At 44.7% G+C, this 57671-nt stretch carries 44 protein-coding genes (1 of these 44 only partly in view); 21 read left to right on the top strand and 23 right to left on the bottom strand.

Translation table 11 applies throughout. The features are described from left to right. Positions 1-104: 104 nt before the first annotated feature. From ACVBIO_RS04655 to ACVBIO_RS04630, 6 genes are all read left to right on the top strand, one after another. Entirely contained in the window at positions 105-1436 is a 1332-nt protein-coding gene (locus ACVBIO_RS04655; RefSeq protein ID WP_447164271.1) for a sigma 54-interacting transcriptional regulator, read from the top strand. A gap of 191 nt (positions 1437-1627) precedes the next feature. Beyond that, positions 1628-2233, top strand: coding sequence for a hypothetical protein (locus tag ACVBIO_RS04650; protein WP_447161530.1), 606 nt, complete (start codon positions 1628-1630; stop codon positions 2231-2233). A gap of 23 nt (positions 2234-2256) precedes the next feature. Beyond that, positions 2257-3351: a hypothetical protein gene (locus ACVBIO_RS04645; protein ID WP_447172089.1), complete on the top strand. Its 1095-nt coding sequence runs from the start codon at positions 2257-2259 to the stop codon at positions 3349-3351. Between the two features lie 63 nt (positions 3352-3414). Then, positions 3415-4101: a C39 family peptidase gene (locus ACVBIO_RS04640; protein ID WP_447161532.1), complete on the top strand. Its 687-nt coding sequence runs from the start codon at positions 3415-3417 to the stop codon at positions 4099-4101. Positions 4102-4109: 8 nt separating this feature from the next. Beyond that, positions 4110-4820 (top strand): hypothetical protein, encoded by a 711-nt coding sequence (locus ACVBIO_RS04635; RefSeq protein WP_447172088.1) that lies wholly within the window; start codon positions 4110-4112, stop codon positions 4818-4820. 30 nt (positions 4821-4850) lie between these two features. Further along, positions 4851-6161: a transporter gene (locus ACVBIO_RS04630; RefSeq protein ID WP_447164274.1), complete on the top strand. Its 1311-nt coding sequence runs from the start codon at positions 4851-4853 to the stop codon at positions 6159-6161. A gap of 225 nt (positions 6162-6386) precedes the next feature. Here ACVBIO_RS04630 and ACVBIO_RS04625 read toward each other — a convergent pair whose 3' ends face one another. Then, entirely contained in the window at positions 6387-7298 is a 912-nt protein-coding gene (locus ACVBIO_RS04625) for a LysR family transcriptional regulator (protein ID WP_447160886.1), read from the bottom strand. A gap of 121 nt (positions 7299-7419) precedes the next feature. Between ACVBIO_RS04625 and ACVBIO_RS04620 the strand changes: the two genes are divergently transcribed. Beyond that, positions 7420-11973 carry an ATP-binding protein gene (locus ACVBIO_RS04620; protein ID WP_447164506.1) on the top strand — a complete coding sequence of 1518 codons (4554 nt, stop codon included), beginning with the start codon at positions 7420-7422 and terminating at the stop codon, positions 11971-11973. Positions 11974-12191: 218 nt separating this feature from the next. Here the strand turns inward: ACVBIO_RS04620 and ACVBIO_RS04615 are convergent, their stop codons facing one another. The 4 genes from ACVBIO_RS04615 to glf form a co-directional block, all read right to left on the bottom strand. Then, entirely contained in the window at positions 12192-13436 is a 1245-nt protein-coding gene (locus ACVBIO_RS04615) for a cation:proton antiporter (protein WP_447160888.1), read from the bottom strand. Positions 13437-13628: 192 nt separating this feature from the next. Then, positions 13629-16259: a cation-translocating P-type ATPase gene (locus ACVBIO_RS04610; RefSeq protein ID WP_447172087.1), complete on the bottom strand. Its 2631-nt coding sequence runs from the start codon at positions 16257-16259 to the stop codon at positions 13629-13631. A gap of 124 nt (positions 16260-16383) precedes the next feature. Further along, on the bottom strand, positions 16384-17199 hold the full coding sequence (locus ACVBIO_RS04605) for a hypothetical protein (RefSeq protein WP_447164508.1): 816 nt from the start codon (positions 17197-17199) through the stop codon (positions 16384-16386). A 23-nt stretch (positions 17200-17222) separates the two neighbouring features. Continuing rightward, a complete protein-coding gene (gene glf, locus ACVBIO_RS04600; protein ID WP_447160891.1) occupies positions 17223-18368 on the bottom strand; it encodes a UDP-galactopyranose mutase in 1146 nt (381 codons plus the stop codon). Positions 18369-18590: 222 nt separating this feature from the next. Here glf and ACVBIO_RS04595 point away from each other — a divergent pair, with 222 nt between their 5' ends. Beyond that, positions 18591-19544, top strand: coding sequence for a diguanylate cyclase domain-containing protein (locus tag ACVBIO_RS04595; RefSeq protein ID WP_447170001.1), 954 nt, complete (start codon positions 18591-18593; stop codon positions 19542-19544). Positions 19545-19546: 2 nt separating this feature from the next. Here ACVBIO_RS04595 and ACVBIO_RS04590 read toward each other — a convergent pair whose 3' ends face one another. Beyond that, entirely contained in the window at positions 19547-20458 is a 912-nt protein-coding gene (locus ACVBIO_RS04590) for a LysR family transcriptional regulator (protein ID WP_447160892.1), read from the bottom strand. Positions 20459-20574: 116 nt separating this feature from the next. On the opposite strand from ACVBIO_RS04590, the gene ACVBIO_RS04585 reads away from it, so the two are divergent. Continuing rightward, positions 20575-20715: a hypothetical protein gene (locus tag ACVBIO_RS04585; protein ID WP_447160893.1), complete on the top strand. Its 141-nt coding sequence runs from the start codon at positions 20575-20577 to the stop codon at positions 20713-20715. Between the two features lie 31 nt (positions 20716-20746). Here the strand turns inward: ACVBIO_RS04585 and ACVBIO_RS04580 are convergent, their stop codons facing one another. Both ACVBIO_RS04580 and ACVBIO_RS04575 read right to left on the bottom strand, forming a co-directional pair. Continuing rightward, positions 20747-20962 carry a TIGR02450 family Trp-rich protein gene (locus tag ACVBIO_RS04580; protein WP_447160894.1) on the bottom strand — a complete coding sequence of 72 codons (216 nt, stop codon included), beginning with the start codon at positions 20960-20962 and terminating at the stop codon, positions 20747-20749. 134 nt (positions 20963-21096) lie between these two features. After that, entirely contained in the window at positions 21097-21357 is a 261-nt protein-coding gene (locus ACVBIO_RS04575) for a DUF5062 family protein (protein WP_447160895.1), read from the bottom strand. Between the two features lie 230 nt (positions 21358-21587). Between ACVBIO_RS04575 and ACVBIO_RS04570 the strand changes: the two genes are divergently transcribed. Then, entirely contained in the window at positions 21588-22466 is an 879-nt protein-coding gene (locus tag ACVBIO_RS04570; protein ID WP_447160896.1) for a universal stress protein, read from the top strand. Between the two features lie 85 nt (positions 22467-22551). On the opposite strand, the gene ACVBIO_RS04565 is transcribed toward ACVBIO_RS04570, so the two are convergent. The 8 genes from ACVBIO_RS04565 to ACVBIO_RS04530 all read right to left on the bottom strand — a co-directional run bounded on the left by ACVBIO_RS04565 (position 22552) and on the right by ACVBIO_RS04530 (position 32095). After that, positions 22552-22977: a nitrate reductase cytochrome c-type subunit gene (locus tag ACVBIO_RS04565; RefSeq protein WP_447160897.1), complete on the bottom strand. Its 426-nt coding sequence runs from the start codon at positions 22975-22977 to the stop codon at positions 22552-22554. Then, the gene (napH, locus tag ACVBIO_RS04560; protein WP_447160898.1) at positions 22974-23882 is read right to left on the bottom strand and encodes a quinol dehydrogenase ferredoxin subunit NapH; all 909 of its coding nucleotides are present in this window, start codon (positions 23880-23882) and stop codon (positions 22974-22976) included. The genes ACVBIO_RS04565 and napH overlap by 4 nt, the downstream gene beginning before the upstream one ends. After that, positions 23879-24613: a ferredoxin-type protein NapG gene (gene napG, locus ACVBIO_RS04555; protein ID WP_447172086.1), complete on the bottom strand. Its 735-nt coding sequence runs from the start codon at positions 24611-24613 to the stop codon at positions 23879-23881. Before napG ends, napH begins: the two co-directional genes overlap by 4 nt. Positions 24614-24670: 57 nt before the next feature. Then, positions 24671-27154 (bottom strand): nitrate reductase catalytic subunit NapA, encoded by a 2484-nt coding sequence (gene napA, locus ACVBIO_RS04550; protein WP_447160900.1) that lies wholly within the window; start codon positions 27152-27154, stop codon positions 24671-24673. Next, entirely contained in the window at positions 27144-27419 is a 276-nt protein-coding gene (locus tag ACVBIO_RS04545) for a chaperone NapD (RefSeq protein WP_447160901.1), read from the bottom strand. The genes napA and ACVBIO_RS04545 overlap by 11 nt, the downstream gene beginning before the upstream one ends. Positions 27420-27769: 350 nt before the next feature. Further along, positions 27770-28876 (bottom strand): lipocalin-like domain-containing protein, encoded by a 1107-nt coding sequence (locus tag ACVBIO_RS04540; RefSeq protein WP_447160902.1) that lies wholly within the window; start codon positions 28874-28876, stop codon positions 27770-27772. After that, positions 28873-31434, bottom strand: coding sequence for an FtsX-like permease family protein (locus tag ACVBIO_RS04535; protein ID WP_447172085.1), 2562 nt, complete (start codon positions 31432-31434; stop codon positions 28873-28875). Before ACVBIO_RS04535 ends, ACVBIO_RS04540 begins: the two co-directional genes overlap by 4 nt. Next, on the bottom strand, positions 31427-32095 hold the full coding sequence (locus ACVBIO_RS04530; protein ID WP_447164518.1) for an ABC transporter ATP-binding protein: 669 nt from the start codon (positions 32093-32095) through the stop codon (positions 31427-31429). Before ACVBIO_RS04530 ends, ACVBIO_RS04535 begins: the two co-directional genes overlap by 8 nt. Before the next feature lie 530 nt (positions 32096-32625). Between ACVBIO_RS04530 and ACVBIO_RS04525 the strand changes: the two genes are divergently transcribed. Both ACVBIO_RS04525 and ACVBIO_RS04520 read left to right on the top strand, forming a co-directional pair. Continuing rightward, entirely contained in the window at positions 32626-37920 is a 5295-nt protein-coding gene (locus ACVBIO_RS04525; RefSeq protein WP_447172084.1) for a PAS domain S-box protein, read from the top strand. Between the two features lie 128 nt (positions 37921-38048). Next, the gene (locus ACVBIO_RS04520) at positions 38049-39068 is read left to right on the top strand and encodes an HD domain-containing phosphohydrolase (protein WP_447172083.1); all 1020 of its coding nucleotides are present in this window, start codon (positions 38049-38051) and stop codon (positions 39066-39068) included. Positions 39069-39189: 121 nt separating this feature from the next. Here ACVBIO_RS04520 and ygfZ read toward each other — a convergent pair whose 3' ends face one another. Beyond that, positions 39190-40164, bottom strand: a complete 975-nt coding sequence (ygfZ, locus tag ACVBIO_RS04515) for a tRNA-modifying protein YgfZ (protein ID WP_447172082.1) — start codon at positions 40162-40164, stop codon at positions 39190-39192. Between the two features lie 212 nt (positions 40165-40376). Further along, positions 40377-41606 carry a phosphoglycerate dehydrogenase gene (serA, locus tag ACVBIO_RS04510; protein WP_447172081.1) on the bottom strand — a complete coding sequence of 410 codons (1230 nt, stop codon included), beginning with the start codon at positions 41604-41606 and terminating at the stop codon, positions 40377-40379. Between the two features lie 256 nt (positions 41607-41862). Here serA and ACVBIO_RS04505 point away from each other — a divergent pair, with 256 nt between their 5' ends. The 7 genes from ACVBIO_RS04505 to katB all read left to right on the top strand — a co-directional run bounded on the left by ACVBIO_RS04505 (position 41863) and on the right by katB (position 49575). Next, positions 41863-42468 carry a DUF2238 domain-containing protein gene (locus ACVBIO_RS04505; RefSeq protein ID WP_447172080.1) on the top strand — a complete coding sequence of 202 codons (606 nt, stop codon included), beginning with the start codon at positions 41863-41865 and terminating at the stop codon, positions 42466-42468. 246 nt (positions 42469-42714) lie between these two features. After that, positions 42715-43386, top strand: a complete 672-nt coding sequence (locus tag ACVBIO_RS04500; protein ID WP_447172079.1) for a response regulator transcription factor — start codon at positions 42715-42717, stop codon at positions 43384-43386. Positions 43387-44070: 684 nt separating this feature from the next. After that, positions 44071-45297, top strand: a complete 1227-nt coding sequence (locus tag ACVBIO_RS04495; RefSeq protein WP_447172078.1) for a NupC/NupG family nucleoside CNT transporter — start codon at positions 44071-44073, stop codon at positions 45295-45297. A 98-nt stretch (positions 45298-45395) separates the two neighbouring features. Next, positions 45396-46106: a purine-nucleoside phosphorylase gene (gene deoD / locus ACVBIO_RS04490; protein ID WP_447160912.1), complete on the top strand. Its 711-nt coding sequence runs from the start codon at positions 45396-45398 to the stop codon at positions 46104-46106. A gap of 381 nt (positions 46107-46487) precedes the next feature. Further along, on the top strand, positions 46488-46925 hold the full coding sequence (locus tag ACVBIO_RS04485; protein ID WP_447169987.1) for a PaaI family thioesterase: 438 nt from the start codon (positions 46488-46490) through the stop codon (positions 46923-46925). 382 nt (positions 46926-47307) lie between these two features. Beyond that, positions 47308-47562 carry a YgjV family protein gene (locus ACVBIO_RS04480; protein WP_447172077.1) on the top strand — a complete coding sequence of 85 codons (255 nt, stop codon included), beginning with the start codon at positions 47308-47310 and terminating at the stop codon, positions 47560-47562. Positions 47563-48108: 546 nt separating this feature from the next. Beyond that, positions 48109-49575, top strand: a complete 1467-nt coding sequence (gene katB, locus ACVBIO_RS04475; protein WP_447172076.1) for a catalase KatB — start codon at positions 48109-48111, stop codon at positions 49573-49575. Between the two features lie 606 nt (positions 49576-50181). Here the strand turns inward: katB and ACVBIO_RS04470 are convergent. Further along, a complete protein-coding gene (locus tag ACVBIO_RS04470) occupies positions 50182-50736 on the bottom strand; it encodes a TMEM165/GDT1 family protein (protein WP_447160916.1) in 555 nt (184 codons plus the stop codon). 28 nt (positions 50737-50764) lie between these two features. After that, positions 50765-50923, bottom strand: a complete 159-nt coding sequence (locus ACVBIO_RS04465; RefSeq protein ID WP_447164939.1) for a hypothetical protein — start codon at positions 50921-50923, stop codon at positions 50765-50767. A gap of 483 nt (positions 50924-51406) precedes the next feature. Between ACVBIO_RS04465 and ACVBIO_RS04460 the strand changes: the two genes are divergently transcribed. Both ACVBIO_RS04460 and ACVBIO_RS04455 read left to right on the top strand, forming a co-directional pair. Then, positions 51407-52606, top strand: coding sequence for an amino acid permease (locus tag ACVBIO_RS04460; RefSeq protein ID WP_447160917.1), 1200 nt, complete (start codon positions 51407-51409; stop codon positions 52604-52606). A gap of 259 nt (positions 52607-52865) precedes the next feature. Continuing rightward, entirely contained in the window at positions 52866-55022 is a 2157-nt protein-coding gene (locus tag ACVBIO_RS04455) for a S46 family peptidase (RefSeq protein WP_447172075.1), read from the top strand. A gap of 251 nt (positions 55023-55273) precedes the next feature. Here the strand turns inward: ACVBIO_RS04455 and ACVBIO_RS04450 are convergent, their stop codons facing one another. The 3 genes from ACVBIO_RS04450 to ACVBIO_RS04440 form a co-directional block, all read right to left on the bottom strand. Continuing rightward, positions 55274-56008 carry an RNA pseudouridine synthase gene (locus ACVBIO_RS04450; RefSeq protein ID WP_447172074.1) on the bottom strand — a complete coding sequence of 245 codons (735 nt, stop codon included), beginning with the start codon at positions 56006-56008 and terminating at the stop codon, positions 55274-55276. Positions 56009-56016: 8 nt separating this feature from the next. Next, a complete protein-coding gene (locus tag ACVBIO_RS04445; protein ID WP_447160924.1) occupies positions 56017-56733 on the bottom strand; it encodes a DUF998 domain-containing protein in 717 nt (238 codons plus the stop codon). A 108-nt stretch (positions 56734-56841) separates the two neighbouring features. After that, positions 56842-57671: the 3' portion of a Na+/H+ antiporter NhaC family protein gene (locus ACVBIO_RS04440; protein WP_447160925.1), read on the bottom strand. The gene runs 523 nt beyond the window's last position; the window shows 830 of its 1353 coding nt (coding positions 524-1353); the start codon falls outside the window, past its right edge; its stop codon occupies positions 56842-56844.

Here is a 57671-nt window from a genome sequence, read left to right as displayed (position 1 = left end):
GTTTAGAGGATTGGTTGGCACAAAAAGGTTAGCAACAAATGAGCATTAAACATTTGATAACCCCTTTTTCGTGTGCAAGGAGATGTAAGTCGAGGGAACAGATGATGAAATATGTTAGCGTGATAGGGCATCAGTATGATGAGTATCTGTGTGAGCAGCTAAAGAGGAAAGGGGTATATGTAGACTTTTATAATGCAGGCGATCTAAAAAACGTCAACTCAGATTGCCATTTATTACTGCTAGATCTAAGAGGGGAGGAGAATACCTGTTGGGCTAAGAAAGTGATAAAACTGTGCCATAAAGCGACATTGGTTATCATGCTTATCGAGCGCCGACAGCTTAAGTCCACCTATTCCCAAAAGCTAATTAGTCAGTATGCCTGGGATTACCATACCGCTCCGTTTGAAATGGATAGATTACTTAGATTGATTGGTCATGCGTTAGGCCTGATTCGCATTCGTCAGCAATGCGAAGGTGATCCGCAGCCTAAGCATTGCGATGACGTTAAGACAGTAACGAACTCACAAACGATGCAGGCTCTCAGTAAGCAGGTTATTAGGGCTGCCCCAACAAATATTCCTATTCTTATCCGTGGTGAAAGTGGCACCGGAAAAGAGCTGATAGCTAAAAAAATTCATCAACAGTCAACACGCTCAGCAGGTGCATTTATTGCGGTCAACTGTGGCTCCTTAAGTTCTGGGGTGGTGCAATCAGAGCTGTTTGGCCATGAAAAGGGTTCGTTTACCGGCGCTGTGAGCTGTCATAAGGGTAAGATCTCGCAGGCTGATGGGGGCACATTATTTTTAGATGAGATAGGGGATCTCCCAATAGAGCAGCAAGTGAACTTACTGCGATTTTTACAAGAGGGCACGTTTGATACGGTTGGTGGATGTAAGCCACAAGCTGCCGACGTACGCATCCTTGCGGCAACTCATATTGATCTTGAAGCTGCTATTGAGCGTGGGGAGTTCCGTTTAGATCTGTTTTATCGCCTTAATGGGATCACATTGGAGTTACCCCCTTTGCGCGAACGTAAAGAGGATATCATTCCATTGGCGGATTATTTTTGTGATCAATACGCTGATGAATTTAATACAGGTGTGTGCTGTTTCAGTGAGCAAGCTAAAAGTGCAATGTTAGCGTATGAATGGATTGGTAATGTACGAGAACTGATTAATAAAATTCGTCGCGCAGTTATTTTATGTGAAAACGGTATTATCCAAACTTCAGATTTAGAGCTCGAAGACACACTGGTGAACCCAGTCCTTACTCAAGGCTTAAAAACCATAAAAGATGTGGTTGAGAAACATGCCGTGTTGACGGCCATTCAGCGCTATAACGGTAAAATGGACAGTGTTGCTCAAGAGCTGAAAATCTCTAGAGCGACGCTATATCGACTTATCGATAAACATGAGATCAGTTCTCTAGAGTCGTGATCTCAATAATGAGATCATAGGCCTCACTTACGATTTCTACTATATCAACCACTTAGTGTCCCTCTGTCTTATTTCTGAGACAACGACTTGATGTCATATTGTTAACTTGTTGAAACGATTTGTTTTAATAAGGTGGCTCGATGCTTGCTCATACCCTTGCACGGTTTTAGTGAACTATCGGGTGTTGAATAATGAAATTAAGCAGTATTCAAGGAGGAGTATTTCTTTGCCTAGCAGGCTTTGCATCTGTTGCCTGGTCGAACGGTGGCAATACCACTCTCATTCAACATGTTGATAATAGCACTACAGTCGGCACAAAATCTTTCAGCAATAACAGTGGTCGTATTGCAATTAACCAAGCTGCAGGTGGCAGCAACCTTCAAACCAATAGCCATGCTATTGGCGATCGAGTCGTCATATTGTCAGATCAAAAAAATCCCTACCTATCGTTAGCTGAACCCTCTAATGGACAAAACCTCTCATATATTGAAGCACTGGCTTTTGAAAATGCACAAGGTCTTATTAGCGTTAATCAGGTGAGTGGGCAGGGGAATATTCAAGCTAATCTTGGCGCAATTGCTTTGCAGTCCGTGATTGGCTTGGGATTAGATGATAGTGCACTGGATAACATTGCTAGCCCTACCGTTTTGCCACTTGATCATAAGGATTCAAACCTTAGCGTTATTGCTCCGAATAGTTTTGAAAATGCTCAAGGAATTGTACAAATCAATCAAATTTCTGGTGATGGAAACAGCGCCATAAATCAGTTCTCGCTGCAGTTACCTAGTGGGAACTAAGTTACTTAAATGGAGATATGAAAATGGAAATGAAAAAATTAACCCTAGTAATGTGTATCGCTGCTGCAATAAGCGGTAATGCCTTTGCTAACGGCAATGACGATTCAAGTTCTAATTCTGAATCGAATAGTAGTGTCGAACTGAATAAGAAAGTCAGCGTAGAGAAAGATGTTACGTTTAAAGGCGGCGCCCTAGTTCTTGGCGTAATTAAAGTCGACGCTCTAGGTATGGCTGTGGTCGACAACGTACAGACTACAGGTGGCAACTTGACTGGCAATTCTTATGTTGATAACTCAGCTTCAGTCTCAGGTTCTGCCTTTAATAATGCTAGCGGTAATATTGGAGTGAACCAGGCGGCTGGTGATTTTAATATTCAAGGTAATTCAGCTGCACTCGCATCAATTGATGCCAGCTTTGCCTTTGGTTCTGGTGATGCTGAGATCTTCAGTACTCAGCGTGGATCATTTAACGGCACCATGAACTATGCATCGACAAATAGTGCATCGATTGGCGATGGAGCTTTCCAAGGCGCCTCAGGTAATGTGGGGGTAAATATTGCGTCAGGTGGTAATAACGTACAGGCCAATAATATGGCTGCATCAGCTCATAAGGGCAGCTTAGGTGAAGCGAGTGTCTCTAACTCACAGGTGTCTGCTCATAACGGAGTGAAAAATCAGAGCGTGGTGCAAAATACAGTTGATTCAGTTGCGGTGAATTTGACGATGGATGCTACTGGTACCTATACAGGTACGTCTGAGCAAAATGCAGCCTACTATCCTGAAATTTGGCAGGACACTGATGGTGCGCATAACACGCCTGGGGCATCTATATGGGGCCATATGGATATGGATAATCAAAACCCGACTGGAGCTGATGGCCTAAGCTTTGATGAAAGTGGCGACATGACACTGGCAGGTACCGTAAGTGGTCAGTTGCCTATTTATATTGAAACAGTGACTCAAAAAACTACCAATACAGCCTCGCTTAGTGGCAGTGCCTTCCAGAATGCGTCGGGTAACATTGGCGTTAACATGGCCTCTGGTAACGGTAATTTACAGTCTAATAACTTATCACTAACCAGCATGACAGGAGGAGCGATCGTTTCTGAAAATCCATAAATCTTCATTTTGGTATCCACAGTAGCCTGAGTTGTTTTCAGGCTACTGCTACAAGGATGTGCTATGAACAAATATCTGCTTATCTTTTGTATTACTTGGTTTTCACCGAGTTTATTTGCAGCCGAAATCATGTTGACAGGCATGATCCCTGGAATGGGAAATTACAGTAAAAATATCCAAAGTATCAGAGAGCGAAAATTTGAATTTGTAGTGCAGCAAAGAACGGACTTTTCCTGCGGCGCCGCAAGTCTGGCCAGCATTCTTAAGTTCGGTTATGGCAAAGATGAAATAACCGAAGAGCATGTTTTATTAGAGATGTTAAAAGTGTCCGATATGGAGGTCGTTCAGCAACAAGGGTTCTCCTTGTTAGATATGAAGCGATATTTAACGACACAAAACATGCGTGGACGCGGTTACCGGGTTGGAGTGAAAGAGCTGCAACAACTAAAAATTCCCGCAATCGTGCTGTTAAACGATGGTGGCTATAGCCACTTTGTCGTGATGAGAAGGTTTACCGATAACCAGGTGTATCTTGGTGATCCAGCTCTTGGTAATCGAATATTAGAATATGACGAATTTATTGAAAAGTGGAATGGAATTGTGTTTGTCGTTATCGGCAATGAATACATTAAAGACAATCCATTGCTTCAACCACGGGCTCGGTTGACCTACAACACGCTTGGCCCTTTGCAACCGTTATCGGATGCCGAGCTATTAGAGTTTGGTTTTGAGTATGCGGACATGCTCTAGGAGGCAAAATGCGATTTTGCTTAGTGACAGGGATCTTATTAGCTAATTCAGTTTTTGCATCTGACACCCCTTTAGAAGTTTTTGAGGGGAAATCGCCACTGTTGGATCAAGAGTTAGCGGAATTAAGAGGTAAATATACACAAAATGGCCAAGACTTTTATTTTGGCCTGCACATGCAAACACACTATATCAACGAGCAAGGAGTGACGCAGCAAGTACAAATGCAGGTTGAAATGTCCAATGCTAGCAGTGGTCCAGCAATGCGAATTACTGTAGCTGATGCCGTTTCCTCAACGGGGGATAGCCTTGACTTGTCTGCAAGTGGTCAGCAAACGGGTTTACAACAGCGGATCCAAATTGCTGGTGACTTTAATCAGGTCAATAACCAACTGGACTTTGAGCCTGGAAGCCTAAATCCACTTGCTAATGGTGTAGAGATCGTTATAGGCCAAAGTTTAGTGAGCAGCAGTGGTAACGTTGTGTACTCGACTGCTGACGGTCAATTGGGTTATCAGGTCGATATGGCGTCAGCCTCATTTGGGCAAGGCGTTTCTTCTCAGGGCGGTAATGGGCAGTTATTGCAGTCGATTACGGTTAACGGCACGTTTCATCAAATTTCTAACCGTTCGTTAATTCGATATCAAGGAATCGATCTTGGCGTTAAAGAACGTCAGATATTGGGACAGCAGGTACGCGATATTATTGGGATTGGTCTATAGTTTTTGAAAGCATAATAAAGGATGACAAAAATGGATTTTAAATGGACTAAAGTGGCGTTACTTGTTTCCATTTCTTGCCTGCATTTTTCTAGCTTCGGGGCTGATGGCCCTAAAGCCGCGATGACTGAAGCTGAAGAGCTACAGTTGCTAAAAAAGCAACTTATTTTGTTAAATCAGCAATTACAGATGCAGCAAAAAGCCATCAACCACATGGCACAGAAAGTGTTATCCAAAGAGGCTGCATTGACGCAAGTTGGGGGCGGGGCGAATAGCGAGCAGGTTGCTAATCAGCCTCAACAGCAATCTAAAGCATCAGTAGAGCGCCCACCTCAACAAACTGCACAAATTGCCAGCTCTCAAGCGGTAGCTAGCTCTTCAGTAAAAAAGGAGCCTGAACGCTCTCGTAGTACCGAAGATGTACTGCAAGAAGCCCACAACGTGTTTGACCGTAAACTCACCATCGAACCTTCTTTGACTTACAGTTATTACGGTCGTAAAGATCTCATTTTGCGTGGCTTTTTAGCATTGGATGCTATTTTCTTGGGCAACCTAAATCTAGACCGAATTCGTTCTAATACGGTTCAGCTCGATCTCACTACGCGTTACACGCTAAATGATAGTTGGCAGTTTGAAATGGCGATGCCATTTGTGTACCGCCTGAATAAGTATGAGTCAGTGGGCGAAGGTAACTCAAGTCAGCTTTATGAATCAGCCGATGTCGAAGGCGGACAAATTGGCGATATGAGCGTCGCTGCTTATTATCGGATTATGACCGAAGGGGATGGGTGGCCAGATTGGGTGTGGAATGTCAGGGTTCGCATGCCTACAGGCACAGACCCTTTTGGCATAAACCTAGAATCGTCGGAGTCGGGAAACCTGACTTATCCGGATCAAATTGCTACAGGTACAGGGGCCTGGGGAATTTCGACAGGTTTTAGTTTGGCTAAAACTTATGATCCTGCGATTGTATTTTTTAACCTCAATTACGGTACCTTCTTACCTGAAGAGTATGGCGATCTTTCGGGGCTACCTGGTATGTCACCGGGAGATATCGATCTGGGTGATTACATCGATTACAGCTTAGGCTTAGCGTTTGCTGTGTCAGAAAGAATGAGTATTGGTATGAGCTTTAACCAGCGCTTTTTTACTAAGACTCAGCAAAGGCCTCTTGGTGGTGAATGGCAAGATATTGCTAGAACCGACACCAATACAGCGAATTTAGGTTTAGGGGCAACACTGGCTTTAACAGAAAACTTCTCAATGGTGACCAGCATTGGTGCGGGATTGACTGAAGACTCACCGGATTATCAAATTAGTTTACGCTTCCCTTATCGTTTTTAAGCTCGGTATCTAAGCTCGACACATATGCAAGAGCATAAGCTGGTGGCTCTTGATGCGATAGATACGGCTTTCGGTTGCGGCTATCTAAGATGATGTTAGTGGCCAGTTGAGGCCAGCTCAATTACATCATCATAGATTGTAGTGATTCTTGGCTAGTAAAGCGCTTATGTTATAAAAGAGGTCTAAAAACACACTGATGTTAGTGGCCCATTGTCGCTAGCTCAATTACATCATCATAGATTGTAGTGACTCTTGGCTAGTAAAGCGCTTATGGAAGAAGTCTAAAAACACACTGATGTTAGTGGCCAGCTGACGCCTGCTCGAATACACACCGTATACTTTAAAGGCCTCCATTGGCCATTCTTGTAATAAGGGGACTAGAGAGCCACTTGCGAGTTCGTTCTTACACACTGAGTTTGACAGCATGGCAATGCCAAAGTCGTCCATAGCGAGTTGCTTGACCATCACCGCGCTGTTAACGCGCACTTTTCGCTGAAAGTTAACCATGGTTTTTCTGGTGCCTTTACCCAGCGGCCAGATAGGGGCAGAGCGTGAGGTCCCTAATAAAATACCACTATGTTCAGCCAAATCTTGTGGTGTTGCTGGCGTGCCATGAATTTTTAAGTAACTAGGGCTTGCGACCAAGATAGGTTGGCGCTCAAATAACAGTCTTGCGACTAAATCAGATGACTGTAATGGGCCATATTTGATGGCGATATCGTAACCTTCTCCTACGAGTCCAATATCACTATCGGTAAATTGCACGTCGAGCTCAACATTGGGGTATAGACGTAGAAAGCCACTGCATAATGTGGCAATTAACTCTTGGCTAAAAGAGACGGGAATAGCAATACGCAATAAGCCAGAAACGTCGTTATGGGTATTTTCTACTGTGGCTTTGGCAGCCTCTATTTCATCGCTTATACTGGAGCAATGCTGAAAAAACAGCGCACCGACCTGAGTCAGGCTTAAATTACGGGTATCTCGTTGTAAAAGTCGCACGCCAAGCTGCTCTTCTAGTTGAGCAACTTTACGACTAATGGTTGATTTTGGCATGCCTATTTCACGGGCAGCTTGAGAGAAACCTTTGGCTCTAACTACCGCTGCAAAGAGCATCATACCGTTTAAATCAGGCATGTTATCTCCACTGTCTCAAATATGGAACAAAGCGTCTAGTGCAGTTTAATAGCAATTGACGGGATAACAAAGTTATATTTACGGGCTAAAAATTTCAGAGGCTAAAGCAGAGGATCTTTCGATGACCAGCAAAAATCAGCCCGCTAACATGACTCAAGTGCAAACTGCCGACCCGCTTTTTCTAAAAGCAGAGCAGTTAGCAAAAGACTTTTCACTGTTTCCTGAGCACAGTAAGCAAACGCTTTCAGAGGAGATTAAAGGTCTTTTAGACGATGACGCGATTCAAGCTAATCTTAAAGACTTGGCTCAGTTAGACGTTGATGGTTATGTCACTAAGGTGATTCAACCAACTCAAGATAAAAATCGCCCGGGTGCTAAACGCATCATTGCGGATCTTAAAGGTAAGCTCATTACCGAAACCCATATCGGCCCTTTTTATAGTGCAGAGATTGAACTGAATTTTGGATCTCGTACTCGCCGTATCGGTTTTGTCGCGCAAGAACGCACAACCGCAAACGGAGCATGGATGCCTGAGCATCATATTGCTTGCTGTAAAGCGATTCGCCACTTTGCTGAGCTGTCTATGCCGATTGTTTACCTTATCGACACGCCTGGTGCCGATGCAGGTGAAATAGCTAACAGCCAGAACCAAGCACACTCTATTTCTAAAGCGATTGCCGAGAGCGCGAACGTTGACGTACCTACTGTGGGTATAGTTATCGGTGCGGGTTACTCTGGTGGCGCGATTCCACTTGCCGCTGCAAACATCTTGTTATCGCTACGTGATGGTATTTTTAACACCATCCAGCCACAAGGTTTGCAAAGCATTGCCCGTAAATACAACTTGTCTTGGCAGGAATGTGCTAAGTCAGTTGGTGTATCGCCTGAAGAGCTTTATACCTCTGGTTGTATCGATGGCATTATCGATTTCTCGCCATCAGACCGAGATGAGCGTCAGCACAATTTACGCCGTGCAATTATTAGCAGTATCGAAGCGGTAGAAAAAGCAGCGGTTAACTTTGTGCGTGAGTCAGAAGATCTGCGTGAGCATTATGACCGCAGTTTAGCGCGTTTCCTAAGCCCGTCTAAGAATCTTGAAGCGTTAGAGCTCAATGCTGAGCTTGCGGTAGCTAACAACCCAACAATGCACTTGAACCTGTTTGGTAGTACATACCGTTACTTGCGTTATCTAACGCTGCGTAGCCGTATCCATTCTATCTCGCAAGAGCAGTACGGTCGGCTATCTAAGGTCAGCGTGCCTGAAGGTGATTTGTTAGCGCGTATTCAGCAAGAGCAAGACCGTGTATTCCAGTCTTGGTTATCAAGCCCTGATAAACTGGTTTATGACGAAGAGCTGAACAAGCTATGGGGTAACTTCATCGCTAAGCGTGATGATGTGTCTACCGAGCGTAATATGCTAACGCGTTTGATTTTGGGTGAGCCAAAAGAGAACTATAAGAAAGCCCGTAAGGCGCTTATCTTTAACATCAGCTGGTCGCTATACCACCGCTGGAAAGGCAACGCAGAGAACAACTTCAAAGGGCTGATTAATTATCTTGAGACGCTTCCATCTGAAGTGACGCAAGCCGATTGGCCTGAACTGAACAAGCTAACCGTGTTAGATGTGATTGTTCATGATGAGCTGCGTGAAGACTTTATTTGGCAATGTCATAACATTTTAGTGTTTGATGCGCTTTACGACAACGTTGTGGGTAATCTTGCGTCTATCGCAAAAGAAGCCATGATGTCTAAGAGTTTGTCACGTAACTCGGTTGATAACTTGCTGCATGACTCTATTGACCGTGCACTATCGACGCAAAACGTTGCTAACGATAAGAACAAGTTCTACAAGTGGCTGAAGTACTTTATGTCACAGTCAAACCGCGCAGAACTACTGACTCGTACTGAGCAGTGGAAGAGTGTTGGTTTCCCACAACTGAACGACAGTCTATTTGTTATTCTGACTTACTTTTTCGAGCGTTTACTGCCTGAGTATTTTGACAGCGAAGAAGAAAGCGGTGAATACACTGGCGCAATTAACCCTGTTCGTATCGGTCGTCGTAAAGACTTCTGGAACCGTTTGACTATGGGTTATCAAGATTTGTTAATCCAGAAAGTACTTCGCGACGAAAAACGCGCAGGAAAAATGGGTTGGGAATCAATTGTCGCTAAGTTTTTCTCTGAGTTTGAAGAGATTAACGGCGATAAGATTTCAGCTAACTTGCTTAACTTCCCCGGTTTCCGTCTTTCAATCGAAGATGCATTAGACAAGGGCATTCGCCCATGTGGTTTAATCACAGGTCTTGCTGATTTTGATCATAACGGTCAGCCAATGCGCGTGGGTGTTGCAGTATCAAATACGGCGTTCCAGGCGGGTGCATTCGATATGGCGGCAGCTGAGAAGTTCAGCGCGTTATTGATTGAGTGTGCTAAGCGCAGACTACCGGTTATCTGTTTCATCAGCTCAGGTGGTATGCAGACTAAAGAAGGTGCAGCCGCGCTTTTCTCTATGGCAGTGGTGAACGATCGTATTACTCGCTTTATTCGTGATAACGAATTGCCAGTATTGATGTTTGGTTATGGTGATTGTACCGGTGGTGCACAGGCAAGTTTTGTGACACATCCACTGGTACAAACTTATTACCTGTCTGGCACTAACATGCCGTTTGCGGGCCAAATGGTTGTTCCAGCTTACTTACCGTCTACGTCTACGCTGTCTAACTACTTGTCTAAAGTACCAGGCGCGATGGATGCATTGGTGACGAACCCATTTAGTGACACGATTGACGAACAATTACAAAGCATCGATCCGTTAATGCCTAAGCCGACGGCTAAGATTATTGATGTGATTGGTAGTGCAGTATCGACGTTGGTTCCTGAAAGACTGATTGCTGAAGAAGTGATTGTTCAGGATGATCCGCGTCAACTAATGAAGCCGATTGACAAGGTATTGGTTCATGCTCGTGGTTGTACTGCGGTTAAGCTTATCCGCAAGGCTCATGACAATAATATCAATGTGGTATTGGTTGCATCAGATCCTGATATGACGTCAGTTCCAGCTGATATGCTAAAAGGCAACGACAAGTTAGTTTGTATTGGTGGTAACACTTCTGATGAGAGTTACCTAAACGCGTATTCTGTACTTAAAGTGGCTGAATACGAAAATGTGGATGCATTGCACCCAGGTATTGGTTTCTTGTCTGAAAGCCCGCAATTTGCTGCACTTTGTGTCAACAACGGTATTAATTTCGTTGGTCCAAGCGTGCATAGCATGACGACTATGGGTAACAAGTCGAACGCGATTAAGACATCACAAGCGCAAAACGTGCCTGTTGTACCGGGTAGTCACGGTATTTTGACTAACGCAGAGCAAGCGGTAAACGTTGCTAGCGAAATCGGTTACCCAGTACTGCTTAAGGCGGTACAAGGTGGTGGCGGTAAAGGTATTCAGGTTGTTGAACGTCCAGGTGACATGATCTCCTTGTTCCAAAAGACCTCTACTGAAGCAGCTGCCGCATTTGGTAACGGTGACTTGTACCTAGAGAAGTATGTAACCTCGCTACGTCACATTGAAGTCCAGTTACTACGTGATCAGTTTGGTAATACTAAAGTACTCGGCCTACGTGACTGTTCTGTACAGCGTAATAACCAGAAAGTGGTTGAAGAGTCTGGTTCAACTATGTTGCCAGATGAGCTTAAGCAAAAGGTGATGGAATACACCCGTCTACTTGGTGACGCAACCGATTACATGGGTGCTGGTACGGTTGAATTTATCTATAACTTAGACGCGAACGAAGTCTACTTTATGGAAATGAACACTCGTTTACAGGTTGAGCATCCAGTTACTGAAGCAACATCAGGCATTGATATCGTTAGCGCTGGTTTTGATATCGCAGCAGGTCGCTCGATTGCCGAGCTTGAGCCACAAGATATTGGCTATGCGATGGAAGTGCGTGTAACGGCTGAAAAAGCGGCTCTTGATAGTAATGGCGTATTACAGTTATTACCGTACCCAGGTCTAATCACTGAGTACCAGATGCCAGAGCGTGATGACATCGAAATCATCTCAATTGCAGGCGAAGGTAAAGAGGTTTCTCCTTATTACGATAGCTTGATTGCGCAGATTATCTGTCGTGGTGAGAGCCGTGAAGATGTGATTGTTAAGCTACACGACTACCTAGCAAACCAAGTGGTGATAAAAGGTATCGCAACTAACATTCCGTTGCTCACGCGCATCCTTAAAGATGGCACCTTCAACGAAGGCGTATACGATACTAATTATCTACCACGCTTTATGGCAGAGCTAGACGTGCCAGAGATGATTGCTGAAATGGAAGCGGCGGCAGAAACGGTAGGTGTTGATACTGCATCACTTCGCGTTGGTGAAAGTAATGAGCTTAAAGTGATGGCTCAAGGCGCAGGTATCTTCTATACCTCTCCAGCACCGGGTGAAGCTGACTTTGTTAAAGAAGGCGACATAGTTACTGTCGATCAGACTTTAGCGCTTACAGAAGCAATGAAGATGTTCTCGCAGGTAACCTTAGCAGGCTTTAACCGTAAGAACGCGATACTTTACCCTGAAGATCAACAGTATCGTATTGAGCGTATTCTTAACAGTAACGGTCAGCAAGTCTCTCAAGGTGAGTTACTGTTTGTTGTGTCTCCGGTTGCCTAGCAACTTGGTGTACTTCTTCGCAGCCTAACTTAAGGTCAGTTAAGATGAGTGAAAGCGTAGCGAATTAGACCTAAAAAATACCCACATAATGTGGGTATTTTTTTGTCTAAAATTCGCTAGGCATTCATATCTTGATACTGATTTGGCTTGATACTGACTAGCGCTATATCGATTAACTTTATACCGATTAACTTTATACAGATCGGATATAGTTGCTTTCAGGACTTATCGACCCCCTGATAGCGAATTAAAAACGCTAACAACAATGGGGTGATAATGCTGGTTGCTATCGCCATGATGACTATGGCGGAAAATAGCCCAGATATGATGGGCGGTGTAGGGTCTGGATGATTAAATAGCCCGGCTTGTAACGCGACTCCCGCTAAAACGATTTCAACTGCTCCGCGGCCACTCATTGCAACGCCTATTCGCAGTGACTCTTGGCTACTATGACCCGTAGCCCGTGCACATAGCCCAGCGCCAATGAGCTTACTGAGCAAGGCTACAGTAATCAGCAGAGCGACAAACCCAGGGATTGATGCCAGTGACGTCAAGTCTAAATGAAACCCTATCGACACGAAAAAAATTGGCGCGAGAAAACCTGAGGTGATACCCGACGTTTGTCTCTCAACGCGGTCATATACTTTTTGCTCCACAACCGCAGGATGGAAAAACATACCTGCGACAAAGGCACCGATAATAAAATGTAAACCCAGTATTTCGGCGAGTACAGCGTATCCCAGAGAGGCGATTAATAGCATACTAAAATCAATATCAGGGATATTGGTATACTTGAGATAGCGACCAACAAAAGGAAATAGATAGTAGCCGACAGGTATTGTGATAACGAAAAAGAGCAGTACTTTAGCTAAAAGTGGGCCCCATAAATCTAGAGTAAAAGATAGGGTGCCCCCATTACTAATAGTGGCTAACAATAAGGAGAGAATAAATAAGCTGAGTAGATCGTCCCACAGCGCGGCGGCGACAATGGTTTTACCCTCTTCGGTATCTAAGCGGTTAAACTCCATCAGCATGCGAATGGTGACAGGCACCGCCGTAACGGCAAGAGCCGTTCCCAAGAACCAACTTTGAACTGTTTTAAAGGGGGATTCTGGAAACAGCATAAGCCCTATTAAGGTACCAGAGATAATAGGCACTAACATGCCGCCGACCGCTACAGCAGGGGCTGAGCTTGAGGTCTTCTTAAAGTCGAGTGGGCTCATGCGTACGCCAGCCAATAGCATCAGGAAAAACATCCCTAGATCGGCCAGCGCTTCAAACGCTTCCCCTTGAGTCACTTCCCACAGCAATGGAAATGTGTCTTGAAAACGATACAGGAATAACCCCAGTGCGATCCCAGACACTAACTCGCCTACAATCGGCGGTAAATTTAAGCGTTTGGCTATAACCGCAAAAATCCGGGTAACAGCCAGCAATACAAGAACTAAATAGAGAAAACGCATCTGTATTTTACCCCCAGCTCGACTAGTATGAGAATAGTTGTCTGGCTGTATAAAGTCTAATATCTAATCGAGCCTTGGTGATGCCCAAGGCCTGTATTTTGTACTTACCGTGAGTCCGATTTAGCTAAAGTGCTAGTTCTAAAGCTAAGCTGCAAAATGAGTTAAGAGCTAATGATGACTGCTGCTAGCTGACTACTCTTGTCGTTGACTCGCTATGGCCGCAGCGACCTTCGGATGATGCTTGGTACGCCAATACCTTTTATGTAGTTCATCTACAACAAAGAGTACTGAGGCGGTAGCGAGCAAAATCAACCAGTGACCGAGGCTAATTGGACTGATTTGCAGCGCATCACTGAGTCCTGGTGTATACATGGCACCAATATGGATCCCCTGTGCAACGACAATACCGATAAGTAATATTGGGTTACTAAACCAAGGGATCTGTAATATCGACCTGTGTTCTGAGCGGCTATTGAGGGCATGTACATTTTCAAACAGCACCATCAACATTAACGTGAGGTTACGGGCTTCTGCTTCACTGGAGCCTGTTTGCAGTAATATGGTAAATAAACCAAATGCGATCAGCCCCATGGTGAGTGCGCTCGAACAGACCCTTTCGAGCATCAATCGATCGAAAATAGGCTCCTTAGGCGACCGCGGTGCTTGAAGTAGTTCTTTGCCTTCGGCAGGTTCGAAGGCGAGTGCAACATCCTGTACCCCATTGGTGACAATATTTAGCCAGAGGATCTGCAGCGGGAAAAGTGGGATAGGTAGCGCGAACAGCACGCTGAGTATAAACAGCAAGATCTCTGCAGCACCTGTGCTGATCAGTAAGTAGATCACCTTGCGAATATTGTTATATACGACGCGACCTTCAACAATCCCCTTTACAATGGAGCTAAATTTATCATCGGTTAGCACCAATGAGGCGCTCTCTCTGGCGACATCAGTACCTCTAAGTCCCATAGCTATTCCCACATGGGCGTGTTTTAAGGCGGGGGCATCATTAACGCCATCGCCTGTCATGGCGACAAACTCTCCCTGCCTGATAAGCGACTGAGTGATCTCCATTTTCTGTTGCGGTTTGACCCTAGCAAACACTCTATGATTGGTGACAAGCCGGTCAAATGTATTGATATTCTGCAATCTTGCTTGTTCAAGTGCAGGCCCCGTAATCGCACTATCAGTTTCATCTGCAATCTTAAGTTGTTTGGATAAGGTGAGGGCGGTGGCAGGGTGATCGCCAGTTATCATCGCGACTTTAATGTGCGCTTTTCGGCATGCTGCAACGGCCTCGATAGCGTCGGGTCTAAGGGGATCGCTCATGGCGACTAAACCGAGAAGTTTCAGCCCACTAAAATGATCATCTATAGGAGTACCTAAGCCGTGAGCGACAGCTAGTACACGATATCCTTGCTGCGCCATTATGTGGGCTTGATTAAGCACCTTTTGTCGTAACATTTTGTTAATCGAGCACATGGGGATAAGTTTCTCTACCGCTCCTTTTACTGAGATCATAGGGCCTAACGAGCTATTATCTATGCTGGCACTAAAGCCTTTTTCTGACTCATAGGGGAATAAGTTCAGCCGTTGCTGTACTGGATCGAAAGGGAGTTTGAACTTGTGGCCTAAGACAAGAAACGCAAGATCGACGCCATCACCATCGGCGTGCACGTGATGCTCCTCAAAAACTAAGTGCGCTTCATTAGCGAGTGTCCCCGCCGTGACTAACTGCTTAAGTGTGGATTCACTTGTTAAGCTGCCTGCCACTAAGTGATTGCTCTCTGAATTAGGTTGAATTAAGTCAACCTGAGTCTGTTCTCCAGAGGGATACACACCACCTATGGGGCTGAGTCCTTCGCCGGAGACAAGGTAAACCTGCTCATTAGTAAGCCAAATTTGACCAATGGTCATCTCGTTGACCGTTAATGTGCCAGTTTTATCGGAGGCGATAAACGTACAAGAGCCGAGTGCTTCCACTGCAACGAGTTTGCGCACAATCACGTTAGCTTTAGCCATTCGTTTCATACCGATAGCAAGAGCCACGGTAATGGCAGCCGGAAGCCCCTCAGGGATCGCAGATACAGCTAATGCAACGCCGAGTAAGAACACGTCAGAGAGCGGCGCGCCTCGAAGTAGAGTCAGGCCAAATATGAGCGCGATGATGATGATTATGGCTATCGCGATACGTAGAGTGAATAGATCGATTCTTTGCATCAGCGGTGGCTTGGTGCTACCGCCCTGGTGGACTAAATGGGCTATCTGCCCTATTTGAGTATTGGCTCCGGTCGCAATGACCTCGCCTTCGGCTCGCCCATGGGTGACTAAGGTTCCAGCAAAAGCCTGTTTTTTATTGCTAACAGAGGCGGGCTCTCCTGTGAGAGCTGACTCATCAACTTGAAATAAATTTGCTTGTTTTAAGCTGATATCTGCACCGATACGATCGCCGCTGTTGAGTATGACCCAGTCACCTGCCACTAGATCTTTGCTATCAACAAGCATTGGGTGGCCATCACGGATAACGCGGCTCTGCTGCGGCACCATATGCGCTAATGAGTCGGCGGCTTTTTGAGCTGAAAATTCTTGAATCGTGCCAATAAGCGCGTTAATAAGTAAAACAATGGAGATAAAAAAAGCATTGATAAGTTGCCCGAGGAGTAAGCAAACAATCACTGCAACCAATAGCACATAGATAAATGCGCTACGAAATTGGATAAGAAACAGTTTAAAAAAACTATTCCTAAGCGGCTTAGGCAAGCAGTTTGCCCCATTTTGCTTTAACCGCTCCCGTGCCTGCTCGGTTGTCAGCCCCTGAATTGCCACATAGCCTCCAGCAGTACAGCTTTGCTTCGTCCCTTTATCTATAGTCAATAATTATAGGGCAAGATATGTTTTCAGGCGTTTAATTGACCAGTATCAAAGGTACACGGTTGTCGGGGCTTCCACTTTAACTATGGTTAAATTTGGCGTGCTTTTTAGCTCTGTGTTTGGCAATGACTCTTTGATATTTTCCTCTTATGCTCGCCAAGATTGAGGAACACTGGCTGGATTGCGAGATCTGACTATAAACTTTAAATTTATTTGGCCCATGACGACGACAGATATTGAACTGCGGGTATAAGCTTTGTAGCTGCAGCGCGTCTTTCTCTGGTGATAACTCAGGGTTAAGTTTATACAGCTCACCACCGACTGGACGAGTGTGAATAACGGGCGTTGCATCAATAACGGCGATACGTTTGAAGTCAGTATTAGCAATAAGGTGAGGCCACAGGGCATCGAGTCCCCACCCAGATGGACTTTGGCCCAAACTCTCTTTTAGGGTGATCAACGCACTGGCCGAAAAAACGGGCACCATCACCTCTACAAAATTACTGTAGCGCAAAACTGAGTGTGGTTGACGCAATAAGCTTGAGTGCGAGAAGTAAGAATCCATGGTCAGTGCCGGTTGTGCCAGCGCTAAGCCAAAACCATCAAAAAGACTGAACATCTTATTGATAGTATTAGCGTCAGTCATGATGTCATCATCGGGTAACCAGACTGCATCATATTGCGATATGATCGCCCAGTTGGCTTCAACGAGCTTATGGATTATTGGCCACTTGCCACCTTTTACTTGCTCATAATAAGTCGCTTCAGCTTGGTAATGATTAGGCTTATCGCCAAAGTAACTTAAGAATAAGTCAAAATTAGGGACTGCATTTTCTAACCAATGCGGATGCAGGGAGTTATCGCCTACACGGGCAATGACTAAGTATTTTTTCATATCAAATGGCTCTATAAATGTCGCTATTGCGCAGTAAAAGCTGGCATGGTTTGTTTGGTTGCGAGTGTATTTAGGAACACTTGGCTGGCCGTCAATGCTTCATCAATTGTCACGTCCATATCTAAGTAGCGATAAGTGCCTAATCGACCGACAAAGGTGATATTTTTTTCTTGTTTAGCCAGTTGGATATAGCGCTCAAGTAAGGTGTTATCTTCACTAAGCCTCACTGGATAATAGGGAGTGTCATCTGCGGTTGCTTCGCGGCTGTACTCTTTAAAAATCACTGTTCTTGAGTGTGTCTCCCAAGGGGTAAAGTGCTTATGCTCACTGATCCGTGTATAGGCTTGGCTATTATCGCAATAGTTAATAACAGCATTGCCTTGATAGTCCCCTTCATGGGTTTCTTTATCAAAGTCTAAGGTTCGATAGGGGAGTCTACCGAGCTTAAAATCAAAATACGCATCTAACGGCCCTGAGAAAAAAACATGATCGTACTCGGATTTCATTGTGGCGCAAAAGGCCGAATCGAGTTGCAGTGCAATGTTAGGGTGATCGAGTAACTTTTCTATTAAGGGGGTATAGCCCTCAATCGGCATTCCCTGAAATGGGTGGTTAAAATAATTATCATCGTAATTAAATCTAACAGGCAGCCGTTTTAAAATACTCGCAGGTAGCGTATCTGGTGAACGTCCCCACTGCTTAATGGTGTAGTATTTAAAAAAAGCTTGGTACAGCGATTCACCAATCATTTTTTGCGCTTGTTGTTCAAAATTCTGTGGTTCGATAATGCTGCTATCTGCTTGTTTAGCAATAAATTGCTCAGCTTCAGCGGGTGACATCCGCGCATTAAAAAACTGATTTATTGTATGCAGATTAATTGGCAATGAGTAAACCTGCCCTTGGCTCATAGCCTTCACTCTATTGGTAAATGGCATCATTTGCCCAAGTTGGGTGACATAGTTCCAAATGTGCGCTTTATCTGTGTGGAAAATATGAGGGCCAAAGTGGTGCAGCATTACATTGCTATGAGGATCTCTTGAAGAGTAGCAGTTACCAGCAATGTGTTTGCGAGGTTCAAATACTGTTATTTGGTGGCCAGCTTTGGCGAGCTCATTGGCAATAACAGCACCAGAGAACCCCGCTCCAGCGATTCCGATCTTAAGTATCATATATTCAGCATTAGCTATCAGTTAACTTGGGGTAAGTTTACATGACTCAAACCTGATGTGAGTAAGATTTATCGCTTCGAAAATAAAAAGTGGCGTGGGATGTATACGGGGATGGGGTGTTATGTTTTTATGTTGCAGACTTGTTATTGTCGTGGGTTGGTGTAGGTTTAAAACCGCTAAAGCTAATCAGTGGACACCTAGGAGAGGATTATTACGACCTCGATAGATAAAGACAAAATACTGGCAAAGTTAACAGCTGAAAACGCGTTAATAGAACAAGAAAATGCCTCGTTACGTGAACAAAATAAAGTCTTACAGCAAAAGCTCAATGCTGCGTTAGATGGAACCGGCTTGTGTTTGTGGGAGCAGCATATTCCCAGCGGTAATTTAACCATGTTTAATATGGAGTGGGGGTCACTGCTCGGTTACACCATAGATGATCTGGCAGCCCATATCGATAGCTGGAAAGGTAATCTTCATCCAGAAGATCGTGATTGGGTGATCGCTAACTTTGATGATCATATCAAGGGGAGAACTGACTCCTACGATGTGACCCATAGAATGTTGCATAAAGATGGCTCGGTAACTTGGGTATCAGATCGTGGGCGGGTGATTGAATTTGGCTTGAGAGGGGAACCATTACGGATCATGGGGACGCATGTTGATATAACGAAAGAGAAACGCTACGAGCAGGAGTTAGCTAAGCTTGCTCATCGCGATCCTTTAACTGAGCTGTTCAATCGACAAGCTATCATTGAGGTGTTTAATAGCTCGCGTCAATCTTCAATAAAGGGTGCCTTAATGTTTATCGATTTAGATGACTTTAAGGCTAACAACGACCGCTATGGACATAAGTTTGGCGATAGCTTACTAATTAAAATCGCAGAAATGCTGCAGCTGCAGGTGCAAGAGTCCCAAGTAATCGCAAGGCTTGGAGGTGATGAGTTTGTTGTGCTGTTTGAGTTTAGTGATAAAGCATTACTTGCTTGTATAGCAGACAGGATCTTGAGTGCTTTTATGGGGTCTATCGAGGTCGAAAATAGGCATGTGACAATTGGGATGAGTATCGGGATCAGTTTATTTTCAGATCAATCTTTTAGCTTTGCCTATGAACAAGCCGATCGTGCAATGTATGAGGTAAAGCGCCAAGGAAAAAACGGCTACCGTTTTGCTTGACGCTACACAGGCGTTATACCGAGCTGATTATTAGGGCTGAGCTCCCGACTTAAATTGATGAAACTCTCAGCTGCGGGGGTAAGTGGTAAGTTCTTACGCCAAATCAGTGCTAAATCCCATGTTAGCGCTGGTGATAGTGGTCGGTATAACAGTTCTTTTGAGGCGATTTTATCGCAAATTGGCTTAGGTAATATGGCTATGCCCATCTTAGCCTCTACCATCGCGGCGATAAAATCCCATTGGCCACTCTGAGCGGCAATATTAAGCTCTACATTGGCCTTACGGCTTAGCCTATGGATAAGCTTTGACAGAGAAAAATCATCGTTATAGAGAATAAAAGGATGAGGCTCAATAGCTGACCAGGTAATGGCTCTGGACTTTGCCAGCAAATGCTCTTTCGGAATACAAGCAAGTAGGGGATAGCCTTTGAGGTTATGGCTATCAAACTCGTGTGAATGAGTTGTAGGTAATGCGGTAAAGGTTAGATCTAGCGTGTCATTAAGCAGAGCTTGCTCCGCACCATATCCGCCGAGCTCGACAATACTAATCTCTATTTTTGGAAAGCGTTTTCGATATTCTGATAAGAGATTGATGATCATCTCTCCCATCATAGGACATACCCCTAAGCGAAGCTGCCCTGTTTGTAATCCATTTAAGTTGTTTAAATCTTCTTGTAACCTATGCCATTGTCCCACTATCTGCTTCGCGGTACTTTCAAGCATTCTGCCTGCTTCTGTAGCAATGACTTTTTGGTTATTTCGGATAAGTAGAGGTTGTTCTAGGTGTTCCTCCAAACGCTGGATCATCTTGCTCAGTGTCGGCTGAGTGAGGTGTAACTTTTCAGCAGCTCGGGTGTAATTTCCCACCTCAAGTAACGTAATAAAGCAGTGTAAGCTCTTAATTTGTACGTTCATGCTTTTATGGAATCCAGTTGATAGTTATTATTCATTTTACTAATAATAGGATAAGGATTACTTTGACCGCAAGCACACTGTTGTGTCTATTTTTGTTGCAATTAATAGGAAATAAAATGAAGGCATATCAAGGTTTATTCGCTCAAGCACTCTATTTAGCTGCCAAGCCATTAGATAAAGAACAGAAACAAAAACTCAATGCCAACTCTGGTCAGCGTCAATGTTCTGCGCAAAAAACCAAGAGTAAGGTGCGCTAATCCTAGGCAAAGTATCACTGCTAGAACCGTTTTACTTCCAACCAAAGTTCCAATTTCTTTGCTGCATTAGCTCGCGCCAATTAATTTGATATTCGGTGCGAGTCAGCACTGCTTCAATAATGCACAAGCTGACTTCCCCCTCTTCATCAAACTCCACCTTAGTGACCATAAAATGCTTCTGCTTTTCTTTAGGTTTAATGGCTGTCCATTTACTATGAAGCAGCTTTTTTGGGTTTAATCTATTCATACCGATTAATTACGTTGGCAGTGTAGGATAAAGATCACTCTCTATGCATAAATAATACTAAAGGAGTTGAGGGATTGTAATAAGCGTTCTGCGCTGCAATAAGCTGCACAGAACTGAATATATGAATGATGATGTTAATTGAGTAACTCATGATTGGCTGGCAATTGACGACTGATCCATAATACTAATTTGTGCTTCATATTGGGGCCATCTTCTTTATCTTTTGATAATGCTTGGATCAGATTATCTTGCACCAGTAATCGATAGATACATTCAACTTTGTCTTTGGGAGAGATCCCTTGACCAAAATCGGCAAAGCCTCTTTTCTTGGCATAGCCAACACCAATTTCTAACGCGAGTTTGAGTAGCTGTGCATCGTGCTTACCTGACTTCATAGTAATGCTCTTTTTTCAATTGATGTAGCTATAACGTTACCTGAAATAAGGCCGAAGGCAATAGTTATCTTTCAGATTCTTATAGGTAAAACGCGACTAACTTTGATGTTTTATTTTTATTTATCATCGCCTTTTACCATTTGACCTAGGTCATCAATCATTCAGTTTTCACGGCATTAACAATTAAATTTGTCTAAGCTAATACTAGGTTGTTGTAACCGGAGATAGCGATGGACAAAGTATTTATTATTTCCCAAAGAGAAGAGGCCCATGTCAACGCAATATCGGCGGGGATAGAACTTGCTAGAGTGCTAGGAAAGCGTGCTGAGGTATTTGCCTATAGTTTTGAATACTTTGGTAATGCTGAGTATTACAATCCCAAGTTTGTTGCCGTGGCGCAAAAACATGTGATGAAGCAGCGCATGGCGAAAGTTGAGCAAGAGTTAGAGTGTATCGATGCCGCAGACACGCCAGCCCATAGTGTGTGGAGTAAAGATCTGTCAGAACATGCATGTCATCACTCTAAGCGACATGGTTTCGATTTAATGGTTAAAGGAGTGCATCACGTTGATCATTATCTTCCATTGGACTGGAGTCTTATTCGTCATACCCGAATACCATTAATGCTGTTAACGGATAATCCGCTACAGAACAATAATACTGTGATGATGGCGTTAGATCTTGGTAGTAGCAAAACGATAAAGAAACAATTAAATCATGCCGTTATTCGCCAGGCTGTTGCTTTGGCTGAGGCCACAAGCTGCGAGCTACATCTTGCATTTGTTATTCGATTGCCGCAGGTGATCCACGATATGGAAATTGTCGACATCCATGGAATGATAAGAAAAGCTCGGGAAACACATCAAGAATTGTTTGATGAGCTCAATATTGACCCTAAATGTATCCATATTACTGTGGGTGAACCGGATCTGTGTATTTATCAATTAGCCTGTAAGCATAAGGTGCGTTATTTAGTGCTTGGCGCGGTTCAGCGTCAGGGCGTTTATGCTTATGTGGTGGGAAATATGGCAGAATCAATACTCAACCGTATTCGCAGTAATGTACTTATCGTGCCTGCGCGTGAAGGTGTTTTGCAACCTCTAACGTAAAGCTCACATAAAAAAACCACCTAGGTTAAGGTGGTTTTTAAATGCGATATACCAATGAGTATTAGCCGTGAAAACAGCTCAGTACTTACTGAGTTGAAAACTCGTTTTCAACTAAATGCTGCTTGTTTTCTGCTTGTGGCGTATGACACTGAGTACAGTTGTAATATTCGTTGTTTAGTTTGCCATCAGCTAACATATGCGATGGGTCCACTGCAGTCGCTTTCATACGTTTAGCTTTAGCAGGGCTGTGACAACTGATACATCCATTTCTCTTTAGCGTGATTGGATAATCTGCCTTGTGTGGGATCATCGGCGGCTGGTGTACAAAAGTACGCTCGATAGATTTTCCACGCTTTGGATAAAGCGGCGCTGGGTCGGCGGCTCGAATATCTGTGATCTCAGACTTACCAAGTGAGCTGATGTTTACCGGCTCTGCTTGAGTGTTCGCTTGCTGACCAGTGCAAGCACTAAGCGCCATCACTAGCGCAGCTAAGGTGAGTAGTTTTTTCATTGGGTGTTCTCCGCCTTTAGGGCAATTCGATTTTGATATTTTCGATTTTTAAACTGGAAAACGCGTTGAGCACAAACATCGATACATCGGCCACATTGAGTGCAATCACTGCTGATTATCATAGGTTGTTTTCCTTTAAGTGCAGGTTTTAAGACCTGTCTTTCAGGGCATACAACAAAGCAATCCATACAGTTGTCACACGCTTTTGCATTGACGGCAGATACCTTTACCGGACTGACTTTGCCGAGTAGGCCAAAGAGTGCACCTGTTGGGCACAAGTGTCCGCACCATGCTCTTTCACTGATAAATAGATCCAGTAAGAAGATAGCTGCTAAGATCCATAAACCGCTGCCAGCGCTAAACAATGCGGCGCGATACAAAATAGGTACAGGGTTAACCCATTCCCATACTGTAAGGCCTGTAAGGACTGGCAGAACGAGCACAAGTGCTAGCAGATAGTAACGTAAGTTTCTAGGCATCTGCGTTGTACGCGGCAAGTTCAGTTTGCGTCGTAACCAGCTTGCAAGATCTGTCACTATGTTCACGGGACAGACCCAGCTGCAAAATACTCGCCCGCCTAGCACTGCATAAAACAAAGCAATAATGGCGGCACCGAGTATGAGGCTAAGCTCGGGTAGATGCCCTGTCAGCAACACCTGCAAGGTGGTAAGTGGATCAGATAAAGGCACCACACCTAAGGCTTCACTGGTAGAGAGGTTGCCTTTAAGCAACCACAATCCTAATAAAGGTGCTAACAAAGGACTAATGGCAAACAGTGCAAAGACACTGACTTGGCTTAGGCGGCGAAGAAATAGGAATTTGTGGGCACGCCACCATCCTAGCTCTTTAATTGCCGCCTTCGCAAAACCATGTGTTGTCGGTTTTTGCTTTAGTGGTTGGCTCATAATGCAAGCCTCTTGTTTAACATCTCAAGTGTGGTGGATTCTGTATTGATATATGTATCGTGTGCTGCCGTTTTACCTAAAGCAACATGAGTCGGTAACACTTTGATCGCAGCTTGCTCTAGCACGCAAGCATGTTCGCATTTACCGCAGCCTGTACAGCTATCGCTGTTGACTGTAGGTAAAAACATGGCGTGATGACCACTACGGGCATTGTGTTGCATATTAAGGGTGATAGCGTCATCAATTAGCGGGCAAACCCGGTAACAAACATCGCAACGTAGCCCTTTAAAGTTCAGGCAATTTTTCTCATCGATAAGTACCGCAATTCCCATTTTAGCGTCTTCAATATCCGTTAAATTGTGATCAAGCGAACCCGAAGGGCAGGCCTTAACACAGGGGATATCTTCACACATCTCACAGGGTATTTTGCGCGCAGTAAAGTAAGGCGTGCCCGTTGGCGCACCCTCAAACCAGCGAGCGAGTTTGAGGGTGTCGTAAGGGCAAGCTTCTACACATAAACCACAACGCACACAGGCCGAGAGAAAATCATCTTCACTTAATGCTCCTGGCGGTCTAATCGCGAAGGGGTCTAATTGAGTTGATTGTTTTGCAACTGCCGTTAATCCCATTCCTAGTAAGCTCATCGCACAGCCTGCTTTTGCCGTGGTGGCTAAAAACTGACGGCGATTAACGCCTTTTGCTTTGAACTTACTTTGATTGACCGTACTCATTTGCTGCCTTTTCTCCGCTTTGCTCAAGCGATTAAGTTAAATTTGTTTGTGAAAGACTTACGCTTTCATCACTTTAACTGGACACTTCTTGAAGTCTGTCTCTTTTGACAGCGGATCCGTCGCATCAAGTATTAACTTGTTGACCAGCTGGCGCGCATCGAAGAATGGCATAAATGCCACGCCTCTTGGTGGTTTGTTGCGGCCTTTAGTTTCAACACGGGTTTTCACTTCACCACGAGGTGAAGCCACAATCACTTCATCACCACGCTTTAGACCACGTGCTTTAGCATCCTCAGGATGCATAAAGATTTGTGCATCTGGGTAGGCGCGATAAAGCTCTGGCACGCGAGCTGTCATCGAACCTGTGTGCCAATGCTCAAGTACACGGCCGGTTGATAACCAGATATCATATTCTTCGTTTGGTTCCTCTGCTGCAGGCTCAAAGGGGAGGGCGAAAATAACCGCTTTACCGTCTGGCTTACCGTAGAAGTTAAAGCCTTCACCAGCCTTAACATAAGGATCGCTACCTTCAACGAAACGGCGTAGGGTTTCTTTGCCATTCACCACGGGCCAACGTGCACCACGGTTTTCATGATAAGTATCAAAGTCCGCTAAGTCGTGTGCATGGCCGCGACCAAACTGGGCATATTCTTCAAATAGTCCTTTTTGTACGTAGAAACCAAATGCATCAGACTCATCATTTAGCTCAGATTTACATTCAGAAGCAGGGAACTTGTCCACAACGCCGTTAGCATAAAGTACGTCGTAAAGTGTCTTGTCAGCGTACTCAGGCTTCTTAGCAATCAGCTCAGCGGGCCATACTTCAGATACTTTAAAGCGCTTTGAAAACTCCATTAGCTGCCACAAGTCAGATTTTGCGCCTTCAGGTGCTTTAACTTGCTGGTGCCACATGTGAGTACGACGTTCAGCATTACCATAAGCGCCTTCTTTTTCTACCCACATTGCGGTTGGTAGAATCAAGTCCGCCGCCATAGCTGTAACCGTCGGATAGGGGTCAGACACGACAATGAAGTTTTCAGGATTACGGAAACCAGGGTACATTTCATCGTTAATGTTTGGACCGGCTTGCATGTTATTGGTACACATAGTCCAGTAACAGTTCAGCTTGCCATCTTTAAGCATACGGCTTTGCAATACAGCGTGGAAACCAGGCTTTGGCGGAATAGTGCCCTCTGGTAATTGCCACAGTTTTTCAGCTATTTCACGGTGTTTAGGGTTTGCTACCACCATATCGGCAGGTAAACGGTGTGCAAACGTACCTACTTCACGCGCAGTACCACAAGCAGACGGTTGGCCTGTTAGTGAGAACGGGCTGTTACCCGGCGTTGAAATTTTTCCGGTTAGCAAGTGAATGTTGTACAGCATGTTGTTCGCCCAAACACCACGTGTGTGCTGGTTGATCCCCATGGTCCACAAACTCATCATTTTCACGTTTGGATCGGCGTACGCTTTAGCCATAAGCTCTAGCTTTTCTGGCTCTACACCACTCATTTGGGCTGCGTATTCAAGCGTGTAGGTGCTCACAAACTTGGCGTACTCATCAAAGCTGATTGGCGCAAACTTACCATTACCTGGGTTTTTCGCTTTTTGCTCTAATGGATGCTCTGGACGAAGACCGTAACCGATATCCGTTGTACCTAGAGCAAACTTAGTGTGCTTATTAACGAAGTCTTTGTTTACCGCATCGTTTTGAATGATGTAGTTAGCAATATAGTTAAGAATAACTAGGTCAGACTGTGGACGGAAAACCATGGCGTTATCGGCTAAATCGAAGCTACGATTTTCGTAAGTTGATAATACGTGTACGCGACTTGTTGGGCTGCTCAGACGACGATCTGATAGGCGAGCCCACAAGATTGGGTGCATTTCAGCCATGTTGGCGCCCCAAAGCACAAACTGATCAGCGGCTTCTAAGTCATCATAACAACCCATAGGCTCATCAATACCAAATGTACGCATAAAGCCAACAACCGCAGATGCCATACAGTGACGGGCATTAGGGTCGATGTTGTTAGTTAAGAAACCCGCTTTGTGTAGTTTAGAGGCAGCATAACCTTCCCAAACTGTCCATTGGCCAGAACCAAACATACCAATAGCGGTAGGCCCTTTGGTGTTAAGGGTGTGCTTCCACTTCTCAGCCATGATATCAAACGCGCTATCCCAGCTGATTGGTGTGAATTCGCCTTCTTTATCATATTGACCATCTGTCATGCGCAAAAGCGGTGTAGTAAGGCGATCTTTGCCGTACATGATCTTAGAAAGGAAGTAGCCTTTAATACAGTTAAGGCCTTTGTTCACAGGGCTTTCTGGATCACCTTTAGTGGCAACGACTTTGCCATTATCTGTACCCACGAGAACGCTACAACCCACGCCACAAAAACGGCAAGGTGCTTTGTCCCACTTGATGCTATCTTTTTGCTCTGCAGCTTCAACTATCTTAACTGGCAGAGTCGCACCGACGGCTGTTGCAGCTGCAACGGCGGCGTTGGCTTTTAGAAACTCGCGACGGCTAATGCTCATGGTGTTCCTCACTCTTCTCTTCAACTGGATCGACTTGGTGATAAATCAGACTGCTATTAATAACGCCTTCTAAGGCGTTTATTGCTTCAACGCTATCGAGGATGGCACGCTGGGTCTCACCTTCAACGGTGACCACAAACTTGCCTTCGTCAGTAACGGCATGTATTTCGGTGCCTGTTAGAGCAGATATTTTGCTCTTAATCTCTGTCACAGCATGGGGCGCGGCATGCACCACTAGACTGGTAATATGAAATTCTTGGCTCATCTTGTTACCTTTTATAATGGGGTAAATAACGCTGTTCTTTAAGTAGTGCAGTTGCTATCTACCAAGGTTGATATCGAGTCTAGACCTCATATATTTTGTGGGTATACCTCACAAGGGGTATTGAGGTTTTTTGTCGACAAAGATCAACTTTTTGATGGTGATCTAGTTCGCAAATTTACCATTAAACACTATAGGCTTGTTTGAATTTCATCCATACGAAATGTTAGCTTGCGCTACATTAAAAACTCAAAATATTCAGAACCTTGGTTAATGATAATTATTCTTGTTTGGCGGGCGGGAATGACAGTTTGTAAGCCGTGTACTTGCCCAATAAAGGCAAAGATTAGTGGTTAATATCCAGTGAGTTCCATATAGCCCAAGCCATTGTGGCTACCCGATATTTTGATCGGGCCTTCCCAGTAAGGGATAGACAGTGGCATGCTTGAGTCGCTATTGAGAGCTTGAGTGTTAAGCTTGATGTTTTCCGAGGGGATCGCTATCTGCCAAGTGACAGGGTAGCGCCCTGACGGGGTTTGCTGCCATGCGGTTGCAGTCATTGATATTTGATCTGTGCTGATGTTATGACCCCTGCCGTCAGAGTACATACGTCTGCCACTATAAAAGTGCTGTTTGTCACCACTGTTATCCCTTAGCTGAAATAACATTAATGCAGAGCCATCATCTAGCTTTAAGGCGAACCAATCCCAGCCCTGCTGAGTTTTTGATAAAAACTGCGAACTCCATTCTCTATCAAGCCAGGCATCACCCGAAACATGAGTGGTTTTACCATCTTGCTCGATAGTGCCTGTGACCTTGATAAAAGGTTGACTATAGTAGTAGCTAGCAACAGTGCCGCTGGCATTTTTACGACTATAGCCTCGCTCGCCTTGCAGTTGAAAAGGCGACTGACTATCTAGGGTTAATTGATAATTAAAGTCAGCAGTGACTACCGACAGTATTGCAGGAAACAGTTGCTCGTTGTCGCTGCGCCATTGCCAACCATCTTGTTGAATAATCAAGGGCGAGGTTTGTGTGCCGGCAAAGTATTGATTACCCCTTGACCACTTTTCTTCGGTTAGATGTAGTTGCTTACTGGTGAGTGCAGTGTGCGACATATATAACTGCTGAGTCTGCCAAGCTGATTGAGTGGCTTTGTTATTGCTGGTTTCATTTTCATCAACACTGGGTGGAGCAAGTGCGATACGAAACTGTGTCCATTGCAGGCCAAGTTCTTCACCTGTGTCTGTTTTTAGATTCGCGGTTAAATACCACCATTCCTGGCGAAAATCATCATGTGCTTGATGGTCCGCCGGAAACGTGAGTGCTACGCCGGGCAACACTGGCGCATAACCTTGAGTATTACCATCTAATAGCTGTCCCATACCGGGTGTACTGCCTGGCTCTGAGTCACAACCGCAGAGTGAAAACAGAAGGAGTAAATAACAGAACAGTTTCATAGTGCTTCCTGTTGTAAGCTGCTAATGAGTGGTTTTCTGGTCTGCCAAAATAGCGGCAATATTACTGCAATCGCACTGGCAATCATGGCGATAACAAGCACTCTAAAGTAGGCCTGCCAGTCCCAAACCATGGCAATACTCCAGCCAAAGGCCTGTAAAGTGACTTTGTTAATCAGTAAATAGCCGAGTAATGCGCCAGTTGGCAGAGCAAGTAAGCAGGTAAATAGTACGATAAGCAGCATTTGGCCACAGACTAAAGTACGTAACTGATAGCGGCTCACTCCAAGGGAGTAAAGCCGCGCTAAGGGCGCTTGCCTTGCTTGAGTTAACATTAGGCAGGCGCTGAAAAGGCCAATTGCCGCGACCACTAAGGTCAAGCTATTGAGTACCAAAGTGATAGAAAAAGTGCGTTTAAAGATCTCAAGTGCGCGCTGCTTTATTTTAGTTTGGTTATACATCTGTGCGGGTGACAGTGGCACCTTTGTTTGCAGTATCAATTCAAGTTCAGTGATATTGTTAGCATAACTAGCTGCAATGCTGGTGGGCTGTGTGGGGAGCTTGAGCTGCTGCCAAGTATGTTGACTTACAATGACCTGACCCAATGGATTACCGTAATCATAGAAGATGGCACCAATGGACAAGGGGGCAAGCGATACCTTGTCAAACTCAGGTAGACTGATTTTATCACCCACATTAAGTTGGTATTTGATTGCCATCGGCTCACTGATCATGAGGTTATTACCACTGAAAAAGTGCTGCCAATGATGATCCGATTGCGCTTTTATCTGGTTGCTGTTTCTGAGTGAATGCGCATCGCGGGTCATTAGGCTGACAGGGGCCTTTTGATAATGGCTATTATGGATCCATTGGCCATATATTGCGGTAACCTTAGGTAGCTCGGCTAATAACGCTTGTGTTTGGGTCACTTTATCGCTGGGTGGGCGGATATACAGGTCGGCATACAGTCTGTCGTCGAGCCAGTGTTTTAAGGTGATTTCAAAACTGCCGACTAAGGTATTCATCGAAATGTTGGCGGTTAACGCCAGTAGCATGGCCATCATCGCCAGCGACAGTGGCGCAATAAGCTCTTTACTTTCAGCCACGGCATACTGCCACAGGCCGTTACGTGTAATACGCTCCACCACCGATAGCCCCATTTGCAGCGTCAGCGGCAATAGCAGTGGTATGGCAATGGTTACTACGCCTAATAATATCAGGCTATGTTGATAATCTTGGGTAAACGGAAACAAAACCGCGCTAATCAAGAGTAAAGAGATCGCGATAAAAAATAGCTTTCTTTGCTGCCTCTTAGCGTGACCTTGCTGTTCATAGCGGCTGGCACTACGTGCTAAAGGTTGTTTCGCTAAGGTGGTAAACAGTGGGAAACAAGCAAGCAGGGCGGCAAAGAAAGTCAACCCAACGGCTTGATATAGCCAGCTCCACTGCCAAAGCCCAGGCATCAGCCTTGCGCCATAAAGCTGCTCGAGTGTGAGTGCAATCATAGGTTGTAACCAGTGACTTAACTGCAAGCCAAGAATAAATCCAGCAAGCGAACCGAGCAGCACTAAACTGAACAGCTCGATGAGTAATGCAACCAGTAATGCCCGTTGTGGCACGCCTTGCTGCTGTAATTGCACTAACAGCCTTTGTCGCTTGAGCAGGCTATAGCGCACGCCGTTATAGGCGATAAAGAGTCCGACGACAAATGCCAATAAGCTCATGGCGGTGAGATTTAAGTGAAAACTACGGGTTAAACTGGTGAGGCCTTCGCCGTCATCTTGTACGGCAAAATCAAAATGCTCACTCGTCTGCTCATTAAAGGCTTGCTTGACCTGCTCGGTAAGCGTGTCGGCTTGACCAAATAGGGCGATATAGCTTAATTGACCGGGTCGATTGAGTAGCTGCTGTGCAAGAGAGATATCCATTAAAATGGCGTTGCCGAGACCTAGGCTATCATCGAGTGAAATAACATTAAGCGTTTTGCCGTTAAGCTGTATTTCCCCCTTGGGAGCAACGTTGTCGGCAAAGCTTTTACTCATCAAAATATACGGCGCAGCAGATAACAACTTTGCTAAAGGAAGGTTGGCTGATAATAGCGAGCGGTGGCTTTTATCTGGGCTGCTTATCGCCGTGCTTGAGGTGTGATTCTTGTTTTTACTCTGACTCTGAATTGATAAGGCGGCGACTAAATCACTCGCTTGTATATCCCAACGTCTGCCTTGCTCATCGGTGACGGTATCGTTTATTACCGCTAAGGCTTGATTTATACCTGCTTGTTTTAAAGTAAAATAAACTGACTCATCAATTGATTTTTTGCCTGTGATTGGCGTGAGTAATAACTGCGCCCTTTGGCTTAGTAGCTCCGTCGCTTCAGAGTAACTGCGCACTGCGTTTTCATTGGTGGCTCTAACACCAATAAGCAGGGTTACCGCCAGGATAATACCGAGTAAAATAGCCCCCGCTTGCAGAGGCGATTTTAAGTAGTGACGAGCAAACACGCCCAGACTTAAGCGTATCGTTAGGCCAAAACCTGAACCGTTATTTGAGCCGCTACTCATGGATTTGCCCTTGCTCTAGGTGCCAGCGCCTTTTCATAAAAGCGGCGCATTCATTGCTGTGAGTCACCATTAAAATACTGGTTTGTGACTCCTCGGCGAGTTGGGTGAGGAGCGCCATAACTTGCTGACCGGCTTTCTCATCGAGGTTACCTGTCGGTTCGTCGGCCAATAATAGCTGCGGCTTATGAGCGAGTGCGCGCGCAATAGCGACCCGTTGTTGCTGGCCGCCTGAGAGGGTTTCTACATGTCTGTTTTTTACGTCATCAAGCCCAAGCTGGGTAATTAAGTAATCACACCATGGGCTCCATTTCTGTTGGTTCAAGCGCAGTGAAAAAGCGATATTGTCACGAACATTGAGCGGGGTTAGCAGATTAAATTGCTGGAAAACAACACCGAGGTGTTGGCGTCGAAATTGGCTCCACTGTTTATCTTGCCAGAGGGTGGTGTCATTTGAGTTGAGAAACAATTGGCCTTGCTTGATAAATTCAAAACCGCCAATGATGTTGAGTAAGGTACTTTTACCACTTCCGCTAGGACCTGTCAGTGCGACTGTGTCGGCGACATTGAGCGTTAAGTTAATATCGGCTAATACCTGATGATATTTATCACCATCAGTAAAGCCCTTAGATACGTGGTTCAGGCTGACAATTTCTGTACTCATGACTTCCCCTGTTACAAGACCTACTTTCTCTAGCCATAATCAATTTAACATGTTTCATGTGTCATGTTTAATCTTCCCTAGTGATTACGCATTTTGTTATTACGCATTTTGTTATTACGCATTTTGTTATTACGCATTTTGTTATTACGCATTTTGTTACTACGTATTTTGTTATTACGTATTGGTATCTTAATAGGATCGTATCCTTACTGACTTATTTGTTTTTCGGCTCGTAGATAGCAATATTGACTGCAAAATGGACTAAAAATCGATACTGCATTGCTCAATAAATAAACTGGCTTTGTGTTGAATGCTGATGCTTGAGGTGATTTAATGAAGTCGTTATTTCAAGTTCATCATAGAGTTAGTGCCTAATAAGAAGTAAATGGATCTCTTTTATTCGGTGCAAAGTCACAGCCTTGCCTACACTGTGTTTGGGTGTTTTTGCTAAAGAGCGTGACAGGCCTTTCTAGCAAGATAGTATGGCCGCTCTTTGTTGTAAGCCAATAAAACGTTAACCACTGTGGATTATGGATATGAGCAGACTTCGTTCTTTTCGTAGTAGAATTTTATCGCAAATAGCGCTGCCTCTTATCGCTATTATGACGGTGGTCTTTAGTATTAATGCTTGGCTGAATTATCAAGATGAAGAGCAAGATATCTATGAGCAGCTTGGCCAAAAAGCGCAGAGCGCTGCCCTGCATTTAGAGTATTTCTTAGAAACCGCAGAAACCGATACGCGCTCTATTGCCGATTTTTTGTCTGAAGCGGATGACGATGACTTATACGCTGATGAAATGACGCTTAAACAGCTGCTAACCCGTCGCCTTGATAGGCATGCCGATTTCTACGGCAGTGCCATCGCGTTTAGCAAATTCGCTATTGATAACCGCGAACTGTTTGCACCTTACGCCTATCGAGAAAATGGCAAAGTTTTGACCTTAGACATTGGCGCCGATAGCTACGATTATACCAACGGTGAGTGGGACTGGTGGAGTAAAGCCATCAATGATATCAATGGTTATTGGTCGCAACCTTATGTGGATGAGGGGGGGGGTAATGTGTTGATGGTGAGCTTTTCTCAACCCTTTGGTGAACAGCCCCCTTTCTTGGGCGTCGTGACGGTTGATTTAGCGCTAAATGAAATTCCTAATATGGTTGGGATCTCGCCCAAACGTATCGTTGTTATAGATGAAAAAGGTCAACTTATTTATCATCATAATCAGGGATTGTTGCTGCAAAGAGGTGCAGATAAATGGCTGGCTAAAACAGCTGATAACCAAGGATTTATCGATTTAGTTAACCGAGGTAGTGCAGGTTATTCCTATATAGAAGACAGCTTAGGAGAACGATATCTAGCCAGCGTTGGGGTGGTACCTACGTTGAATTGGCGGGTGGTGATTATGACCGCTGAAAGTCATCTCCATAACGAGTTTCTTCGTGACTTTTCCTCTTTAAGTCTCAACTTATTGTTACTGTCAATTTTGCTGTTATTAACGGGCTATATAACCTCTCGGCGCTTAACTCGGCCTATTGAAGAGTTAGAAGCGGGGATTGTTGCCTTCGGTGCGGGAAAAACCAAACGGATAAAAAAACCCCACGGAGCTGCCAGTGAAATCGCGACCTTAACCAATAAATTTAATGATATGGCTGAGGTGTTAGAAGAGCGTGAAGAAGCGCTGCTTGATTCTCGCGGTAATCGTTTTGCTAAGTTGATTGATGGTATGAGTGATAAGTCATTTTATTGCTCGGTTGACCCAAGTGGTCAGATAGATCAGGTGAGCGAAGGGGTCGAGAAAGTCTTAGGTGTCTCAGCTGAACTACTCAAACGTAAATATCAGCGTATGTTCTCCGACAATCCCATAAACGAAGTTAATTGGCAGTATATGGACCGAGCATTGCTCGGTGAAAATGTACCGCCACACCAGATAGAGATGATTGATGCTTCGGGTAAATTACGTCACTTAGATGTATTTATGCAGCCGTTATTATCTGACCAAAAAGTGCTGCTTTCGATTGAGATATTATTTAACGATGTCACTGAGCAGTTTTCTGCCGCGGCATGGTCGAATGCGGTACTCGAATCTGCACCAGAGGCGATGCTTATTGTGGATGAGTCGGGCAAGCTGGTGTTTACCAATAGCCGCTGCCAATTGCTATTTGGTTACAGTGAGCAGCAGATGCTGGCGATGTCAGTAGATGAATTGGTGCCAGAGGCAATCCGCGCCAATCATGCCGATTTCCGTTCTCAGTTTGTCGCCGAAGGACGCGACCGAAAAATGGGCTTTGACTCATCCTCTATCTTGATGGCAGTGAAAGCAGATGGGAGTGAATTTCCGGTTGAAATAAGCCTAGGTTTACTCCCCGTAGATGCCGATGGCAAGCGTCAAATTGCGGCGTCAGTGAGAGATATGACGGTCGAACTTGAAGTCGCTCAGCGTATAAAAGACAGCGAAAATCGCTTTAGAGGTTTAGTCACTAATATTCCTGGCGCTGTTTATCGCACGCGTATTGGTGAGTTATGGGTGATGGAGTATGTCAGCGAAAACATCATCGATATTACCGGGTTTCCTGCATCGGATTTTATTGAGAATGCGACTCGTAGCTTTGTCAGCTTGATTGTTGAACAGGATTTGGCATCCACCAGTCAAACGATAGAAGATGCGCTGTTAGCGCATAAAAGTTTTGAAGTGCAATATCGCATAAAACATCGCGATGGCAGTATCCATTGGGTGCATGAAAAAGGTAACGCGATATATGGCGATGATGGGCATGTGCTGTGGTTCGATGGCAGCATCAACGACATTACCAGCAGTAAATTAGCCCAAGAAGAAATTGCCCAATCCCAGCAACAACTTGAGACGATTACCGAGTCTATCCCTAGTACGGTTTACCAGTTACATTGGTGTAGCAATACCGAACGTAAATTTACTTTCCTATCTAACGCATGCATAGCCACCTTAGGTCTTCATCGCGATGAAGTGCTCAATAACTTTGATCAAGTTGCAGAGCGCATCATCAGTGAAGATCATTCACGCATTATTGAGGCATTGGCGGGTAAAAGTAGTAAGGGTTTACGCTGGACCGAAGAGTTTAGGTATCGTCATCCCATCGGTGATATTCGCTGGCTACAGGCTGGTGCTCACGGCAGTGTACTCGCCGATGGTTGCATTACCTGGAACGGCTATTTAATGGATATTACTGATCGTAAGAAAATCGATAAAGAGCTCGAGGATCGCGAAGCTCACTTTAGGGCATTATTTGATAATGCTGGGATCGGCATTGTCAATGTTGATGAACGCGGGAGCATACTCGACTGTAACGAGCAATTTAGTCAATACATGCAAGTGGCGACGTCTGAGCTCAAAGGACGTTCTTTCTTTGACTATCAATACAGCGAAGATCGTGATGATGCCAAGGCCTTGTTCCGGGAGCTTACTGAAAATGGTAATGACAGCATTACCACCGAAGTGAGGTTACTAAACGATTCTGGCGAGTTAATGTGGATGGATCTCACTTTGACCCGATTACAAGATAAACAGGGCGAGTCAAAGTCAGTCGTGCTATCGATGGCTGATATTACTTCGCTGAAGCAGCTATCGGTTGAGCTGCAGCAGGCTAAGGACAGTGCTGATGCAGCCAGTAAGGCTAAGAGCGACTTTTTGGCGAATATGTCCCATGAAATTCGCACTCCGATGAATGCCATTATCGGCATGTCCCAGCTTTGCTTACAAACCCATCTTGATAAAAAACAGCTGAACTATGTCGAGAAAATAGATCGAGCCTCTCAATCTTTACTTGGTATTATCAATGATATTTTGGATTTCTCTAAAATTGAAGCCGGAAAACTGGATATCGAATCCGTACCCTTTCAGCTCGATACCATGCTCGAAGATCTCAGTGACATGTTCTCAGCGAAAGCGGCAGACAAGCAGCTAGAGTTATTGTTTGCGGTTGCTCCCAACATTCCTAGGCATTTAGAAGGTGATCCGCTGCGTTTAAGCCAGGTGCTGATTAACTTAATGAATAACGCCATTAAGTTCACTGAGCAGGGTGAAATTCTGCTGTCTATTAGCCAGCTCGCACAGGCTGACGACGACATATTACTCAAGTTTAGTGTGCGTGATAGTGGCATCGGGCTGACAGAAGAACAGCGCAATAAACTGTTTAAATCATTTAGTCAGGCCGACACGTCAACCACACGTAAGTATGGCGGCACAGGGTTAGGCTTGGCCATTAGTAAACAGCTGGTGGAATTGATGGGCGGCGAAATTGGCGTCGATAGCCAGTTTGGAAACGGCAGTACTTTCCACTTTACAGTGCGCTTAAATATTGCGGATAAAAAACTACTAAAAGTCAGTCAAGAAGTCGAAGGCATGCGGATCTTAGTTGCTGATGATAATGCAACTGCGCGAGATATTTTACGCTCAACCTTAGAGAGCATGGGCTTTGAAGTCGACACGGTTAGAAGTGGTTTGGAAGCGGTAGAGCGCTGCAAGAATCAAGACTACCCGGTGGCATTAATCGACTGGTTAATGCCAGAGATGAACGGTGTAGAGGCGGCGACTAAAATCTTATCTGAAAACAGTAATCCGCCTAAAGTGTTACTGGTTTCTGCCCACGCTAATGAGGCGTTCATCGAGCAGATAGAGCAAAGTGATATTGCAGGTTATATCACTAAGCCTATCAGTGCTTCGCGTTTGCTCGACGGTATCATGCTATCGCTAGGCAAGAATGGCGCCATGCCAGTTAGGCGCAAGGGCTGTGATGTTAATCAGCAGTTGTTGGCACAATTGCAGGGTAAGCGCATCTTATTGGTTGAAGATAATGAGATGAATCAGGAGGTGGCAACAGAGTTTCTTGAGCAAGTCGGAGTGGTGTTATCGATTGCAGAAAATGGTCAAGTTGCCCTAGACAAACTCGCTCTACATACCTTTGATTTGGTGTTGATGGATTGCCAAATGCCAGTCATGGATGGTTATCAAGCCACTCAAGAACTCAGAAAAATCCCACAACTTGCCAACTTACCTGTGATTGCCATGACCGCAAATGCAATGGCTGGGGATCGTGAGATGTGCCTGCGCGCCGGTATGAATGATCATATTGCCAAACCGATTGAGGTGTCGCTGCTTTACACCACTTTGCTTGAATATTTGGGCGAGGGTAACAGTGAATTTACCCCTGCCGATTTTACAGCAAGAGTTGTAGGCGACGCGGTGCTGTTTTGGCCACAGCATCAAGCATTAGATATCGATAAAGGCCTCCAGCTGGTGCAGAATTCGGTGCGCTTATATCGCAGGATTTTTGAGCGCTTTTATCATGGTCAAATCCATACGGCTGAACAAATAGATCTCGCCTTAAGCCAGGGAAAAAGCAATGATGCGATTCGATATGCGCATACGTTAAAAGGGGTTGCTGGTAATTTGTGTTCGCCCCAACTTGTAGAGCTTGCTAAGCAAATAGAATCCAAGTTACTCGACTCAACGACTGCAGATATTAACGCTGAATTAGTAGAACTTGGCGAACTTATCGACTCGATTTGTAACGCCATTGCAAAATGGTTATCACGCCTTGAGCAAGATGATGTAAAGCTGCCAGAAAAGAGTAAGACCTTATTGTCTGAAGCAGAGTTGGCAACTGCAGTGCGTGAGTTATTAACTATGCTAGAAGAGGCGGATTCAGACGCCGTGGATAAAATGACTGATATTCGCGAGCAGGTTTCGGAGCCGGTGTGGCAAAAAATGAGCCCAGCGGTAAACATGGTCAACAGTTACCAATTTGATGAGGCCGCGGAGCTTATTGAAGCACTGTTTAGCACTGTTTAGCACTGAATAATGCTTCTTTGACGGGATAACCGTTTAGCACTCAATAATGCCCTTTGACGGGGTAACAGTTTAGCAAATAGATTGATAAATACGCCTCTTCAATGAGCACTAAAAGGAGAACGGGTTTAATGGATAAAGCCACCATTTTAGTAGTGGATGATATCCCTGAGAATATTGATATTTTGGTGGGGATCCTAGGCGGAGATTATAAAGTGAAGGTGGCCATTGATGGCCCTAAAGCGTTGGCTTTAGCGGCTAAAACCACACCGGATCTTATTCTTCTTGATGTGATGATGCCGGGAATGAATGGCTATGAGGTGTGTAAACGGCTTAAGCAAGATCCATTAACCTGCCATATCCCAGTGATATTTGTGACCGCTCTCGCCGATGTTTCCGACGAAACTCAAGGGTTTGAGCTAGGCGCAGTTGATTACATCACTAAACCTGTTAGTGCACCCGTTGTGAAAGCGAGGGTAAAAACTCATTTAACCTTGTATGATCAAAAACGTCTGCTCGAACAAGAAGTGAAAGTGCGTACAAAAGAGTTAGAAGAGACTCGTTTTGAAATCATTCGTCGCCTTGGCCGGGCTGCAGAATATAAAGATAATGAAACTGGCCTGCATGTTATAAGAATGAGTCATTATGCTCGATTGTTGGCGATAGAGTCTGACCTGCCCGATAAGTATTGCGAACTTATTTATAACGCAGCACCTATGCATGATATCGGTAAAATAGGCACGCCTGATTCTATTCTAAAAAAGCCTGGAAAACTGGATGAGGATGAATGGGTTGAGATGCAGCGCCACGCCGAAATTGGAGCTGAAATCATTGGTGATCACAATGACCCCCTGCTAGAAATGGCCCGTCGAATAGCATTAACGCATCACGAAAAGTGGGATGGTAGCGGTTATCCTAATGGATTAGTGGGAGAAGAGATCCCGATAGAAGGTCGCATTGTAGCAATCGCGGATGTGTTTGATGCATTAACTTCTATCCGCCCCTATAAAAAAGCATGGAGTGTGGAAGAAACGGTTGCACTCATTGAGAGCGAGGCGGGTAAACAGTTTGATCCTGAGTTGGTGGAACACTTTAAACAGATAATTGATGAGGCAATTAAGATCCGTGATGCCCACAACGAAAGTGAGTAGCATTGAGCCTATGGTAAAGATTGCTGAGCATTAAATATAAAAGGCGCATAACGCGCCTTTTTTCGGTCTATTTGTTACTGCCTACACTGATAAAAAGCGACTGCAGAACTGATAGTGATTACTATGAGTCTTGCTCTTCTAGCGAGTAAGGCAGTGCAATTAAGCTCAGTTCAGAGCCAGCATCGGCAGCAAGTCTTAACTTAGCATCGAGCTGGGTATCGTTGGCTAATACTGCAGTTAACAACACTTGCTCGCCACGCTGTACAGATTCGATGATAGTCCCCGCACGGCGGAAGCCTTCATCATCTTCTAGTGCAATCTCAAGTTGGCTTTCATTGGTTAATGGCGCTGTTACGGTACCGCTAACAATATAAAGTGCGCGTTTGTTACCACCGCGATACTTCATTCGAGCAATGGTTTCTTGGCCCATGTAGCAGCCCTTGTTAAAGCTGATGCCATTGACCGCCTGTAAATTACACATCTGCGGTACAAATTGACCTTGATGATTAGCGCCTAAATTAGGGTATCCTGCATTGATTTCAAGGGCTTGCCATGCGCTAGCATCGAAAATAACTTGCTCGATATTCGCCACTAGGCTAGCGGCTTGTTCTGCTGCAATCGCGAGGATATAACGACCTGCATCATGAATAATCATGCCGTTATCGATTAAGGTCAGCTCGTTATTTAGTTCACCAAACTGCGCGGTTAACCAAGCCTTTGCCTGCTCACCAGCCACACCTAACAATAACGAAGCATCGCTTGCGTCGCTAAGTTCAGCTTTACTAAATACGGCGTATTTTTGCAGTTGTGGTAGGTCAAGTGCCAAGGTGTCTTTTGGCATCATTAAGAAAAGGGTGTCACCTTTAGCGAAGGTTCTAAAGCTGGCCAGCATCTTACCTTTAGGATCACAATGAGCGCCCCAGCGCCATTGGTCGCTTTCAAGCGAGCTGATATCGGTGGTCACTTGGCCGTGAATGAAGCTGCGGCCTTGCTCTCCAGTGACAGAGATTAAGCCTAAGTGTGTTAATTCAGAAAAAAGCAGTTCAGGCTGTTGTCCATTAAGAGGCCAAGTTGGCTGAGAAGTTGACAGCGTCATAAGAGGATCCAAGAATTAAACCAATAAGGACAATGATTGTACCGCTAAAATCTTACTGCGCAAGCGCAGCAGTTCAAACTCATTGCTATCATCAAGACAAAACAAAGGCCGTATAATGTGATTATACGGCCTTATTCAGTGCAGCTTGCTAAAGGACTAGACGTTCAACTTCAGTTAGTGAATTAGACGTTGTTGACCTTTAATGAACTTTATTAGTGAAGCAATCGAGTTCTAATCGTGCCTTCAATCGCTTGCATCTCTATTAGCGCTTCGTCAGCCTTATCAGAATCGACTTCCATCACCACGTAACCAATTTCAGCCGTGGTTTGTAGATACTGAGCAGCAATGTTAATGCCTTTTTCTGCAAACGCGGAGTTAATCTGGATCAAGATCCCCGGACGGTTACGGTGAATATGCAGTAAGCGCGAAGTACCAGAGTGTTGAGCCAGTGACACTTCAGGGAAATTCACCGCTGTCATGGTTGAACCATTATCTGAGTATTTAGCCAGTTTGCCAGCGACTTCGATACCGATGTTTTCTTGTGCCTCTGCCGTACTGCCGCCCACATGTGGAGTGAGTATGACATTGTCTAGGCCGCGTAGTGGGCTGACAAACTCATCGTCATTAGATTTAGGCTCAACAGGAAACACGTCGATGGCGGCGCCAGCAAGGTGTTGCTCTTTTAGTGATGCCGCTAACGCATCGATATCAACCACTGTGCCGCGAGAGGCATTAATTAAAATGCTGCCTTTACGCATAGAAGCTAGCTCTTCATAGCCAATCATCTCTTTTGTCTGTGGTGTTTCAGGTACGTGTAGGCTCACCACATCGGCAATCGATAGCAGTTGCTGTAGTGAGTGCACTTGCTGTGCATTACCCAGCGGCAGTTTATCTTCAATATCAAAGAAGACAACGCGCATACCTAAGGTTTCAGCAAGAATACCTAGCTGAGTGCCAATATGGCCGTAACCGATAACCCCTAAGGTTTTACCGCGAGCCTCATAGCTTCCTGAAGCGCTTTTTAGCCAGCCACCACGGTGAGCTAGCGCATTACGCTGTGGGATCCCACGAAATAACATGATGATCTCACCGAGTACGAGTTCAGCTACGCTACGCGTATTTGAGAACGGTGCGTTAAATACAGGGATCCCCAGTTTTTCAGCTGCAGCGAGACTGACTTGGTTAGTACCAATACAGAAACAACCAATGCCAACGAGTTTGTCGGCTTGGGATAATACGTCTTCAGTCAATTGGGTACGGGAGCGGATACCAATAAAGTGGGCATCTTTAGTCGCTGAGGCTAATTCGTCTCCAGCGAGTGATGCTTTGTGATATTCAATGTTGGTGTAACCCGCACGTTCAAATACATCTACCGCAGATTGGTGGACGCCTTCCAACAGCAGGATCTTAATTTTATCCTTGTCCAGCGAATGTTTCGCCATGATTTATGTACCCTTTTAGTTTATATGTATTATGTATACTTAGTGCCACCGCAGAGACGACTAAACTCTACGTTGTAGGAGTGGTTTGGGTATAGACTGTCAATGTACTAAGGACTGCAAAGCCTTCACAACTGATATTTACTTCGAAAGCGTAACAGAGGTAACAAAGTATCACTTTTTTTACTGACTGTGGAGGGCTAGATGGCTAAAGTGTTTATTCTTAATTTAGAACAATATGGTATATGAGGGCGATATTTTGAATAAAAGCGCTGTGTGGCTAGTGATATTCTTCGCAGTATTAATCTGGTCAGGTATTAATCCTAAAGATCAATTTACCTGGTTTTTAGAGGTTGCACCGGCCTTAATTGCATTACCTATTCTGATCTATACCCGCAATAGTTTTGCTTTAACGAGTTTAGCTTATGGTTTGATTTTGATTCACTGCATCATTTTGATGGTGGGTGGACATTATACCTATGCTGAAGTGCCGCTATTTGATTGGATTAGCGACTGGACGGGCGCTCAGCGTAATAACTACGACAAAGTCGGCCATTTTGCTCAAGGTTTTATTCCGACTATTTTGGCCCGCGAGGTATTTATACGTCTCAGTGTTGTTAAGTTAGGTGCTTGGTGTAACTTTCTAGCTATCTGTTTTGCTTTAGCATTATCTGCTTTCTATGAACTTATAGAGTGGTGGGTTGCGGAGCTGACCGGTGAAGATGCCGAAGCGTTTTTAGGCACCCAAGGGTACGTATGGGACACGCAGTCTGATATGGCAATGGCGCTAGTGGGGGCAATATCAGCCATTCTGTTGCTTAGCCGTTTGCATGATAAGCAGTTGAGCACAAAACTTAGTCAGTAAAAATCATAGTCAGTAAAAATCATAGTAGGCTTGCTGGCTATACCAGTTTACCTAGGCATAGACTAGGTAAACTCTGTATACTTCTGCTGCTTATAACGAGTTACATGATGTGGCTCGGGCCAATATTTAAAATCGTGCTTTCGTTCTAAAGCTAACAAGCGTTAATCTGTTCTGGGAATACTTCAGGATCTAGATTTTAGTTTGTTCTATTTAACGGACAGGCAAAACTTTTCAGGGAGGAAAGTGATGAGAAAAATTGACGAAGTCGTCTTTCTGCATCAAATGGCGTCCCCTTGTCATTTGGCAATACTTGCAGAGTCAATCGGATTAAAAACTCGGGTTATCTCTAATGTAGAACAGCTTGAAGCCAATAGTAGTGATAACTGCTTTTATCTGGTTTCTCAACAAGGTGCAGCGCTCGATATTAATGGTATTCCGTTGGTGGCGACTCAATTGGTCAAGCATGTTCCTGTAGCGCTTTATCATGTCGAACGAGAAGGTATTGCTGCAGAAGCTGCATTGCTGCAAGGGATCCGTGGTCTACTGTTTTTGAATGAACGTATGGACCTGCTGCTAACTGGCTTACGTAAGATGTTAGCCGATGAGTTATGGTTCGATAGGCCGTTGATGAGCAGTGTATTGCGTCAATTAGTCAGCAAAATGGACGTACCTGAAGCCTTGACCAGTGAAGAGTCGGAATCACTTGAGGTGCTAACTAATCGTGAGAAAACCATTATTAAATTGGTATCGAGTGGCGCACGCAATAAAGAGATCGCAGGTAAGCTGAGTATTAGCGAGCATACGGTTAAGGCACATATCTCTTCTATATTTAGAAAAACTCAAGCGAGAAATCGTGTAGAACTGCTGCGCTGGGCACAATCATTCCAGAGCCAACTTAATCTATATGCATTGAACTAATGAATTTATCAGTATTGAGCATAAACTCACACGACTAACGTTACTCTGAACATAGCTTTAAACTGTAGTGGTATAGTTAATTTTAACATAGCTCTGAGCATGGTCAGGCTTAATTTAAGCTCGTTAACACTGTATCGGAAGCGCTAAAACTCACCTTTTAGGCGTGTTTTGGCGTCCGACTTCTGCACTCAGTGACCTTACAAGCGAACAAGCATTACATCATCCATTCACCTTAAATACGTTTGCTAAAAACACGCTAAGATTTAATCTCCGCTTAATATCTAGCATTTTTAATAGGTGCGTAAGTAAGAGTTTGCGTTAAACACTAAGTTAGCCATCAAATATGATAATTTTTAGTCATTAGTAAAGTTATAAACTTTCAGTTTTGTATTTTTTGGATCTGAAATTAGTCGTTTTGTGACTAATTAAGCTTTGTTCTTGCGAGTGAAACCTTTGGCTTTGTTGTTGCTTTAGCTGGTTGCGTGAGTCATTCCTGTTGGGTTTGTGTATTATTTATGTTTTAAGATTATTTCTATTTATATGCTTTTCTACCGTTTCGATTCAATTAGCTGCTCTAACCGATAAAAACTTACTTTATCTTCGTCAATCTCAGCCAATTTCCTTGCAGCAAAATACTGCCTGTATACACTGCCGTCATATCAAGATTTAAATGGTAATAAATGTATGGAAGTTTTCATCAGTTTGTTCGGCATGTTCAGTCTTATAGGATTAGCGGTAGCGCTATCTGAAAATAGAAAAGCAATTAATCTTAGAACTGTACTCGGCGCATTGGCGTTTCAAGTCGCCTTTGGTGCATTCGTTATGTATGTTCCTATGGGGCAGGCGGTGCTTGATGGTGCATCAAATGGTGTGATGCACGTTATCGGCTATGCGAATGAAGGCTTAGGTTTTTTATTTGGCGACCTTGCTAAGTTTGGTGTTGGCTTTATCTTCGTGATTAACGTGCTATTTGTGGTGGTATTTATTAGCTCGTTAATTGCCGTACTTTATTACCTCGGCATTATGCAATGGGTTATTGGCCTTATCGGTGGCGGTTTATCTAAGCTACTGGGTTCTAGCCGCGCAGAATCATTGTCAGCAACAGCCAATATATTTGTAGGCCCAATCGAAGCGCCATCTATGGTGCGACCTTTCGTTAAGCATATGACTCGTTCAGAGTTGTTTGCGGTAATGACGGGGGGCTTAGCGTCTGTGGCTGGCGGCACCATGATTGGTTATATCCAGATGGGTGTTGACGTTAAATACGTACTGACTGCCGCGTTTATGACGGCGCCTGCTGGTCTACTGTTTGCCAAATTGATGTGGCCAGAGACGGAAACCCCGCTAAACGACATCAAGAAAGTGATGGACGATATGACTGACAAGCCAGCTAACGTGCTTGATGCCGCAGCTAATGGTGCGGCAATGGGTATGCAGCAAGTACTGTCGGTATCTGCACTGCTATTATCGTTTGTCGCACTTATCGCCATGGTCAATGGCATGCTAGGCGGTATCGGCGGCTGGTTCGGTATCGAAGACCTAACCATGCAAGCTATCTTAGGTTACATACTTGCCCCACTAGCATGGGTGATGGGCGTGCCTTGGAACGAAGCAACACAAGCGGCATCATTTATCGGCCAAAAGATGGTGATTAACGAGTTCGTCGCTTACATCGATTTCTTAAAAGTGGCTGATCAGCTATCAGAAAAGACGCAAATCATTATCAGTTTCGCATTGTGTGGTTTTGCCAATATAGGCTCTCTAGCCATGGTGATTGGCGGCCTAGCTGCACTTTGCCCTGAACGTCGTCACGACTTAAGTGCATTAGGTATGAAGGCGCTTATTGCGGCGGCTTTAGCTAACCTAATGAGCGGTACTATTGCAGGTTTACTTTATAGTTTAGCGAGTTGATCCGCTGGGTAAATAACCTATTTTTTAGTTAGTTTTTTAATGAGAAATGCTTGTTTAATAGCGCAAGCAAGCATTTAATTTTGAGTAAGGAAAGTATCATGACTCCACATATCAATGCCGCTGATGGCGCATTTGCTAAAACCGTATTAATGCCTGGCGACCCACTACGAGCTAAATACATTGCTGACAACTTTTTAGACAATGCTGTGCTCGTGACTGACGTTCGTAATATGTTGGGTTATACCGGTGAATACAAAGGTAAGAAGATCTCTGTAATGGGTTCTGGTATGGGTATTCCATCAATTTCAATCTATGCCAAAGAGTTGATCACCGAATATAGCGTTCAAAACATTATCCGTATCGGTTCATGTGGCGCAGTAAGTAACAAAATCAAGTTGATGGATGTAGTGATGGCGATGGGCGCGAGTACTGACTCTGCGGTTAACAGAACCCGTTTTGCAGACACCGATTTTGCTATGATTGCCGATTTTAACTTGCTAAAGCGTGCTGCTGACTCAGCAGAAAAGTTAGGTGCTAACTACCACGTGGGTAACCTGTACTCTTCTGATCTGTTCTACAGCAGTGATGAGAACCGTTACGACTTGATGGAAAAGTACGGCATTTTAGGTGTCGAAATGGAAGCCGCTGGTCTTTATGGTGTTGCCACTGAATTTGGTGCTAACGCATTGGCTATGATGACGGTAACTGATCACCTGCGCCAGGGGTTGCACCTAACGGCAGAAGAGCGCCAGCAAACACTAAACGATATGATCAAGCTCACGTTAGATGCAGTGGAAGATCTTCTTTAATAAAGAATTAAGTTTAGCAAGATAGGCTGCGCGATCACTAACAAGCAAAGAAACATAGAACAGCTTATCTCTTTACCCTCTGGCCCGCGATTATGCACACTAAGTTGGACGTTTCTAGCGTAATCGACAAAAAATATTAAGTATTCTCGCGGGCCAACTTTAACTCTTCACTCTTACTCTGTAAGCCAACATCATATCAACCGATCGTAAATACACATCCTGCTCGACAATACTTTCTATGCCTGTTTAAACCACTCATCTTACAGGTTTAAAGATCCTGCCTGACAAAGTAGACTGTGCCCAGTAATAAGTATAAACAACAGCTAATAACAACAGCTAATAACAACTAATAACAACTAATAACAACAGTGGAAGCACAATATGTCGATTTGGTTTAAGCCTGTCAGTTTGGAAGTATGCGCGAAAATGGATGCGGGGATGCATGGAAAAGGCACGCTAATGCAAACAATGGGGATCACTATTTCTGAAATCGGTGATGACTATATGAAGGCCACTATGCCGGCAACCCCAGCAGTACATAACCCACTTGGTATAGTTCATGGTGGGGCGAACGTGGCCCTAGCGGAAACGGTAGCCAGTTATGCAGCTAACTTCGCGGTCGACTTTGAAAACTATTATTGCGTTGGCCAAGAGATTAACGCCAATCACTTAAAAGCTTCGCGTAATGGCATTCTTACCGCCACCGCAAAAGCGATCCACTTAGGCAAACGTAGCTCAGTGTGGGAAGTGCTAATCCATAACAGTGCCGGTGAGTTATGCTGTATCTCTCGCATGACTGCAGCTGTAGTGAAACGCTAAAGACTAAAGACTAAACGGACAGAGGCTTTAAACTACGGCTTAGTCGTCGCTATAAAAGGTGTTGTTTCAACGCCGTGCCAGTGAGCGATGCTTTATTGCAAGATCACTCGCATGACTGCAGCTGTGGTTAAGCGCTAAAGACTAAACGGATAGAGGCTTTAAACTACAGTTTAGTCGTCGCTATAAAAGGTGTTGTTTCAACGCCGTGCCAGTGAGTGATGCCTTATTGCAAGATCACTCGCATGACTGCAGCTGTGGTTAAGCGCTAAACTTTTATTCGGCTAGGGGCTGTTTTAATGGCTGATTTTTGCGCATACTTATTGCACATTCAAGTTATGTTTGCTGCATAACTTGGTTCGACAAAAACCAATGAGGATAGCGCATGGATAACGCAACAATATGGGAATGGGTCGGCTATCTAGCGTCGGTTGTCGTCGCGATATCGCTAATGATGTCAAACATCAAAAAGCTTCGTTGGTGGAACCTTATCGGAGCGGCGTTATTTGTAGCCTATGGTTTAGCTATTGATGCGATTCCGGTGGCATTGGTTAACTTCTTTATTGTGCTTATCGACGCCTATTATTTGGTGAAGTTGTACAAAGTTGATTCACATATAAAAGACTCTACTGAGCTATAGTCTACAAACTCTAATTTACAGAGCTTTAAAATAGCTTTGATACACTAATACACAGTTCATTGAGGAGGAAATAAGCTGTTTTCCTCCATTTTTACAAATGTAAATCACGTTAAAACGCTTAATTTAAGCAACTTCTACTATTTTTCATCAGCTTAAATCGCCATTGGTAGCATTTAACGCTTACATCTTTGCTACCCGGTAGTGATTAAATTCAAACATTTCATTTATTGATTAGTATCAATGTTGTTATTCATTTTCAACATTACTCTGCAACGCCTTAATTCAGTTGCAGTTTACTCCTGTCTTAATTTTTCCATTTATATTGTTTTAGCTACCCACCTCTTAATCTGTTATTTGATTTAAGGTTATCTATTTTAATCGTTTTAATGTTTTTGGTTGTGAGCCTATTATCTGTTCATCGACATACGGCATCCATGCCATATCGCCATAGCGTATCGCACATTGCAAATTGGGGATAAACCATGGCCACACTATTTGATTTAATTGAAACTTGGCTCGAGTCCAGCCAAGATTAAGGAATACTTTATGAGTCAGCAAAATCGAGTTCTTACTGCACAAAACGGCGCACCTATTAGTGATGACCAAAACTCACTATCAGCAGGAGAGCGTGGTCCGCTGCTACTTCAAGATTGGCATCTAATTGAGAAGCTTGCACACTTCAACCGTGAGCGTATTCCAGAGCGTATCGTGCATGCAAAAGGGACTGGGGTTTATGGTACATTTACGCTGACTCGAGACATGAGTGAATTTACGCTAGCAGACCACTTCAATGGTGTGGGCAAGCAGACTGAAACCTTTGTACGTTTTTCAACGGTAGGTGGTGAGATGGGATCTGCTGATGCAGAACGTGATCCTCGCGGCTTTGGTTTACGTTTTTATACCGAGCGTGGTAATCACGATATCGTAGGTAATAACACGCCAACGTTCTTCTTGCGTGATGGTATTAAGTTCCCAGATTTTATCCATACTCAAAAGCGTAACCCACAAACAAACCTTAAAGATCCCCATGCGATGTGGGACTTCTGGGCGCTAAACCCTGAAGCTATGCATCAGGTGACAATCTTAATGTCAGACCGTGGAATTCCAGCTAACTACCGTCAAATGCACGGCTATGGTTCGCATACATTCTCTTTTTGGAATGCAGCGGGTGAGCGTTTCTGGGTTAAATTCCACTTTAAGACTAAGCAGGGCATCGCGAACTTAACGGCGGAGCAGGCAGATATTCTTAAAGGTATCGATCCTGATTCATCGCAGCGCGATATGCTTGCTGCAATTAATGATGGTAACTTCCCTAAGTGGGCGGTAAAAGTACAGATCATGCCAGAAGCTGAGGCGAATACTTATAAGATCAACCCGTTCGATTTGACTAAAGTATGGTCGCATACCGATTATCCACTGATTGAAATTGGTGAGCTTGAGCTTAACCGTATGCCGCAAAACTACTTTGCTGAAGTTGAGCAAGTGGCGCTAGCACCAAGTAACTTAGTCCCAGGTGTGGGCGCCTCACCAGATAAGATGTTACAAGCACGTTTGTTTGCTTATGCTGATGCCCAGCGTTACCGCATAGGCGCTAACTATAACCAGCTACCGGTTAACTGCCCACATGCAACGACGGCAAACCATCACCAACGCGCTGGCGCAATGGCCGGCACACAATGCCCATTCTCTGGTGGTCAGACTGGTGGTGATGCGAGCAGCAACTATGGTCCAAATAGCAATAACGGTCTGCAAGACCAAGCACAATTTGCCGAGCCACCACTGCGTTTAGACGGTGAAGCAGACCGCTATAGCCGTTATGACCAAGATGACTTTAGCCAAGCGGGCGACTTATACCGTCTTCTACCTGAAGATGAAAAAGCGCGATTGATTGCTAACATCGTCGGCAGCTTGAGTGTAGTGAATGAAGCAACGCAAGCTAAGATGGTTGAGCACTTTAGCGCTGCCGATAGCGATTACGGCCAGCGAGTCAAAGCGGCGTTGAAAGTAGGGTAAAGCTGAAAAGGTTCTAGGAAAAAGCAGGCCCTAGGTTCTAGGAAAAGCTAAGAAAGATCCTAAGGACTGAACAAGCATAAAGTTAAAGGCAAGACAGCAGATACTGTTTTGCCTTTTTTGTTTTGATAGAAGCTAAAAAGCCTAGAGCACTCGCAAGCTCGTTGCTAGGTCGCTTTGCGGCGAGAGCGGACTTCGCCCTGCTATACCATCAAAAGATGGCATTGCGTTTCTCAACGTAGGTTGGGCTTTAGCCCATCAGTTTATATAGCCTTAATCATGCTAATAAATTTGACGGCATAAATGCCGACCTAAAATGATGATTTGCTATAGCTTTTCCTTGAACCTAGGACCTAGAACCTAGAACCTAGAGGCTAGAGGCTAGAGGCTAGAGGCTAGAGGCTAGAGGCTAGAGCCTAGAGCCTAGAGGCTAGAGCCTAGAGGCTAGAGCCTAGAGGCTAGAGCCTAGAGGCTAGAGGCTAGAGGCTAGAGCCTAGAACCTAGGACCTAGGACCTAGAACCTAGAACCTAGAACCTAGAACCTAGAACCTAGAGCCTAGAGCCTAGAACCTAGAGCCTAGAGCCTAGAACCGTCTTAGCTTTAACTTCCTAAAATACTAAGGTCACGACACCAAGTAACGCAAACAAGACGGCGCAGCCGCGGTGGATCCAATTTAACGGTAATTTCTCTGCGCTGAAGTGCCCAGCGATGACAACGGGCACATTGGCAATCAGCATGCCCAAAGTGGTTCCCATCACAACCATGGCTAAGGCGTCATACTTAGCCGATAACACAACGGTGGCGATTTGGGTTTTATCGCCCATTTCGGCAATGAAAAACAGCACAAAGGTGGCGAGGAACGGCCCCATCGCATAAAAGCGGCTCTCTTCGGCATCGACTTTATCGGGAATGAGTACCCACAGGGCGATAGCAAAAAAGGATGCGGCAACAAGATAGCGTCCTACTTCAGGGCTTATCCAGGATATGGCCCATTGACCGAGCCAAGCTGCAGCAAAATGATTGACCAGCGTCGATAGAAAAATACCCAGAATAATGGCAGTTTTGTTTTTAAAGCGTGCGGCTAAAATTAGCGCGAGTAGTTGCGTCTTATCGCCGATTTCAGCAATAGCAACAGTGAATGTTGATGCGAGCAGTGCTTCCAAGAGGTATTCCTATATGGGGATAGCAATTCTAAGCACAGCAACTCTTCCCCAAATTAAGAGGTGCGGTGCTCAGGTCTTGCTGGGCAAACTCAACGGCTAGTGCACATTGAGCTGCTGTATGTACCATGGCATCTGGCCAATTATGTTGATACATACTCAGTAGAAGACTTAAATCATTGTGAGTCATTCTACTGATAGCTACTCCCCTGAAGCGGAGGCGGCATTATAGCGATTGCGTTGTATTTTTCAACGCCGTTGGCGTGGAAATAGCCTATATTTTTGTGAAAATCAGCAGCGGGTCAGCCTAGTGTTGCTTAAGTTTTGTGTGCAAGTTAATAACTCGTGCCAAGTTGGTTTTTAGTGGCTTAGATGGCTTGCTAGCAAGGGACGCAGCTGGTAATGTCAACTCAGTCAATTTTAGAGTAGAGCCGTAATGAAGCAATTCACACTGTATTTTCCACGATTTATCCAGCCTCAGTGGCTATGTTGATAAGGTGAATACACGTATTATTTAACTAGCCGTTGGGGCCAATTGGAATCGCAAGGTCGATGATGACCAGATTCGATTGGGGGCTGTTAATGTTATTGTTAACTTGCAAAATCCTCTCCCTCAAAGTCGTTCTAAATCTGACCTACAAAAATAAATTATAAAATTTAACAGGACAATTTTGTGAACTCAAAAATACTTGGCTCAGTTGCCATTGTCGCCGGAACTGCAATCGGTGGCGGCATGTTAGCCCTGCCTCTGGCAACAGCTTCACTTGGTACACTTCCCGCACTGCTTTTACTCATCGCCATCTGGGGCGTATCAATCTATACCTCTCTATTGATGCTTGAAATTAACCTGCGCACGGGTGTGGGTCTTAATATGCACTCTATTACCGGCAAAACATTAGGCCGAGTGGGGCAGATTTTTCAGGGAGCGTCATTCTTAAGTTTATTATTCGCCTTAACCATGGTGTATCTGATGGGCGGCTCATCGCTGCTTGAGTCTAAGATGGACTTGGTTGGTATGAAGATGGACAACCAGCTTGCTGTATTGATATTTACCGCTATTTTCGGTGGTTTGATTGCGGTTGGTGTGCGCTGGATTGATAAAGTTTCACGGGTACTGTTTACCTCAATGATCGCATTACTTGTGATTGTGGTCGCTTACTTGCTACCAGAAGTGGATATGAGCCTACTGATGCGCAACTCGACTGAAGGCATGGTTAGTAGTGGTGACTTAACCAACCTGTGGTTAGCGGCAATTCCAATTGTATTCACCTCATTTGGTTTTCATGTGTGTATTGCCACGATTGTGCGCTACTTAGATGGTGACGCGATGTCATTGCGTAAGGTATTGATTATCGGCTCAACCATTCCATTGGTGTGTTATATCCTGTGGCTGTTGGTGACACTTGGTACCTTAGGTGGCAAAACCGTGTATGAATTTAGCGGCTCATTACCTATGTTGGTTAGCGCACTGCAAGGTGTGGCTGAATCATCAATTTTGCAGCAGTTCATCGATCTATTCGCTAACCTGGCATTGGTGACCTCATTCCTTGGCGTAACCATGAGCTTGTTTGACTATATTGCCGAACTCACTCGCGCTAAAGAAGGCCTAGCTGGCCGCGCACAAACCTGGCTGCTGACCTTTGTGCCACCGCTATTGTGTGCACTTTATTATCCAGATGGTTTCTACAAGGTGCTTGGTTACGCTGCGATTCCGTTAGTGGTGATGATTATCTTCCTACCGATAGCGATGGCACTACGTCAGCGTAAGCAGAACCTAGGCGGTTATCAGGTGTGTGGCGGTAACACGGCACTTGCTTTAGCTGGGGTTGCAGGGGCAACCATTATTCTAGCCCAGCTATGGGTGGCGCTATAATTTGCTAAGATTAATCTACTTATAGACAAATAAGTATATCAATTAGATTAGGTAACAGCTTTGTAAGAGATTAATTCTGAATCTGTTATCAACATAGCATCTTATGATAAAGTCGAGCTCGATTATGAAAATAATGGCTCGGCTTTTTTGTTTTTCGGGCCCAACAAAATTGACTATCGAAGCACAAGCAATCAACAAAAAATCTTAAAAATACTCATAATAAATGCTTTTAAAAATAATATAAAAATGGACTTATAAAATGAAAAAATGGCTTTTGACAGCAGCTATCGCCACCTCTTTTGGTGCCGTAGCTGACGAAGGTATGTGGCAGCCTCATCAACTTCCTGCCATGGCAGATGAACTGAAAGCGAAGGGATTAGAAATCGACGTTAATTCGATTTCAAAATTGACCGAATTTCCTATGAATGCCGTGATCAGCCTAGGTGGCTGTACGGCATCATTTGTATCACCAAAAGGCCTAGTGGTGACTAACCACCACTGTGCTTACGGCTCAATCCAGTACAATTCAACGCCCGAAAATAACCTGCTACGCGATGGCTTTTTAGCTAAGTCGTTTGGCGAAGAGCTTGCTGCAACACCGGGCTCACGCATTTTCGTGACTGAAAGTGTTACTAACGTGACCGACAAGGTGAAAAAAGGCCTTGAGGGCGAAACCGGTAATGCATTTTACAAAGGCATTGAGCAGAAAGAAAAAGGCTTAGTCGCCGAGTGTGAAAAAGAAGACGGCTACCGCTGTAAAGTTTATAGCTTTCACGGCGGCCTTGAGTATTACCTCGTTAAGCAGCTAGAAATTCGCGATGTGCGCTTAGTGTATAACCCAGCCGCTAGCGTTGGTAAGTACGGCGGCGACGTTGATAACTGGATGTGGCCACGTCACACAGGTGATTACTCATTCTACCGCGCGTATGTCTCTAAAGACGGCAAGCCTGCAGATTTCAGCAAAGACAACGTGCCATACGAGCCAAAGAGCTTCTTGAAAGTGTCGGCTAAAGGCGTGAGCGAAGGTGATTTTGTGATGGTCGCGGGCTACCCAGGGCGTACCAACCGTTACCGCACCGCCAACGAAGTTGAAAATCAATTTGAGTGGGCATATCCAGAAGGTAAAGTCTTACGTGAACGCTTAATTGCAATCATCAAAGAAACTGCGCCAGAAGGCAGTGATGAGCGCATTAAGTATGAAAGCTCAATTGCAGGCCTAGCAAATTATGCTAAAAACTTTACCTCGATGATCGAGTTCTACGGCAAATCGCCCATGCTTGACGACCGTAAAGGCTTAGAGCAAGAGTTAGCTAACTGGATTAAAGCGGACAAGAAGCGTGAGCAGCAATACGGCAAAGTACTGGCTGAGCTTGATAAGTTAATCGCTAAGAGCCAACAAGGCCAAGAACGTGATTTACTGCTGAGCTACATGGGTTACAGCACCATGCTGAGTACAGCTAACCGTTTGTATCGTCTAGCGAATGAAAAAACATTGCCAGATATGCAACGTGAGCCAGGTTTCCAAGACCGCGATATGACCCGTTTTACCTCTGGCATGGAGCGCATTGAGCGCCGCTATGCAGCCAGTGTTGATAAAGCCATGCTAGCGGATCTCATAACCCGTTACGCAGCGCTGCCACAAGATCAGCGCCTACCAGCATTTGATAAAGCGTTTGGTATTACTAACAACTTTAACGCGGCCGAGCTAAATAAAACGCTGGATAAGATGTATGCCGATACCCAGCTTTCAGACAAAGACACTCGTTTAGCGTGGATGGACAAATCAGTTGCTGATTTCAAGCAATCAAATGACCCGTTCATTCAGTACGCAGTAGCCACGTTCGATGAGCGTATGCAGCGTGAAAATGACAAGAAGCAGTTAGCAGGTGAGCTAATGAAGGTGCGCCCTATGTATATGGACGCCATCATCGCCTATAACCTTGAGCAAGGTAAGCCGGTTTACGCCGATGCCAACTCAAGCCTACGTGTTACTGTTGGTCATGTGAAAGGGTACTCACCAGAAGATGGGCTTAAAGCGGTGCCGTTTACTCGCCTTGAAGGTATCTTGGCGAAAGACACAGGTGTAGAGCCATTTAACGCACCAGCTAAGCAGTTAGAGCTTATCGCTAACAAGCAGTACGGTGATTACTATGTAAAATCACTAGACTCAGTACCAGTTAACTTCCTATCGACGCTTGATACCACAGGTGGTAACTCAGGTTCACCAACCTTAAATGGCCGTGCTGAGCTAGTGGGGCTGCTGTTTGACGGCGTATACGAGAGTATTATCGGTGATTGGGGTTACGATCCACAGACTAACCGTTCTATCCAGGTTGATAGCCGTTATATGCTTTGGGTGATGAAGTATCTGGATAATGCAGATAACCTGCTAGAAGAGATGGAAATTGTTAATTAACCTTATAGACCAAGGTTAGATAGGTCTTTTGGATGCAAAAGCCGAAACATGAAAGTGTTTCGGCTTTTTTGATCTTGTGGTTTGGGTTGAGTTTCATGCTCACGACTTTAGTTGTTAGACGCAGTCTAACTTAAAGGTCGGCGTAGCCTGATATGTGGCAAGGCCACGACTTTTATCAAGCGCAGCTTGATTGCCTTCAACAGAACTGGTTAGACGCAGTCTAACTTAATCCCCTAGCCGGTAAGGCTAAGTCAAACGCTGCTTTCTGGGCAAGCAACAGAACCCAACAGTTCAGCTAATTCAACGGAACTCAGAGGTCGCATAGAACCCTCTGGCAAATTCCCAAGCTGCAAACTTTGAATCGATACCCGTTTAAGGTCGATAACCTTAAACCCCAACGCCTGAGACATACGCCGAATTTGACGGTTTAACCCCTGAGTTAAAGTAATCTGGTACTTATCAGAGTCCAAACGACGCATCACACACGGCAAAGTGGTGACATCTTTATAACTCACCCCAGCGGCCATGCTTGCAAGAAAAGCATCATCAAAATCGCGGTCAACTTGCACATGGTAAGTCTTAGCATGACCGAAATCGGGGTGCATTAACTGGTGAGTGAGCTCGCCATCGTTGGTTAATATCAGTAGGCCGCGGCTGTCTTTATCGAGACGGCCGATAGGGTAGAGGCGGGGTGACGCAGGCAACAGATGCAATAGGCTGTTGGGCAGGTCTGGCAGTAGGCGACTGTCGGTGCCAACGGCTTTATTAAATAACCAATACGCTTTAGCTTCAACGGCGCGAACAAGCTCTTGGTTTACATAAATCTGCTCTAAACATTGCTGGCCATCTGCAGTATCAATAATCGTGACACTATCAACATGGTTAGCAAGGCGGTCATTAATACTAACTTGTCCGTCTCTTATCAAGCGGGTCGCGGCGCGGCGGGAACAACAGCCGGTTAAGGCAAGGTATTTTGCAAGTCTCATGGATGGGCTTAATGCTCTCCAGCTAGATAACGCTGTGACAGTTCGAGGTAATTATTAATTGCAATTTTACGTATGCTCCACGCGAATGCAAGGCACCAAAGCATGACGATATTGATCAGGCACCACATGGTAATGGCGGGCCAACAAAAATGCAGTTTGATATTGTGATTGATACAGGGATCAAAGTCTAACGTGCGCCAGTTAAGCTGAAACACTAGCGCTGATGCGGCGATAAATCCCAGTACGCTGAAAAAAAACACTGGCCAGCTACAAATAGAATGGCGGTTAAATTTATCGCTAATACAGAGGAAAAACATCAACACGGTGCCAAGCAGATAGCAAGTGGATACTAATCTATGTAGCTCAAGATAATTAATCGGAAATACGCCCATTAAAATAATGGCAAAGCCCACGACGGCCCCAATAAGCGACAAATAGTGACTAAAGTAACCAAGGCGAAGTAAGTATAACCCTAGCATCGACAGTAAAATGCACAGTCCAGCGATCATTAAGGACATATTGTAAATAAAGGCGTAACGGGTGGCGGTGTAATCACCGAGAAAGTCTGCGCGGCGGTTTAATACATCGAAGCCGATATTTTGATATTCAAACCAGACGGATAAAGAGACGCCTGCTGCCGCAATTGATGCGCCAATAAAAATCATCACTACCACTAGGCGGTGAAGGTCGTACTGCATTGATTGTTCTTGTAATTTATCGTCCATGTGATCCCGGCTTATTGTTATTTTCGAACAATAAAAAAGGAGCACATCTACATGTACTCCTTGATTAATAGAATAGGGTCTTCCTGACCCTATCTTTAAACTGCCTGATTAATGACGTTTACGCAAGATGACTATCGCAATTGCTACCACAGCTAAGATCATGCAGTACCAGGCGTGAGTGACAACATCTAGCGGAGATAGGCTAAAGGTTGAAGCCACTAATAGCGCCTGTGCACCGTATGGGATAAGCCCTTGAATGATACATGAAAATATATCGAGAATACTGGCGGCGCGCTTTGGTGTTACGCCATGCTTCTGCGCGAGATCTTTAGCAATATCGCCTGTAACTACAATCGATACCGTGTTATTAGCCACACAAGTGTTAGTGGTTGCCACGATAGCAGCTATCCCCAGCTCTGATGCGCGGCATGATGCTTCGCCCTTAGCTTTAGAGAAACGACCGATCAGCTTTTCAATTTGTTGGCTAACAAAAGCTAAGCCACCTTGCTGCTGCATTAGTGCGGCTAAACCGCCCACTAACATAGACAAAATGAAGATCTCTTGCATGCTACCAAAGCCTGCATAGATATCTTGGCCGAACTGGATCACGCCGTAATCCATGGTGGTTATGCCAGTAATACCTGCGAGTAAGATACCGATTGTGAGTACAACAAATACGTTTACACCAGCAACGGCTAAAAACAAAATGGTTAGATATGGGATGACTTTGATGAAGTCGACATCTTGCGGTGCAACCTCAGCTTGACCTTGTCCGGCAAGAGTAAATATCACTAAAGTGATGATAGAAGCCGGAATAGCGAAGATAAGGTTTTCTTTAAATTTATCTTTCATATGACAGCCCTGAGTACGAGTGGCTGCAATCGTGGTGTCAGAGATAATAGATAAGTTGTCACCAAATAGTGCGCCAGAGATCACCG

The sequence above is a fragment of the Shewanella sp. 0m-8 genome (genome assembly GCF_052977265.1).
Note: the sequence above shows the minus strand (reverse complement) of the source record. Positions and strands in the feature narration are given on the sequence as shown.

What these genes read in the sequence shown, in the direction of transcription:
- ACVBIO_RS04615 (WP_447160888.1), bottom strand. Translation starts at nt 13,436, where the DNA reads ATGCGTTTTCTCTATTTAGTTCTTGTATTGCTGGCTGTTACCCGGATT.
- ACVBIO_RS04585 (WP_447160893.1), top strand. Translation starts at nt 20,575, where the DNA reads ATGAAGGCATATCAAGGTTTATTCGCTCAAGCACTCTATTTAGCTGCC.
- glf (WP_447160891.1), bottom strand. Translation starts at nt 18,368, where the DNA reads ATGATACTTAAGATCGGAATCGCTGGAGCGGGGTTCTCTGGTGCTGTT.
- ACVBIO_RS04485 (WP_447169987.1), top strand. Translation starts at nt 46,488, where the DNA reads ATGTCGATTTGGTTTAAGCCTGTCAGTTTGGAAGTATGCGCGAAAATG.
- ACVBIO_RS04635 (WP_447172088.1), top strand. Translation starts at nt 4,110, where the DNA reads ATGCGATTTTGCTTAGTGACAGGGATCTTATTAGCTAATTCAGTTTTT.
- ACVBIO_RS04580 (WP_447160894.1), bottom strand. Translation starts at nt 20,962, where the DNA reads ATGAATAGATTAAACCCAAAAAAGCTGCTTCATAGTAAATGGACAGCC.
- ACVBIO_RS04540 (WP_447160902.1), bottom strand. Translation starts at nt 28,876, where the DNA reads ATGAAACTGTTCTGTTATTTACTCCTTCTGTTTTCACTCTGCGGTTGT.
- katB (WP_447172076.1), top strand. Translation starts at nt 48,109, where the DNA reads ATGAGTCAGCAAAATCGAGTTCTTACTGCACAAAACGGCGCACCTATT.
- ACVBIO_RS04520 (WP_447172083.1), top strand. Translation starts at nt 38,049, where the DNA reads ATGGATAAAGCCACCATTTTAGTAGTGGATGATATCCCTGAGAATATT.
- deoD (WP_447160912.1), top strand. Translation starts at nt 45,396, where the DNA reads ATGACTCCACATATCAATGCCGCTGATGGCGCATTTGCTAAAACCGTA.
- ACVBIO_RS04445 (WP_447160924.1), bottom strand. Translation starts at nt 56,733, where the DNA reads ATGGACGATAAATTACAAGAACAATCAATGCAGTACGACCTTCACCGC.
- ygfZ (WP_447172082.1), bottom strand. Translation starts at nt 40,164, where the DNA reads ATGACGCTGTCAACTTCTCAGCCAACTTGGCCTCTTAATGGACAACAG.
- ACVBIO_RS04590 (WP_447160892.1), bottom strand. Translation starts at nt 20,458, where the DNA reads ATGAACGTACAAATTAAGAGCTTACACTGCTTTATTACGTTACTTGAG.
- ACVBIO_RS04630 (WP_447164274.1), top strand. Translation starts at nt 4,851, where the DNA reads ATGGATTTTAAATGGACTAAAGTGGCGTTACTTGTTTCCATTTCTTGC.
- ACVBIO_RS04625 (WP_447160886.1), bottom strand. Translation starts at nt 7,298, where the DNA reads ATGCCTGATTTAAACGGTATGATGCTCTTTGCAGCGGTAGTTAGAGCC.
- ACVBIO_RS04455 (WP_447172075.1), top strand. Translation starts at nt 52,866, where the DNA reads ATGAAAAAATGGCTTTTGACAGCAGCTATCGCCACCTCTTTTGGTGCC.
- ACVBIO_RS04480 (WP_447172077.1), top strand. Translation starts at nt 47,308, where the DNA reads ATGGATAACGCAACAATATGGGAATGGGTCGGCTATCTAGCGTCGGTT.
- ACVBIO_RS04645 (WP_447172089.1), top strand. Translation starts at nt 2,257, where the DNA reads ATGGAAATGAAAAAATTAACCCTAGTAATGTGTATCGCTGCTGCAATA.
- napG (WP_447172086.1), bottom strand. Translation starts at nt 24,613, where the DNA reads ATGAGTACGGTCAATCAAAGTAAGTTCAAAGCAAAAGGCGTTAATCGC.
- napH (WP_447160898.1), bottom strand. Translation starts at nt 23,882, where the DNA reads ATGAGCCAACCACTAAAGCAAAAACCGACAACACATGGTTTTGCGAAG.
- ACVBIO_RS04525 (WP_447172084.1), top strand. Translation starts at nt 32,626, where the DNA reads ATGGATATGAGCAGACTTCGTTCTTTTCGTAGTAGAATTTTATCGCAA.
- ACVBIO_RS04655 (WP_447164271.1), top strand. Translation starts at nt 105, where the DNA reads ATGAAATATGTTAGCGTGATAGGGCATCAGTATGATGAGTATCTGTGT.
- ACVBIO_RS04575 (WP_447160895.1), bottom strand. Translation starts at nt 21,357, where the DNA reads ATGAAGTCAGGTAAGCACGATGCACAGCTACTCAAACTCGCGTTAGAA.
- ACVBIO_RS04450 (WP_447172074.1), bottom strand. Translation starts at nt 56,008, where the DNA reads ATGAGACTTGCAAAATACCTTGCCTTAACCGGCTGTTGTTCCCGCCGC.
- ACVBIO_RS04465 (WP_447164939.1), bottom strand. Translation starts at nt 50,923, where the DNA reads ATGACTCACAATGATTTAAGTCTTCTACTGAGTATGTATCAACATAAT.
- ACVBIO_RS04605 (WP_447164508.1), bottom strand. Translation starts at nt 17,199, where the DNA reads ATGAAAAAATACTTAGTCATTGCCCGTGTAGGCGATAACTCCCTGCAT.
- ACVBIO_RS04500 (WP_447172079.1), top strand. Translation starts at nt 42,715, where the DNA reads ATGAGAAAAATTGACGAAGTCGTCTTTCTGCATCAAATGGCGTCCCCT.
- ACVBIO_RS04565 (WP_447160897.1), bottom strand. Translation starts at nt 22,977, where the DNA reads ATGAAAAAACTACTCACCTTAGCTGCGCTAGTGATGGCGCTTAGTGCT.
- ACVBIO_RS04570 (WP_447160896.1), top strand. Translation starts at nt 21,588, where the DNA reads ATGGACAAAGTATTTATTATTTCCCAAAGAGAAGAGGCCCATGTCAAC.
- ACVBIO_RS04535 (WP_447172085.1), bottom strand. Translation starts at nt 31,434, where the DNA reads ATGAGTAGCGGCTCAAATAACGGTTCAGGTTTTGGCCTAACGATACGC.
- ACVBIO_RS04640 (WP_447161532.1), top strand. Translation starts at nt 3,415, where the DNA reads ATGAACAAATATCTGCTTATCTTTTGTATTACTTGGTTTTCACCGAGT.
- ACVBIO_RS04530 (WP_447164518.1), bottom strand. Translation starts at nt 32,095, where the DNA reads ATGAGTACAGAAATTGTCAGCCTGAACCACGTATCTAAGGGCTTTACT.
- napA (WP_447160900.1), bottom strand. Translation starts at nt 27,154, where the DNA reads ATGAGCATTAGCCGTCGCGAGTTTCTAAAAGCCAACGCCGCCGTTGCA.
- ACVBIO_RS04650 (WP_447161530.1), top strand. Translation starts at nt 1,628, where the DNA reads ATGAAATTAAGCAGTATTCAAGGAGGAGTATTTCTTTGCCTAGCAGGC.
- serA (WP_447172081.1), bottom strand. Translation starts at nt 41,606, where the DNA reads ATGGCGAAACATTCGCTGGACAAGGATAAAATTAAGATCCTGCTGTTG.
- ACVBIO_RS04620 (WP_447164506.1), top strand. Translation starts at nt 7,420, where the DNA reads ATGACCAGCAAAAATCAGCCCGCTAACATGACTCAAGTGCAAACTGCC.
- ACVBIO_RS04495 (WP_447172078.1), top strand. Translation starts at nt 44,071, where the DNA reads ATGGAAGTTTTCATCAGTTTGTTCGGCATGTTCAGTCTTATAGGATTA.
- ACVBIO_RS04545 (WP_447160901.1), bottom strand. Translation starts at nt 27,419, where the DNA reads ATGAGCCAAGAATTTCATATTACCAGTCTAGTGGTGCATGCCGCGCCC.